Origin of the sequence: Candidatus Anaeroferrophillus wilburensis (assembly GCA_016934315.1) — a bacterium.
Taxonomy (GTDB): Bacteria; Desulfobacterota; Anaeroferrophillalia; order Anaeroferrophillales; family Anaeroferrophillaceae; genus Anaeroferrophillus; species Anaeroferrophillus wilburensis.
The window spans coordinates 1-57,671 of the sequence record JAFGSY010000035.1 but is presented as its reverse complement, the minus strand read 5'-3'; the positions used below and the strand labels follow the sequence as shown (position 1 = coordinate 57,671).

The 57,671-nt window shown below is 54.4% G+C and carries 50 protein-coding genes; 24 read left to right on the top strand and 26 right to left on the bottom strand.

The window, feature by feature from the left end:
- Positions 1-28: 28 nt before the first annotated feature.
- The 12 genes from JXO50_09175 to JXO50_09120 form a co-directional block, all read right to left on the bottom strand.
- Positions 29-784, bottom strand: a complete 756-nt coding sequence (locus tag JXO50_09175; GenBank protein ID MBN2333262.1) for an NRDE family protein — start codon at positions 782-784, stop codon at positions 29-31.
- Between the two features lie 39 nt (positions 785-823).
- The gene (thrB, locus tag JXO50_09170; protein MBN2333261.1) at positions 824-1,825 is read right to left on the bottom strand and encodes a homoserine kinase; all 1,002 of its coding nucleotides are present in this window, start codon (positions 1,823-1,825) and stop codon (positions 824-826) included.
- On the bottom strand, positions 1,818-2,942 hold the full coding sequence (gene dnaJ, locus JXO50_09165) for a molecular chaperone DnaJ (GenBank protein MBN2333260.1): 1,125 nt from the start codon (positions 2,940-2,942) through the stop codon (positions 1,818-1,820). The genes thrB and dnaJ overlap by 8 nt, the downstream gene beginning before the upstream one ends.
- 236 nt (positions 2,943-3,178) lie before the next feature.
- Positions 3,179-5,086, bottom strand: coding sequence for a molecular chaperone DnaK (dnaK, locus tag JXO50_09160; GenBank protein ID MBN2333259.1), 1,908 nt, complete (start codon positions 5,084-5,086; stop codon positions 3,179-3,181).
- 84 nt (positions 5,087-5,170) lie between these two features.
- The gene (gene grpE / locus JXO50_09155; protein ID MBN2333258.1) at positions 5,171-5,821 is read right to left on the bottom strand and encodes a nucleotide exchange factor GrpE; all 651 of its coding nucleotides are present in this window, start codon (positions 5,819-5,821) and stop codon (positions 5,171-5,173) included.
- Between the two features lie 31 nt (positions 5,822-5,852).
- On the bottom strand, positions 5,853-6,887 hold the full coding sequence (gene hrcA, locus JXO50_09150) for a heat-inducible transcription repressor HrcA (GenBank protein MBN2333257.1): 1,035 nt from the start codon (positions 6,885-6,887) through the stop codon (positions 5,853-5,855).
- Between the two features lie 178 nt (positions 6,888-7,065).
- The gene (locus JXO50_09145) at positions 7,066-7,275 is read right to left on the bottom strand and encodes a dodecin domain-containing protein (GenBank protein ID MBN2333256.1); all 210 of its coding nucleotides are present in this window, start codon (positions 7,273-7,275) and stop codon (positions 7,066-7,068) included.
- Between the two features lie 390 nt (positions 7,276-7,665).
- Positions 7,666-8,688, bottom strand: coding sequence for an HD domain-containing protein (locus JXO50_09140; GenBank protein MBN2333255.1), 1,023 nt, complete (start codon positions 8,686-8,688; stop codon positions 7,666-7,668).
- A gap of 120 nt (positions 8,689-8,808) precedes the next feature.
- On the bottom strand, positions 8,809-9,870 hold the full coding sequence (gene thiL, locus JXO50_09135) for a thiamine-phosphate kinase (GenBank protein ID MBN2333254.1): 1,062 nt from the start codon (positions 9,868-9,870) through the stop codon (positions 8,809-8,811).
- Between the two features lie 81 nt (positions 9,871-9,951).
- Positions 9,952-12,336 carry an endopeptidase La gene (gene lon, locus JXO50_09130; GenBank protein ID MBN2333253.1) on the bottom strand — a complete coding sequence of 795 codons (2,385 nt, stop codon included), beginning with the start codon at positions 12,334-12,336 and terminating at the stop codon, positions 9,952-9,954.
- 452 nt (positions 12,337-12,788) lie between these two features.
- Positions 12,789-13,106, bottom strand: coding sequence for an Hsp20/alpha crystallin family protein (locus JXO50_09125; protein MBN2333252.1), 318 nt, complete (start codon positions 13,104-13,106; stop codon positions 12,789-12,791).
- 81 nt (positions 13,107-13,187) lie between these two features.
- Positions 13,188-14,222 (bottom strand): methionine synthase, encoded by a 1,035-nt coding sequence (locus JXO50_09120; GenBank protein ID MBN2333251.1) that lies wholly within the window; start codon positions 14,220-14,222, stop codon positions 13,188-13,190.
- A gap of 506 nt (positions 14,223-14,728) precedes the next feature.
- On the opposite strand from JXO50_09120, the gene JXO50_09115 reads away from it, so the two are divergent.
- The 5 genes from JXO50_09115 to JXO50_09095 all read left to right on the top strand — a co-directional run bounded on the left by JXO50_09115 (position 14,729) and on the right by JXO50_09095 (position 19,738).
- The gene (locus JXO50_09115) at positions 14,729-15,715 is read left to right on the top strand and encodes a ribonuclease Z (GenBank protein ID MBN2333250.1); all 987 of its coding nucleotides are present in this window, start codon (positions 14,729-14,731) and stop codon (positions 15,713-15,715) included.
- 126 nt (positions 15,716-15,841) lie between these two features.
- Positions 15,842-16,420: a CoA pyrophosphatase gene (locus JXO50_09110; GenBank protein ID MBN2333249.1), complete on the top strand. Its 579-nt coding sequence runs from the start codon at positions 15,842-15,844 to the stop codon at positions 16,418-16,420.
- 154 nt (positions 16,421-16,574) lie between these two features.
- Complete coding sequence (locus JXO50_09105; GenBank protein MBN2333248.1) at positions 16,575-17,255, top strand: TIGR04211 family SH3 domain-containing protein; 681 nt, start codon at positions 16,575-16,577, stop codon at positions 17,253-17,255.
- Positions 17,252-19,096: a 4Fe-4S binding protein gene (locus JXO50_09100; GenBank protein MBN2333247.1), complete on the top strand. Its 1,845-nt coding sequence runs from the start codon at positions 17,252-17,254 to the stop codon at positions 19,094-19,096. The genes JXO50_09105 and JXO50_09100 overlap by 4 nt, the downstream gene beginning before the upstream one ends.
- A 96-nt stretch (positions 19,097-19,192) precedes the next feature.
- Positions 19,193-19,738, top strand: a complete 546-nt coding sequence (locus JXO50_09095; protein ID MBN2333246.1) for a 2-oxoacid:acceptor oxidoreductase family protein — start codon at positions 19,193-19,195, stop codon at positions 19,736-19,738.
- Here JXO50_09095 and JXO50_09090 read toward each other — a convergent pair.
- The 8 genes from JXO50_09090 to JXO50_09055 all read right to left on the bottom strand — a co-directional run bounded on the left by JXO50_09090 (position 19,735) and on the right by JXO50_09055 (position 28,915).
- Positions 19,735-20,394: a CBS domain-containing protein gene (locus tag JXO50_09090; protein ID MBN2333245.1), complete on the bottom strand. Its 660-nt coding sequence runs from the start codon at positions 20,392-20,394 to the stop codon at positions 19,735-19,737. The two genes, JXO50_09095 and JXO50_09090, sit on opposite strands and share 4 nt — an antisense overlap.
- A gap of 59 nt (positions 20,395-20,453) precedes the next feature.
- The gene (locus tag JXO50_09085) at positions 20,454-21,737 is read right to left on the bottom strand and encodes an AMP-binding protein (GenBank protein MBN2333244.1); all 1,284 of its coding nucleotides are present in this window, start codon (positions 21,735-21,737) and stop codon (positions 20,454-20,456) included.
- Positions 21,738-21,854: 117 nt separating this feature from the next.
- Positions 21,855-22,646, bottom strand: a complete 792-nt coding sequence (locus JXO50_09080) for an ABC transporter ATP-binding protein (protein ID MBN2333243.1) — start codon at positions 22,644-22,646, stop codon at positions 21,855-21,857.
- A 139-nt stretch (positions 22,647-22,785) separates the two neighbouring features.
- Positions 22,786-23,976, bottom strand: a complete 1,191-nt coding sequence (locus JXO50_09075; protein MBN2333242.1) for an ABC transporter substrate-binding protein — start codon at positions 23,974-23,976, stop codon at positions 22,786-22,788.
- A 99-nt stretch (positions 23,977-24,075) separates the two neighbouring features.
- Complete coding sequence (locus tag JXO50_09070) at positions 24,076-25,128, bottom strand: branched-chain amino acid ABC transporter permease (GenBank protein MBN2333241.1); 1,053 nt, start codon at positions 25,126-25,128, stop codon at positions 24,076-24,078.
- Positions 25,129-25,216: 88 nt separating this feature from the next.
- Entirely contained in the window at positions 25,217-26,101 is an 885-nt protein-coding gene (locus tag JXO50_09065) for a branched-chain amino acid ABC transporter permease (protein ID MBN2333240.1), read from the bottom strand.
- Positions 26,102-28,012, bottom strand: coding sequence for a long-chain fatty acid--CoA ligase (locus JXO50_09060; protein MBN2333239.1), 1,911 nt, complete (start codon positions 28,010-28,012; stop codon positions 26,102-26,104).
- A gap of 99 nt (positions 28,013-28,111) precedes the next feature.
- Positions 28,112-28,915, bottom strand: a complete 804-nt coding sequence (locus JXO50_09055; protein MBN2333238.1) for an ABC transporter ATP-binding protein — start codon at positions 28,913-28,915, stop codon at positions 28,112-28,114.
- Between the two features lie 380 nt (positions 28,916-29,295).
- Between JXO50_09055 and JXO50_09050 the strand changes: the two genes are divergently transcribed.
- The 9 genes from JXO50_09050 (at position 29,296) to JXO50_09010 (ending at position 38,712) form a co-directional block, all read left to right on the top strand.
- Entirely contained in the window at positions 29,296-29,706 is a 411-nt protein-coding gene (locus JXO50_09050; protein ID MBN2333237.1) for a MerR family transcriptional regulator, read from the top strand.
- 5 nt (positions 29,707-29,711) lie between these two features.
- On the top strand, positions 29,712-30,944 hold the full coding sequence (locus JXO50_09045; protein ID MBN2333236.1) for an aminopeptidase P family protein: 1,233 nt from the start codon (positions 29,712-29,714) through the stop codon (positions 30,942-30,944).
- An 85-nt stretch (positions 30,945-31,029) separates the two neighbouring features.
- Complete coding sequence (locus JXO50_09040) at positions 31,030-31,338, top strand: type II toxin-antitoxin system RelE/ParE family toxin (protein MBN2333235.1); 309 nt, start codon at positions 31,030-31,032, stop codon at positions 31,336-31,338.
- Complete coding sequence (locus tag JXO50_09035; protein ID MBN2333234.1) at positions 31,335-31,613, top strand: putative addiction module antidote protein; 279 nt, start codon at positions 31,335-31,337, stop codon at positions 31,611-31,613. The genes JXO50_09040 and JXO50_09035 overlap by 4 nt, the downstream gene beginning before the upstream one ends.
- Positions 31,614-32,126: 513 nt before the next feature.
- A complete protein-coding gene (locus JXO50_09030) occupies positions 32,127-33,527 on the top strand; it encodes a hypothetical protein (GenBank protein MBN2333233.1) in 1,401 nt (466 codons plus the stop codon).
- Between the two features lie 231 nt (positions 33,528-33,758).
- The gene (locus JXO50_09025) at positions 33,759-35,552 is read left to right on the top strand and encodes a VCBS repeat-containing protein (protein MBN2333232.1); all 1,794 of its coding nucleotides are present in this window, start codon (positions 33,759-33,761) and stop codon (positions 35,550-35,552) included.
- 160 nt (positions 35,553-35,712) lie between these two features.
- Positions 35,713-36,084, top strand: coding sequence for a phosphomannose isomerase type II C-terminal cupin domain (locus tag JXO50_09020; protein MBN2333231.1), 372 nt, complete (start codon positions 35,713-35,715; stop codon positions 36,082-36,084).
- A gap of 73 nt (positions 36,085-36,157) precedes the next feature.
- The gene (locus tag JXO50_09015) at positions 36,158-37,240 is read left to right on the top strand and encodes an NTP transferase domain-containing protein (GenBank protein MBN2333230.1); all 1,083 of its coding nucleotides are present in this window, start codon (positions 36,158-36,160) and stop codon (positions 37,238-37,240) included.
- A 5-nt stretch (positions 37,241-37,245) separates the two neighbouring features.
- The gene (locus JXO50_09010; protein ID MBN2333229.1) at positions 37,246-38,712 is read left to right on the top strand and encodes a phosphomannomutase/phosphoglucomutase; all 1,467 of its coding nucleotides are present in this window, start codon (positions 37,246-37,248) and stop codon (positions 38,710-38,712) included.
- On the opposite strand, the gene JXO50_09005 is transcribed toward JXO50_09010, so the two are convergent.
- Positions 38,666-39,364 (bottom strand): pyrimidine 5'-nucleotidase, encoded by a 699-nt coding sequence (locus JXO50_09005; GenBank protein MBN2333228.1) that lies wholly within the window; start codon positions 39,362-39,364, stop codon positions 38,666-38,668. The two genes, JXO50_09010 and JXO50_09005, sit on opposite strands and share 47 nt — an antisense overlap.
- Positions 39,365-39,539: 175 nt before the next feature.
- Here JXO50_09005 and JXO50_09000 point away from each other — a divergent pair, with 175 nt between their 5' ends.
- The 4 genes from JXO50_09000 (at position 39,540) to JXO50_08985 (ending at position 43,846) form a co-directional block, all read left to right on the top strand.
- Entirely contained in the window at positions 39,540-41,093 is a 1,554-nt protein-coding gene (locus JXO50_09000; protein MBN2333227.1) for a HAMP domain-containing histidine kinase, read from the top strand.
- Positions 41,094-41,135: 42 nt separating this feature from the next.
- Positions 41,136-41,720: a hypothetical protein gene (locus JXO50_08995; GenBank protein ID MBN2333226.1), complete on the top strand. Its 585-nt coding sequence runs from the start codon at positions 41,136-41,138 to the stop codon at positions 41,718-41,720.
- Positions 41,721-41,725: 5 nt separating this feature from the next.
- Positions 41,726-43,114, top strand: a complete 1,389-nt coding sequence (locus JXO50_08990) for a sigma-54-dependent Fis family transcriptional regulator (GenBank protein MBN2333225.1) — start codon at positions 41,726-41,728, stop codon at positions 43,112-43,114.
- Positions 43,115-43,417: 303 nt separating this feature from the next.
- The gene (locus JXO50_08985; protein ID MBN2333224.1) at positions 43,418-43,846 is read left to right on the top strand and encodes a hypothetical protein; all 429 of its coding nucleotides are present in this window, start codon (positions 43,418-43,420) and stop codon (positions 43,844-43,846) included.
- Positions 43,847-43,959: 113 nt separating this feature from the next.
- On the opposite strand, the gene JXO50_08980 is transcribed toward JXO50_08985, so the two are convergent.
- The 4 genes from JXO50_08980 to JXO50_08965 form a co-directional block, all read right to left on the bottom strand.
- The gene (locus JXO50_08980; protein ID MBN2333223.1) at positions 43,960-44,823 is read right to left on the bottom strand and encodes a pyruvate synthase subunit beta; all 864 of its coding nucleotides are present in this window, start codon (positions 44,821-44,823) and stop codon (positions 43,960-43,962) included.
- A 247-nt stretch (positions 44,824-45,070) separates the two neighbouring features.
- Entirely contained in the window at positions 45,071-46,243 is a 1,173-nt protein-coding gene (porA, locus tag JXO50_08975; protein ID MBN2333222.1) for a pyruvate ferredoxin oxidoreductase, read from the bottom strand.
- A gap of 1 nt (position 46,244) precedes the next feature.
- Complete coding sequence (locus JXO50_08970) at positions 46,245-47,855, bottom strand: FAD-dependent oxidoreductase (GenBank protein MBN2333221.1); 1,611 nt, start codon at positions 47,853-47,855, stop codon at positions 46,245-46,247.
- Positions 47,856-48,039: 184 nt separating this feature from the next.
- A complete protein-coding gene (locus JXO50_08965) occupies positions 48,040-48,597 on the bottom strand; it encodes a 2-oxoacid:acceptor oxidoreductase family protein (GenBank protein ID MBN2333220.1) in 558 nt (185 codons plus the stop codon).
- Positions 48,598-48,789: 192 nt separating this feature from the next.
- Here JXO50_08965 and JXO50_08960 point away from each other — a divergent pair, with 192 nt between their 5' ends.
- The 6 genes from JXO50_08960 to JXO50_08935 all read left to right on the top strand — a co-directional run bounded on the left by JXO50_08960 (position 48,790) and on the right by JXO50_08935 (position 55,569).
- A complete protein-coding gene (locus JXO50_08960) occupies positions 48,790-50,064 on the top strand; it encodes a hypothetical protein (protein ID MBN2333219.1) in 1,275 nt (424 codons plus the stop codon).
- A 189-nt stretch (positions 50,065-50,253) separates the two neighbouring features.
- A complete protein-coding gene (locus JXO50_08955) occupies positions 50,254-51,411 on the top strand; it encodes a hypothetical protein (protein MBN2333218.1) in 1,158 nt (385 codons plus the stop codon).
- A 52-nt stretch (positions 51,412-51,463) separates the two neighbouring features.
- Positions 51,464-53,122 carry a dihydroxy-acid dehydratase gene (ilvD, locus tag JXO50_08950; GenBank protein MBN2333217.1) on the top strand — a complete coding sequence of 553 codons (1,659 nt, stop codon included), beginning with the start codon at positions 51,464-51,466 and terminating at the stop codon, positions 53,120-53,122.
- A 202-nt stretch (positions 53,123-53,324) separates the two neighbouring features.
- Complete coding sequence (locus JXO50_08945) at positions 53,325-54,191, top strand: DUF89 family protein (GenBank protein MBN2333216.1); 867 nt, start codon at positions 53,325-53,327, stop codon at positions 54,189-54,191.
- Positions 54,192-54,235: 44 nt separating this feature from the next.
- Entirely contained in the window at positions 54,236-54,571 is a 336-nt protein-coding gene (locus JXO50_08940) for a histidine triad nucleotide-binding protein (GenBank protein ID MBN2333215.1), read from the top strand.
- 2 nt (positions 54,572-54,573) lie between these two features.
- Entirely contained in the window at positions 54,574-55,569 is a 996-nt protein-coding gene (locus tag JXO50_08935) for an SAM-dependent methyltransferase (protein MBN2333214.1), read from the top strand.
- 133 nt (positions 55,570-55,702) lie between these two features.
- On the opposite strand, the gene JXO50_08930 is transcribed toward JXO50_08935, so the two are convergent.
- On the bottom strand, positions 55,703-57,610 hold the full coding sequence (locus JXO50_08930) for a propionyl-CoA synthetase (protein ID MBN2333213.1): 1,908 nt from the start codon (positions 57,608-57,610) through the stop codon (positions 55,703-55,705).
- Positions 57,611-57,671 lie beyond the last annotated feature (61 nt).

Here is a 57,671-nt window from a genome sequence, read left to right as displayed (position 1 = left end):
GGAGGACTGCCAGCTCCGGACCTGTCTGTTAACGCATCACCAGGTTCAACCCGGAATAATCGTCGTAGGAGCGGCGCAAAGGGTTGTCGGGAGAAAAATAAAGCTGCAGGCGTGGCGGAGAGTCCCCGGAAACAGCAAGAATAGTCGACGACGTGGTCCCATACTCGTCGAGGGAGACATTAAATCCCTGGGGGGGGATATGTTCCTGGGGCAGAGCGGTGCGCAACGTTTGCCGAAACACCGCCATCATCGTCTCGGCATTGACAGGATCACGGCAAAGATGGGCAAAAGTTCCCCGGGCCATCCGGCTCTTGATCGCCTTGTCCTCTTCCAGGACACCGTTGCCAACAAAGTGAAATCCGGCAGCAAGGCCTATCTCATACGGTCGGGGGAAATTGGTGTAGAGAAAAGCACCCTGCGACCCCATGACCAGAAGATTAAAGGGATTATACGCCTGCAGATTGATCGTCGACAATAGTTTCCGGACCTCATCAAGAGAGGCAGCTTGAATAAGATCGCGCACCAGATGCCCCCGGGATATTTTTGTTTCATCAGCCGGTTTATCAATCCACCGATTGGTGAGACAAATGACCAGGCCGGCTTGGTTGCAGGCCCACCAGCTTCCTCCGGACTCAAGATCAAGCGGCGCAATCCATCGCTGCCGGCTGCCGTTGGAAAAAACTCGCGGCGGCAGGGCAGTACGGCTCAATGCTTCATCCCGGTTATTGCCGATAATGATGGGCCATTCTTCATCGACCCGATAGGCCAGCAAAATCGTGCACATATTCTCTTTATGTCACCTTGGTAGAAAACATTATAGTTGTCAGCGGCGGCTAGCTCTCAGCGACTGCTGCCACCGGCAGCTGTCTTTCCACGAAAGCTCTCCATGCCCAGGCGCCGCAACCAGGGCACCAGCACTATCCAGGAAAAGAAGCTGATACCGGGACGGCTGGGAAAAATCCTCTTCCATGGCCAGGCAAAGGCATTCCCCCAGCTCTTCCCCGCCGGCCCTCACCAGACAAAGAAAAGCCGGCCCTGAACCACTGAGAAATGTTGCCAGGGAACCATGGGCATAACTGAGTTCGATCATTGGCTGAAGATAGGGCAGTAACTGCTGGCGATAGGGTTGATGCAAAGCATCCCTGGCTGCCTCTGGAAGAACGCTCAGATCACCAAGCAGCAAGGCGGTAACCAGCAGGGCTGCCCGGGCAATATTATCCCTGGCATCACCGATGGGAACGGTGACCGGCAGCACCGCCCTGGCCCTACTGGTGGCCAGCTGCAGGCTGGGAATAATAACCAGTGCCTGCAGGGAAGGCATAACCGGATAGCTCCGATAGCACAAGCTATCACCGGCGAGGGTAATGGTGAACCCCCCCAACAGGGCAGGAGTTACATTATCACCATGGCCTTCCAGCTCGACAGCCAGTGAAAGGATATCATCCAAGGAAGGAAACTGCTCGGTTACCAGGGCAGCACTCAGCAGCGCGGCAATAACACAGGCACCGCTGCTGCCGAGGCCACGTTTGAGGGGAATGGCATTGTGAAGCGCAATATCGTAATAGGAGCGTCTAGGGCTGTCAGCAAACCTTGCCAAACCCCGGTGATAGGCGGCAAGAAAAAGATTGTCAGCGGGAATCGGCTGCGATGGGTGAAAGCCTTCACCGGCAAAAGAAACATGATCGCGGGAAGATAAGGAACGACGGAGTCTGACCGTCAAATAGAGTGGCAGTGAGAGACCGAAAGAATCAAAACCCGGGCCTAGATTGGATGTTGACCCTGGGATTTTGAGCAAAAACTCATCCATGACACCCCTCTCAGCCAAACATCTCCTTCACCTTGCCAAAAAAACTTTTATGCTCCGGCTGGGTTTCCTCACCACTTTCCCTGGCAAAAGCCTCCAGCAGCTCCCGTTGTTGGCTGGTAAGGTTGGTGGGGGTTTCCAGCACCACCTGAATAATCTGGTCCCCGCGGCCATAGGCCTGCAGGTGGGGGACACCCTGACCTTTCAAATGGTAGAGATGACCGGACTGAGTTCCCGGAGCAATGGTCAGCCTCTGCTTGCCATCCAGGGTGGGAACCTCAATGTCGGCCCCCAGAGCCGCCTGCGTGAAACTGATGGGTACCCGACAGATGATATCGTTCCCTTCACGAACGAAAATCGGGTGCTCTTTGACCTGGATAACCACATAAAGATCGCCCGGAGGTCCGCCCTTGATCCCGGCACTACCCTCACCCACCAGTTTGAGTCGGGATCCCGACTCAACGCCGGCGGGAATCTTCACTGAAAGGTTTTTCTCGCCGGCAACCCGGCCGCTGCCTTTGCAATTCTGACAGGGATTTTTTGTAATGGTTCCCTCCCCATGACAGGTGGGACATGTCTGGTTGATGCTGAAAAAACCCTGCTGAAAACGGACCTGACCCCGGCCATGGCAGGTTTCACAAACCTCCGGTGAACTGCCAGCCTCCATGCCAGAACCGCCGCACACCGAACAGGGAACCTGTCGTGGAACCCGGATTTTGGCCTCAGTGCCAAATACGGCTTCTTCAAATTCAATATCCAGGGTATAGCGAAGGTTTTCTCCCGACCGGCCGCCTCCGCGGGTCCGCCCCCCCTGCGATCCACCAAAGACCTCACCGAACAGATCGCTGAAAATATCGCCAAAATTACCAAAACCGGAAGCCCCGTCAAATCCACCAAAACCGGAACCATTGCCGCTTACCCCGGCATGGCCGAACTGGTCATAAGCGGCCCTTTTCTGGGAATCTGAAAGCACCTCATAGGCATGGGTCAACTCTTTGAACTGCTCTTCCGCCGCTTTGTCACCAGGATTTTTATCAGGGTGAAACTGGAAAGCCAGTTTACGGTATGCCTTTTTAATTTCAAGGTCAGAGGCATTGCGATGAACCTGCAGCACCTCATAAAAATCTCGTTTCAACATGGAGTCTCCAGCTGACAGCGATCATCAACGGTAGATGGTTGACCATATAGGGCAGATGCACACCCTCGGTGCACACCATGGCAGCTACCGATCAATCCTGGTGCTATAAATATGAAAGGATAACAGCAAAAAAACTGCCGCCTGTCATGGTGACAGGCGGTTCACCAAGCTCACCTGGTGACAGGCCATAATCGGACAGCATGTTTTCCAACCATGGCCTGTCACAAACAAGAATCTTATTTACTATCATCCACCTCTTCGAAATCAGCATCAACAACGTCATCGTCACCACCGGCATCCCCGGCTCCGGAAGCCGGCCCTTCCTGATGACCCTCAGCAGCAGATTGGGCATACATGGCTTCAGCCAGCTTATAGGACGCCTGGGTCAGAGCTTCCATGGCTGAGCTGATCGCCGCAGTATCAGAACCATCTTTGACCGATTTCAATTGATTCAGTGCTGACTCGATATTGCCCCGATCTTCGGCCGATACCTTGTCCCCCACCTCCTTGAGTGACTTCTCCGTCGTATAGGCCAGGGTATCCGCCTGATTGCGAAGGTCGATCAATTCCCGCTTTTTGCGGTCTTCATCGGCATGGGCCTCAGCATCTTTGACCATTTTATCAATCTCTTCATCGGTCAAGCCGCTGGACGCCTTGATCTCCACCGACTGTTCCTTGCCGGTGGCTTTATCTTTTGCAGAAACATGGACAATGCCGTTGGCATCAATATCAAAGGTCACCTCAATCTGAGGCACCCCACGCGGCGCCGGCGGGATGCCCACCAGGTCAAATTTTGCCAGCGTCTTATTATCCGCCGCCATTTCCCGCTCACCTTGGAGCACCAGGATGCTGACTGCCGTCTGGCTGTCAGCAGCAGTGGTAAAAACCTGGCTCTTCTTGGTGGGGATGGTGGTATTCTTTTCTATCAGTTTGGTACAAACTCCGCCAAGGGTTTCAATGCCCAGCGACAGAGGGGTCACGTCCAGCAACAGCACATCCTTGACATCACCCTTCAGGACCCCACCTTGAATCGCCGCACCGATGGAAACCACCTCATCAGGGTTAACCCCCTTGCTGGGTTCCTTACCAAATACCTCTTTGACCTTTTTCTGTACCAACGGCATCCTGGTCATACCGCCAACCAGAATGACCTCCCGGATGTCTGCGGCGGAAACACCGGCATCTTTCAGGGCCATCCGGCACGGTTCCACCACCCGGTTTACCAGGTCTTCGACCAGCCCTTCAAGTGTTGCCCGGCTCAGCTTGATATTCATATGTTTCGGGCCGCTGGCATCAGCGGTAATAAAAGGCAGATTGATATCGGTTTCCATGGAGCTGGAGAGTTCACACTTGGCTTTTTCAGCGGCTTCCTTCAGCCGCTGCAGGGCCATTTTATCGTTGCGCAGGTCAATTCCTTCCGTTTTACGGAACTGTTCAGCGATATAATCAAGTACCCGCTCGTCAAAATCTTCGCCGCCAAGGAAGGTATCGCCATTGGTCGCCTTCACCTCGAAGACCCCGTCGCCCAGTTCCAGCACCGAAATATCAAAGGTACCACCACCCAGATCGAAAACAGCAATTTTGCCCTCCGCCTTTTTATCTTCGCCATAAGCCAGTGATGCAGCTGTCGGCTCATTGATAATCCGCAGAACGTTCAGACCGGATATTTTTCCGGCATCCTTGGTTGCCTGCCGCTGGCTGTCATTAAAGTAGGCAGGCACAGTGATCACCGCATCGGTCACCGTCTCCCCCAGGTAATCTTCTGCTGTCTGCTTCATTTTCTGCAGGATCATGGCTGAAACTTCCGCCGGGCTGTAATCCTTCCCCTGGATCTTGACCCAGGCATCGCCGTTACTGGCCTTCACGATGGAAAACGGCACCTTCTTCACCATCTGCTGCACTTCGGGAGCATCATATTTACGCCCAATCAGCCGTTTAACGGCAAAGATTGTCTGCTCTGGATTCGTCACCGCCTGTCTTTTAGCCAACTGTCCCACCAGCCGCTCACCGGCCGCACTAAAGGCAACCATCGAGGGCGTCGTGCGACTTCCTTCGGCATTGGTAATGACTTTTGATTCTCCCCCCTCCATGACACTGACACAGGAGTTGGTGGTTCCCAGATCGATACCTATTACTTTTCCCATTGAATCCTCCTCGCTGTACTGGGACAGCACTTAAACACTCATTGACTACACTCTATTATTTTTTTATGCACAAAACAACCAGCCTCAGCCGTCATCCTGCTCATCCTCTTTCGGCACTGCTTTGGCAACGGTCACCAGCGACGGACGCAGCAGACGTCCCTGGTAGACATATCCCTTCTGGTGCTCCACCATAACCGTGTTGGGCTCCAGTTCCGCCGTTTCCTGATGCATCATAGCTTCATGAAAATTAGGATCAAACGGCTCACCGCAGCAAGACAAGCAGGTCACTCCCATTTTTTCAAAAATTGAGGAGAACTGGTCCAAGATCATAGTAACCCCATCAATGACCGCCTCGGGGTTTGCCACCTCACCACCATGATCGAGAGCACGTTCAAGGTTATCCTTGATGGGCAAAATTTCGCGGATGAACTCCTCTTTGGCATAACGGACAAACTCCTCTTTTTCCCGGGTCATCCGCTTGCGGAAATTCTCGCTCTCGGCCTGCAGACGCAGCATCCGATCACGTAACTGACTGTTCTCCTGGACCATCGCAGCCAGCTGTTCCTGCAATTCCTTATTTTCCCTGATCACCTCTTCAAGACGACCTCCCTCTTCTTCGGGGACAGCCTCCTCTTCATCTTGCTTTCCCTGAAGCCCCCCGGCGGGGGGAACAGGCGGCTGCTCTTTCTTCATTTCCTCACCTTCATCGTCAACCGCGGAACCGTTCCGCTTCACTGGAATGCTCACCATTGCAAACCTGGCCTTTCTAATCGGAAATAAGGGTATTAATAACCTCGGCAGTATAACGCACGAGGGGAATAATGCGCGAATAGTCCATTCTTGTAGGGCCGATGATGCCGACATTTCCCATTTGCTGGTCATCTTTGCCGTAGCCGGCCACAATGACCGAGCAAAGGCTCATCTCTTCACAGCGATTTTCCCCACCGATATAGACTTGCAGCGGCTTCCCTTTCTGGGCTTCATCCAAGAGCTTGATCATGGTGCTCTTCTCTTCAAAGGCCCTGAAAAGCCGTTTCATCTTATCGGCATCAGCGAACTCAGGATGCTCAAGGATATTGAGCTTGCCATCAATAATGATCTCGGAATCATCGCCAACCCCATGATCAAACATCCTTCTGCTCAGCGCCATCACCTGGGCCATCATGGAGTCATAGGCATCTTTTTCACCCTGCATCTGGGCAAAAATTTTACGTTTCACCCCTTCAAGGGTCAAGCCATCGATAATCCGGTTCAGGTAATTGGAAAAACGGTTCAAATCATCCTGGGAAAAGGACACATCCGACCCGAAGAGAATATTTTGCACCAAACCTGCATCAGAGATAATGACTGCCAGAATCTGTTGGTCATTAAGCCGGACAAATCGGATATGCTTGAGCGTCGTCTGGCTGAAGTGGGGCAGACTGATCATGCTGACATAGGGCGTCAGCCGGGAAAGGGCGTTGACACCTTCTTTCAACACCTCTTCCACATTGCTGCGGTGCCGGGGAAAGGCATTCCTGATCGTTTCTTTCACCAACTCCGGCAACTCGGGTTCCGGCAGCAGATGGTCAACATAATAACGAAACCCCCGGTCGGTGGGAATCCTGCCGGCCGAAGTGTGCGGCTGGCACAACAGACCATAGTCCTCCAAGTCGGCCATCGCGTTGCGAATGGTCGCTGGACTGAGATTAAACGCGGTATTCCTGGCAATCGTCCGTGAACCAATCGGTTCCGCCGTTCGAATATAGCCCAGTACAATGGCCGCTAAAATACGCTCATATCTTTCTGACAGCGCTTCCATATCTCCCTCGCCTTCGATGATTAGCACTCATCTGCGGAGAGCGCCAACACCGCTAAAATAGCAATGCCCTTTTTATTTGTCAAGGTAGATATGGCGAGAAAAATCACCCTGGGACGACCATGAAAAAGCGGGGGAAATTCCCCCGCTTTTTGGCTCCTAAAAAAATGCTCCAACCTGCTCACGCCTGATATTTGAATGACAGTTTCACCTTGGCGCGAAAGGCGGTCACCCCTCCCTCGTCAATCTTAACATCCAGTTGCGTAACTTCAGCGACTCGCAGGTCATGCAGGCTGCCCTTGGCCTTTTCCACCACATTTTTCACCGCATCTTCCCATGATTCCGTGCTCGTCCCCACCAGTTCGACAATTTTGTAAACACTTTCGCTCATCATAGCCTCCTCCCTAGAATGCCAACGTTAAAAAAACCCCTTGCCGAGCAAAAACGGGACGTTCGTCCTCGCCCCTTTCCTGACCATACACCAGAAATTCAAACAACAGCCAAACGCCAACCTCGCGTTACCAATGACATGGAAATAAAGCGGTAAACATTTCCTTAGAACACGTGCGGATAGCCCAGCAGAACAACACCACCGCGGTACGGCACGTTCGACCGGACAGAACCGGCAATAACATCCGGGGACCTTGCAACAGTGTCTTTTCACCCAATGACTACGTTAGGCTCACCGGAAAACAATCATTGCAGGTATTGGTAAATGAAAACATATAAAAAGGTGGTTGTCAAGGCAGGCGGCAGAATGCGCTGCAACCTGACGAGATGATCAGAAAAGAGTGGGCTTTTGATGATCAGGAGAAGGGGGCAAGGACGCCGACTGGTCATCAGGCTCGGGCATCATTTTTTTACTGTCAAGAAGAAAATATCGTTCAAACACGCGGTTAAAATCACTCCAGGCTGCACCTTTTCCCCCTTGTGCGGCATAAAATGAGTCAATGGCATTCATTTTTGCATCCATATCGTCGAGATAATGGAGCATGAAGGCTTCGGGGGTCTTAGGCCGCTTGGGCGACCCCCACTGGTAATCACCGTGATGACTGAGTAGCAGGTGTTCCAGCAGGATCAGCAGGGATTCGGGAAACCCATTAATTTTTGCCACCTTGGCCGCAACCATCTCCGCCCCAATAACAATGTGCCCCAGCAGCCTGCCCCTGGCGGTATAGGTAAAGGACTTTTCATATCCCAGTTCCACCACCTTGCCGATATCATGGAGCAGGGCACCGGCCACCAGCAGGTCCTGGTCCAGCTGCGGATACAGCGGCGCGATCTGGAGTGCCAGCTGGAGAACCCCCACGGTATGCTCCAGCAGACCACCAAGATAAGCGTGATGCATCGCCTTGGCCGCCGGTGCCAGTTGAAAGCAGGCAAGGAATTCACTGTCCTTGATAAAAAAATCAGCCAGTAGACGAGCCAACCAGGGATTTTTCACTTCCCTTACCGCTGCTTGCAGGGTCCGCAGCAGGTTGCCGATATTTTTTGTAGTCTGGGGCAGAAAGTCCCGCGGGTCAACCTCACCATTGAAAAGCTCAAGGTGGGTAACATTTATCTGCAAGGCCCCCTGGAAAGCTACAACCCGGCCTTTCAGCAGCACATAGTCCTCTTCTGCAAACCGGTCACGATAAACCGGCACGTTATCCCAAATATGGGCACTTATCTCCGCCGATTTATCCATGACTTTTAAGGCGATATACTCTTTATCCTTACGGGAGCGAGCAACGGTTTTTTTGGAAACCAGCACCACGGTTTCCACATTCTGATGTTCCTGCAACTCATTAAGGTATAGCTTCAACGCTGTTTCTCCCCTTGAATAATCAATCGTAAAGGTAGTGATTCCTGAGCCTGACGGTCTCAGTCTGCTTCGTGGCGCCCAATCTCACCTGCACGGGATGCACCTGGAACGGAACCTTTATCACCGCTGACCGGCAAAATGGTCAAAGCCGTGCAGGTGCGCCCCGTCCACGATTTCCCCCCCGGGCAGGTACAGACGAATTCCGGGCTCCCGAGAGATGCTCCCCACCCGCGCAAGGGGCACCCCGGTCTCTTTAGCCAGACGGGAAAACACCCTCTCCCGGCCAGCAGGGGCAGTAAACAAAAGTTCGTAATCTTCGCCGCCAGTAAGCGCCGGGCGGTAAGCTGCCAACGAGTCAGACAATTGGTGAGCGCGATACGCCCAGGATAAAGGCACCTGATCAACCATAATATCCGCTCCCAAAGATGATTCCTCCGCCGAGAGCAGATGGCCAAGATCCCCCAGCAGACCGTCACTGATATCCAGCATGGCCGAAATCAGCCGCCGCTCGGTCAGCAGGCGCCCCAGTTGGAGCCGCGGTTCAGGCCGCCGGTGGCGGGAAATCAGAAATTTTGCCGCCTCCCCACCCACCGGAACACCCTTCGCAGCCAGCGGGTGGCAACAGCTTTCACGCTGCTGCAGGAGGGCTAATCCCAACGCGCTGTCACCGAGACTGCCGGAAACATAAAGATCATCTCCGGGCTTCGCTCCCCGGCGATATGCCACGGCAGCCTCCTGAGCCTGGCCATGGAGGGTGATGCAGATGGTAAGCTGTTTGGCAGCGACCGTATCCCCACCGAGGAGTTGTACCCCCTCGTGACGAGCCAGGGAAAACATTCCGGTCAGAAAATCTTGAAACCAGCCAAAGAGACAGGTGGATGGCAGGCCGAGAACCAGGAAATAATGGCTGGGGATTCCCCCCATTGCCCCAATATCACTGAGGTTTACGGCAAGCGATTTATACCCGAGATCAGTCGCGGAGGTGGTGGCAAGGGAAAAGTGAGTGCCTTCCACCAACATATCGGTGGTTACCAGCAACACGCTGCCATCCACCTGCCGGATAACCGCCGCGTCGTCGCCAATCCCGGCGCAGACTTCGGCAGAAAGGGGCGGCGCCATCTTTTTAATCTGCGCAATCAGTGAAAATTCACCCAGATTGCACACTGTTTCCCGATCAGTCATAGACTCTCTGGGCAAGCCCCGATGGCAAAACCTTTTTTAAATGCCAGGACAAAAAACCTTCTCGGGCACCATGACGGTAGGTTACACCTCGGTTGCTTTGCGCCTTCGGCCCTTTTTCGGCTGGCTAACCAGGGTGCGCTTCAACACCTCATCAGCATGAGACACCGGCACCAGTTCCAACCGCTTCTGAATGTTTTTAGGAATATCCACAAGATCTTTTTTATTCCCCGCCGGGTAGAGAACGGTGGTGGCTCCGAAACGAACCGCCGCCAGTACTTTTTCCTTGAGGCCGCCGATGGGCATCACCCGGCCGGTGAGGGTCACTTCGCCGGTCATCGCCACTTTTCGGTACACGGGAACCTTGGTCAGGGCCGAAACCAGCGAGGTAAGCATGGTAACCCCGGCAGACGGTCCATCTTTAGGGATGGCGCCGGCCGGCACATGGATGTGGATATCACTTTCCTTAAATACTGCAGCCTTAATGCCCAGGGCATCCGCCCTGGTCCGGATAAAACTTAAGGCTGCCTGGGCCGACTCCTTCATCACCTCTCCCAAGTGGCCAGTGAGCACCAGGCTCCCTTTGCCGGCCATCACCATCGTCTCAATCTGCAGCACTTCACCACCATAGGGCGTCCAGGCCAGCCCCGTGGCAACTCCCACCTGGTTTTCATCCGCACCATTATCAGCCAGGTATTGCGGCGGCCCAAGATACTTATGCAGGTTCTGGGGAGTAATGCGTGTCGCTCCTGTGTCGGCATCCGCCGCAACCCGGCTGGCCACTTTACGGCACAGACTGCCGATCTCCCGTTCCAAATTCCGGACACCCGACTCCCGGGTATAACGGGAAGCCACCTGCAGCAGGGTCTGATCCGAAAGGGTGAGATACCTGGGACTGATACCGTTTGCCTCCAGTTGCCGGGGCAACAGGTACTGCCTGGCGATGTGGAGCTTTTCCTCATCCGTATAGCCGGATAGATGGATGACCTCCATCCGGTCCCGCAAGGCGGCGGGGATCGGCTCCAGCATGTTTGCCGTGGTAATAAACATCACATGGGAAAGATCATAAGGGACATTGAGATAATGATCGCTGAATTCAGAATTCTGTTCCGGATCAAGAACTTCAAGAAGAGCCGAAGAGGGATCACCACGAAAATCGGACCCGATCTTGTCGATTTCATCCATCATGAAAACCGGATTTTTTGTTCCCGCCTGCTTGATCCCCTGGATAATCCGACCCGGCAGGGCGCCGATATAGGTCCGCCGATGACCACGAATTTCAGCCTCATCCTTCATTCCCCCCAGAGAAAGGCGAAAGAACTTCCTCCCCAAAGCTCGGGCAATGGACTTCCCGAGCGATGTTTTCCCCACCCCCGGAGGGCCGACAAAGCAGAGAATTGGACCCCGCATCTTGTTTTTCAGCTTACAGACGGCCAGATACTCGACAATCCGCTCTTTAACCTTGTCCAGGCCATAATGATCCTCATCAAGAATCCGGCGAGCCTGCTTGAGATCCAGATTATCCTTGGTCTTCTTCTGCCATGGCAGATCGATCATCCAATCAAGGTAGGTTCTGATAATATTGGCTTCGGCAGCATCGGGATGCATCCGTTCCAACCGATCCAGCTGTTTAAGGCTCTCCTGGTTGGCCTCTTTGGGCATTTTACATTTTTTAACCTTTTCCCGCAGCTCCTCAATCTCCTGGGTTCGTTCATCCATATCGCCCAGTTCCGTCCGGATCGCCTTCAACTGCTCCTTGAGGAAATATTCCCGCTGGGTTTTGGTCATCTCCTCCTTGGCCTGGCTTTGGATCTTGGCCTGCATATCGAGCACCTGAATCTCTTTAGCCAGGATCTCATTAATCTGCTGCAGCCGCTCACGGGGATCAATGGTCTCCATAAACTCCTGGGAAACTTCCACTTTCAACCCCAGGTTGGAAACGATAAGATCCGCCAGCCTTCCAGGATCATTGATATTTTCCAGAACCACTGCCACTTCGGGAGAAATAGACTTGCCGAGGGAAATAACCCGTTCCAGCCGCTCCTTGACCGTCCGCATCATGGCTTCCATTTCCAGGTCCAGATCACCCATGAGCGGCTCATCAATTTTTTCCACTTCCACCTTAAACATGGGCTCCAGCTGGCGATAACCCTTGATCATCCCCTTGGCCAGCCCCTGAACGAGAATTTTGACCCGGCCATCCGGCAATTTGAGCATCCGCATGATCATAGAGATGGTTCCAACCTGGTAGATATCTTCAGGATTGGGGTTTTCCTCCGCCACATGCTTCTGGGTTGCCAGAAAAATAAGGCGGTTGCCATTCAACGCCTCGTTCACCGCTTTGATGGACGATTCCCGCCCAACGAAAAGAGGCATGATCATAAAAGGAAAGATAACCACATCACGGATCGGCAGCAGCGGCAGTTCATCGGGAATTTCCAGCTGTTCCTCCTCAGGATGGTCGACCAACGGTTTGTCCGCCGCCGGCTCCTGCTGTTCTCCAGCGGTTTCTTCCTCGGCCACTACTGCACCCTTCTTCTTTTCTTTTTCGCTCTCGCTCACAACCTTATCCTCCTTCGCAGAGACACCCCGCTTCCCAAAAACAACCGGGAAACCCTCTGCGGCAAAAACCTTCCATCCACTGCCGGAAGGCAATTAGGTTCTTTCCATTAAACTGCTCTTACGGTCACCTTATTCCCGACCCGGAAGCCGGCAGCATAGGTGTAGGACATGTAACGATCGGCACCCCCCCGGAAAGCCGGGTGGCACCGTAACAACTCCAGAATCGAGAATCGCTGGCACCCCTCTTTCAGGGTGCAAACCCCGAGAGTTGGGCTGTGCAGAGAAGGTCAACCCGCTAGCACTCAGGTTCCAGCGCAACGAAGACAATGGCGTTATTGCGAAGCCTTAGAGGTAACCCTTCAGGAAATCATGGGAATACGAATCATCAGCACCCCGTCAACCAGCTCTGCCGTTGCCTGTTCAGGCGACACTTTGTCCGGCAGTTCAAACTCACGGGCGCAATGACCGTACTCCCGCTCCAGCAGACAACACATTCCACCCGATCGATGACTAGCCGGCTTTTCGCTGGTTATCCGCAGACAGGAATCCTCAAACTCCACCCTGACCTGATCTTTCGGCACCCCCGGCAGATCAACGCAAACTACCAGTTCTCCGGCGGCTTCATAGATGTCAACCAGCGGGGAAACAACATGGAGATGTTTTGTTCCGTTAGGCATGATCAACCCTTTGGGCTTCCAGGAAAGCTAATCATTGTCATCACCAGAGTCAATGTCTTCCCTGCGCTTATCACCCAGCTGTCACTGCAGACCATAGGTGCGGCGAACATGTCGGGAAAGTTCACCGGTCATCCGAAAAATAGTTTCCGCCCAGGGAAGCGGCAGGGAGCCACACCCGCAGCTGGGGGTGATAAAACTCTGCTCGAGAATTTTCCGGCGGGAAAAACCCGCTTTTTCCAGCTCTTCCAGCTGGGTGGCAAAACGCTGCAGCAATGATGCCGCCGATTCTTTCAGAATCGCTTCGCTGGTTGGCACGATGCCCCAAGCCAGACACCCCCCCCGATCGAGAAAGCGATGCAGGTCCTCACGGTACAAAAAAAGATGGTCAGCAAACTCGTAGGCATCAAAATTCAGGACATCAACCGAGGTCTGCAGCAGGAGCGACCAATCCGTATTGCCGCAGCAGTGGACACCACTCAAACCATCCACCGCAGCAAAAACCGTCTCCAGCATCTCCACCACCGTCTCCCGTCCCAGGGAACAAAAGGCGGTGCCAAAGGAAACCATATACGGCTCATCAAAAAACATCATGACCGGCAACCCGGGAAACAACTGCTGGAGAAACTGTTCCTGCCAGCGGGTCTTCATGACCAGGTGTTTCACCAGCACATCAGCCAGGGTATCATCGTAAATAATCGGCTTTTTGTCTGTGGTCGCAACCGTCAGGCCGAAACTGATGGGACCGGTCACCTGGCCCTTGATCATGGCAAGCTGCAGAGTCTCCTGCTCTGCCTGCAGCCGGAAGGGAACCTCCCAAAGCCCGGCGGCATACTCCTTGCTGATGGCAAAAGAGGAAACCCGGTCATGGAGTATCAGATCATAAAAAACTTCCAGCTGAGAGCTGAAATCATCCCGGCCGGCATCGACAAAAATTCTTTTTCCCTGGGCATCGACCACCATGCCGGGAAACTGTTCGGCATACTGGGCGTACATATTCTCACGATAATTCAGGTTCGGCAGTTGAGGCCAGAATGGAGCCTCAGGCAATGTGGCAACGATCAGGTCCGACGCCGCCGACACCTGCTGATGGGGAAGGCTGCCGATTCCCGTTGCCATACATAAAGGTTGCAGCCGAGGCTTGTTCTCCATCCTGATGCCATCCCCCTACCGGTCTGACCGGCAAAAATGCCGCTATCTATTGAACAATTGACGCAGGCTCTGCCTGGGCCATAAAGAGATATCCACCATCGACTTACCATAGACAGTAGATGAATTCAATTCTTTAGTTTCGCTGGCTCTGCAACAACTCAACCATCTTCGTTTAGCGACAACCTACATTACTGCGACGTACGTTTATGGTCGCCGCATTCATTGCCTTCCTCAAAGCTGGAACTGTTATTATGCCATCCGGTTTTCACATTTTTTGCAGTTGTTGCAAGTTCATCAATTTTTGGCTGTCGTTTTCTCCCGACTGGATCGCCTCGACTTGACTTTTACCAGGATTTAGGGGCACTATCACACCAATGGGAAGGTTCTCCGCCTGCGTTTTCCGCCGGTTGCTGTCACGTAAATAGTGTTATAACACATTCAACCTCCCTCCATTGAAGGACTGCTCAGCCACCATGACCCCACTATTCCTGCCCATGCTGGTCAATGATCCTTTCGGCGATCCCGCTGTTTTCATGCAGGTGAGGCATGAAAAGATGGCCGTCCTTTTTGATCTCGGCGACCTTAGCCAGCTGCCGATCAAAAAGCTGCTCAAGGTAACCCACATCTTTGTTTCCCATTGCCACATCGACCATTTTATTGGCTTTGATCACCTGTTGCGCTGCGTTCTTGGCCGGCAGAAAAAACTCCACCTTTTCGGCCCGCCGGGAATCATCGGCCATGTTCACGGCAAGCTGGCCGGCTATACCTGGAATCTGGTCAGCGACTATCCCCTCTCCTTGACCGTCACGGAAATTCATCTGGATCAACGTCTGCAAACCACAACATTTTTCTGCCGCAATGGCTTTGCTTTGCAGCCACTCCATGAAACCCGCCTCCTGGATGATACTATTCTTACGCTGCCACAGTTTTCCCTCAAAGCCGTCATCCTCGACCATAAGATCCCCTGCGCTGCCTATCGCCTGCAGGAACCGTTTCACATCAACTTTCGCAGTGATGTCCTTGACCGGGAGCAGTGGCCGCGGGGTTCATGGCTTACCGAGGTCAGGAAAGCAATTCGTGATGGTCTGCCTGAGGGCACCTGCTTTACGGTTTGCGGCCGCTCTTTCATGCTTGGCGAACTAACCCGCCGGTTGGCCATTATTACCCCGGGACAGGCGGTTGGCTACATAACGGACATCGCCGCCAGTCAGGCCAATCTGGAGAGGGCGGCAGCATTGATTGACGGCTGTGACCGGCTCTTTTGCGAGGCCGCTTTCCTGGCTGACGACGAAAAGAAGGCGGATCTCACCTGTCACCTTACCGCAGCGCAGGCAGGCCGCCTGGCCTGCCTGGCAAAGGTAAAGAAACTGATACTTTTCCACTTTTCCCCCAAAAATCATGCCCGCCAGGGAGACTATTACCGCGAAGCCGGCACTGAATTTGCGGGACCCATTGCCTGACTACTGCCGAAAACACCTCTTTTGCACTCGCCATGGCCGGCACAACTGCCACCGTCATGAGGGTAAAACAATTTGACGACATATCCTGCATCTGCTAGAAAACATGATGACAGCAGAGGCATCATCATGACTGAACAGCAACTGACATCCATTTTCAGCGATTACCCCCACCGGTCCCTGACCTTTCCTGACGGCATCCGGGCAGCGGTGCTGTGCCCGGTTTTCATCCAGGATAACCAGCCCCACCTGCTCTTCATCAAAAGGAGCCAGCAGGTTAAGCATCACAAGGGAGAGATTTCTTTTCCCGGCGGCATCAAAGAACCGGATGACCGCTCACTGCTTGAGACCTGCCTGCGGGAAACCATGGAGGAGGTGGGAATTCAGCAGCAGGACATTACGATTATCGGTAGACTGGATGATGTTGATACCACGACCGGTTTTCTGGTTTCACCATTTCTAGGAATCATCTCCTACCCCTACCCATTTATTCTTAACGAACAGGAAGTCGATCACTTGGTAACCGTTCCCATCAAAGATTTCATTGATGCCAGTTCTCAATTTGATTTTTACTATTTTGACGGCCGGCACCTCATGCCGCTGGTTGCCTATTACCTTGGCGGCCAGGTTATTTGGGGTGCCACAGCGCGCATCGTAGAGCGACTGGTTACCCTCTTGCGTCAGCACAACCTCTTACCGGCCGCCTGAGAAACGCCAGGTGAGCCCATACAACAACATGCAGGGGAGGAGAGACACCATTTTCCCCGGTGCAGCTAACAATGCAGTCCCGGCAACCAGTTTCCGGCTGCTACCAATCAGGAGGACTATGATGCCCAGGTCGCATCACCACAGAGTTTGCTTTATGTTTACACTTATCCTGTGTTTTACTTTTCTGCTTGCCCCGCCGCTGCTTCGGGCAGCTGATCCGGTGAAACAATATATCGCCGACGATCTGCGGATAATTCCCGTGCGGGCCGGCAAAGGGATGGAATTCAAAATCGTCACCTTCCTGACCCCGGGGGCGGCGGTTACCACCATGGATACAGAAGATCCTGAATGGTCGCTCATCAGTTACGGCACGGACCGTGAAGGGTGGATTCTTTCCCGCTACCTTACCAACCGCAGACCGGCAGCCCACCTGCTGGCTGCGGCGCAGCAGCAGGTGGCAGAACTGCAGAAAAAAGTTGACGTGTTGACCAGCACAAACCAGGAGTATCGCCGGGGAAATACCGGCCTTCTGACCGAAACAAAAGAATTGCGTAGCAGGGTAAAAACCCTCGACCATGATTATCAACAGCTGCTTGCTGATTCTGCCCAATACCTGGAACTCAAGGAAAAACATGATGCCCTGATGATGAAATATCAGGAAATCGCCGCAACCTTTGATACGTTGAGCAATGAAAAAGATCTTCTTCAGCGGGCATACACCATCAAATGGTTTTTATCTGGAGCCTCGGTAGTGTTGCTTGGCATCCTGATCGGCATGTTCATCCAAGCCATGCGCGGCCGCCGCAAACGGTCCGACAGCCTGCGACTGCGATGAACTCATTCCAAGAAACAATTTACCTTGGCAATGATGCCATTGCCCGAGGTATGCTGGAAAGCGGTTGTGGCTTTCTCTACTCCTATCCTGGGACTCCGGCTTCGGAAATTCTGCCTGGTTTTGTCAGCCAGGCCGACAAGGAAGGGGTACGGGTTTACGGCCAATGGGTCGTCAACGAAAAAATCGCCCTGGAATCTGCATTGACGATCGCGGCCACCGGCATGCGCAGCGCCGCGGTCATGAAACAGGTGGGACTCAACGTTGCCGCCGACCCCTTAATGAGTGGTGCCTACCTTGGTGTTGATGGCGGCCTGGTGGTGGTTTCAGCTGATGATCCGGGCCCCTACAGTTCGCAGACGGAACAGGACAGCAGGTTTTTTGCCATGCTGGCAAAAATTCCGGTTTTTGATCCCGCCAGCCCGGATGATGCCCGCCTGATGACCGCCCGAGCCTTTGCTCTTTCCGAGCAGCATAGCCTCCCGGTAATGCTCCGCCCCACCGCCACTTTGTGCCATGCCCGCCAGAATATGGTCCCGGCGCCTTTACTGCATACTGACCAGACTCCCTGCTTCAGCAAAAATCCACACCGCTGGGCGGCTACCCCCCGGCACCGTTTTGTTCTCCACCAGCAGCTTAATCAGAAGCTGGCGGCAATCGGCCATGATCCACAGTTTTCCTTCTCCTGCGCCCCACGCGGGAATCAGCGCCTGGCCATCATTGCTTCAGGTTTTGCCTGGAGCCTGGCGGCCGATATCATTGATGCCCATCCTGACCTGCAGGCGCAGATCACCCTGGTGAAGGTTGATCTGCCATTCCCCCTGCACCAGCCATCCATTGATGCCATGCTCGCAGATTACCGTCGGATTCTGGTCCTTGAGGAAACCTACCCGGTGATCGAGCTTCAGCTTGGCCGCCGGGAACAGGTCGGCGGGCGCCTTGACCATGCCGTACCTGATGCCGGCGAACTGACTCCTGATCTCGTAAAATCAATTATTTACAGTCAACTGGAGCAGAAGCCGCCGGCACCGCCCCGCACCCGGCAGAAAACCATCCCCCGGCGGCCAAGGCTGTGCCCCGGCTGTCCCCACCGTTCCAGTTTCTATGCGCTGAAAACTGCCTTGAAAAATGGCATCTATGCCGGCGATGTTGGCTGCTATACCCTTGGCCTGAACCTCAAGGCCCTCGATACCTGTCTGTGCATGGGCGCCTCCATCACCCAGGCCTCAACGCTGTACCAGGCATACGCCACCCGTAGCGATGCACCCGTGCCCCCCATTGCGGCAATTATCGGCGATTCAACCTTTTTCCACTCCGGCATTCCCGCCCTGGTAAATGCCCGGATGGAAGACAGTCGCTTTGTCCTCCTGCTTCTCGACAATGAAACAACGGCCATGACCGGCAATCAGCCAACCCCGGCATCCGGATTACGTGCCAACGGCAGCCAGGGCCCCAAACTGCCGCTCGAAGAAATTATCCGCGGCTGCGGCATCAGCCGTATCCAGGTTGTCGATGCCTATGAACAGCAGCTGCTCCAGAAGGAACTGGTCGCTGCCTGGAACTATGCGATACATCCGGAAGGCGCGATTGCCGTGATTATTGCCCGCCATCCCTGCATGATGGACCCTGAAGCCCGCCGCTCGGCCCGTCGTGCAACGGTAGTCGTGAGCGATGATTGCACCGCCTGCGGCACCTGTATTGAAGAGTACGAATGTCCGGCATTGATTGCCGATCAGACTGGTACGGTTCGTGTCGATCCTGTTACCTGCGTCGGCTGCGGCCTCTGCATCGACATCTGCCCCTTCGGTGCCATCATTGCCACGGGAAACGGCCAGGACCGATAATGCTATTATCCTTATAAATTCTTTCCATCAAAGAACGTAGGAGAAGGAGCAGACCCCGTTAAAAGGTATTCTGTTCCCGAAGTTATAGGTGATGCCATGATCAGGAGTTCATTAGTAATTGCCGGAGTGGGTGGCCAGGGGGTGGTCTTTCTTTCCCGGCTGTTCACCGAGGTTGCCAGATTAGCGGCTGACCAGGTGCTTTCTTTTGAAAGTCATGGCATGGCCATGCGCGGCGGTTCGGTGAGCAGCCACCTGAAAATTGGCGCGTTCCACTCACCGGTTATCGGCTGGGGAGAAGCGGACATCCTGATGCTGCTGGCGGATGAAGAGCTTGCGAATGTTGGCCACTTTCTCAAACAATCAGGGAACCTTTTTGTCAACGGCGCCATCGAGTCCGCCCACATGGTCGACTGCTCCATCAGGAGCATAGGAGCTACTGAACTGGCGGTCAAACATCAGCTGCCCCAGGCGGCCAATCTTATTCTTGCCGGTTTTGCTGCCGGTCATTCCGATTTTCCTTACACCATCGAGCAATTCCAACAAGCCTTACAGCAAATGCCGCTTAAGGAAAAAATAAGGGCCGCGAATCTCGCGGCCCTGGATATTGGCTTTACTGCCTACACTCACTCGGTGATCGCTTAAACCTTTTCAACCGGGGTGGCATCGGCAATGGGGAAACCAGCCGTCGCCAGCTTGGCTTTCAACGCGCTGATATCCTCCTCACAAACCCGAAAGATCAGCTGTCGACGACCTTCAACCGGCACATCATCAACCACCGCCAGACTGCACAGGGTCAACTTCAGTTCGTCCAGAATGCTGATAACCTTAATGATTGCGTCCTGATCCTGGGGAAAGTTATCAATGCTAATACGGGTTGAAGGAACCTTAAACGCTCCCAACATGGTCAGGAATGCCCGATAGATATCCGACTCGGTAATAATACCCACCAGTTTACCGTTCTCAACCACCGGCAGGGCGCCGATCCCATGGCGGGTACCCATGCGGGCCGCTTTCTCCAAGGTGATATCCGGGCTGCAGGTAATGATCTTTTTCGTCATGATATCTGCAACCGTCATCTTGGCCAGCAGGTAATGAAGCTCATGGATACTGAGGGATGTGGCCGCTGAAGGCTGCGCCTCCCGCAGGGTATTCAAAGTAACGATGCCCACCAGCTTGCCCCGGTCAACAACCGGCAGCCGCCTGAACTTATTTTCCTTCATGATTTTTTTTGCATCAATCACCAGCGTATCGGAGGTGACGGTCACCGGATCCTTTTTCATCCAATTGCGAACAAACATTTTCGACTCCCCTACCGTATTGGGTTAAGATTTTCAGCGCTTTTCACTAAAAACCGCAGCTAGTCCCACTTTCTTTCATCCCTGATCTTCTTGCCGGTGTCGGCTATGGAACCGGCAGGCATCAGATTCACCACCGGCCTCAGTTTCACACCCTCCTGAACCGCGGCTGAAAAATCCTTGATAAAGGCATCAGAGTCCTCAGGATGCTCCTTCATCTCAAGATTGAACGTCATAATATCACTGTCATGCTCTCTGGTCACCACGATTTCATATTTGGCCACCTGGGGAAACTTCGCCACAACCTGGTCGGCCTGGGAGGGATGGACGAACATGCCCTTAACCTTGGTGATCTGGTCGACCCGGCCCATGATTCTGGTCAACCGGGGGGCCGTCCGGCCGCAGGCGCACGGCTCATTGATAAACGCCGACAGGTCTCCGGTACCGAAACGAATCAGGGGATAGACGGGATTGAACATGGTCACCACCACTTCTCCCGGCTCGCCCGGTCCCAACGCCTTGCCGGTCTGGGGATCGACAATTTCCACATACGCTTTGCTGGTAAAGTGCATGCCGCTGCGCTCACGGCATTCGTAGGCCAGACAACCGCAATCTGCCGTACCATAGCCCTGGCGGAGGGTCATGTCATACATCTGTTCCACTTCGGCGCGCAAGGCATCGGTGAGAATTTCAGCCGCCACATAGCCGATTTCGAGTTTCAGATCCTTTATGGGATCAAGGCCCATCTCCCGGGCTTTCTCGCCGATCTTGCGGAGAAAACTGGCCATCCCCACAAAACCGGTAACCCCAAGATTTTTCATCAACTCAACCTGGGTTTCCGTATTGCCAACCCCGGTGGGCAGTACGCTGCAGCCGATATCAAGCAGCGATTCTTCAAACATCAGGCCGGCCGGCGTCATCTGGTAGCCAAAGGTGTTGATGACCACATCTTTAGCCCGGAACCCGGCGGCATAAAAGCCCTCAGACCAGCCCCAGAAATCGGGGGTCTTTCCCTGGGGATCATAGATCGGCCCGGGAGACATGAAAATCCGCTTCAATTCATTGACCGGCACCGTCAAAAAACCACCAAAGGGGGGATTCTCAGCCTGCATCTGCGCCAGCTGACTTTTAGAGGTCACCGGCAACTTCTCCAGGTCGGTCGCCGCGGTGATATCGGCGGGACTCACCCCGGCATCGGCAAAAATCTTCTTGATTGCCGGAGCCTTCTGGCAGGCGTGGAGACAGAGTTCCTTCACCTGCTGATCATGGTATTCCCGCCACCCTTCAGGGGTTGCGGTTTCCAGCTCTTTATCGTAAAAACCGGTGGTCCGGTTGGTTGTCGTCATGGTCACATTCTCCTTGATGGACATCTTTCAGCAACAGGGTCCGGATGCCAGGGGGGCAAAACCGCTTGTTCCTGGTCCACAAACCCTGCACACCCTCTCCCACCTTGCAAAACGTTATTATAGCCAGCGTTTGCGACGCTTGTAGTGCTTCACATCCTTATAGCTCTTCTTCTTCCCAACCTCGGACAGGCCCAGATAAAACTCCTTGACGTCGGGGTTGTTGCGCAGACTTTCGGTATCATCATCCATTACCACCTTGCCCCCTTCCATAATATAGCCGTAGTCGGCTATCCTCAGGGCCAGATTGGCATTCTGCTCCACCAGCAGAATCGTCGTACCTTCTTCTTTGTTGATCCGCTGAATGATGGTAAAGATTTCCTTCACCAGCAACGGCGCCAACCCCAATGACGGTTCATCCATCATCATCAGCTTGGGTGATGACATAAGCGCCCGGCCGATGGCCAGCATCTGCTGCTCACCGCCGCTCATGTAGCCGGCAACCTGCTTATAACGCTCTTTAAGCCGCGGAAAATAATTGAACACCATTTCCATATCACGCTTGAAATTTTTCCGATCTTTACGGATATGACCGCCAACAATCAGATTTTCGGTCACCGTCAGATCCTTGAAAATCCGCCGGCCCTCCATAACCTGGAAGATGCCTTCTTTAACAATATCTTCCGCATCTTTCTTATTGATAACCTCACCCATGAATTCAATGTTGCCGTCGGTGACCTCACCTTCTTCCGCCTTGAGAAGACCGGAGATTGCCTTCAGGGTTGTGGTCTTGCCGGCGCCATTGGCTCCCAACAGGGTGACAATCTTGCCTTCCGGCACTTCCAGGGACATCCCTTTAAGCACCAGAATAACCTCATTATAAATAACTTCGATATTGTTAACGTTGAGCATCATACCCATGGGTCATAACTCCGGATCATAAAATGCTTAAGAATAATATTGGTGAGGGAACCGGGGGCCGGCTCCTCATGCGGTTCCGGCCCCCGGTTATCATGCTTATCTTGTATCCACTACCAGATTACAGCTGTGGTTAGCGTTTGACCGTAATAATGTCGGTTACCCGCTGCAATTCACCACTCTTGACCTGGTAAATCCGCAGACCCAGAGAGCCTTTGTGGCTGTCCTTGGTGAAGGTGATGGGCACGGTCAGACCGCCGGTATCAAAATCTTTCATGTTCTCAAGGGCATCCTTAATCTTTTCTCCGGTGACTTCGCCTTCGATCCGGCTGATCGCTTCGCTCATGACCAGCATGGCGGTATAGCCCTGGAAGTAGTTGACGATCTGCTTGACGCCGGGATGATATTTTTCGCTGATCTCACGGGCTTTGGCAACGCCGGGAGCATCATCGGTCCACACCGCGAACGGGTTGGTCCAGTAGCAGCCTTCTGCAGCTTCACCGGCCAGCTTGAGGATATTTTCGCTCATCGCCCAGTTGAGGGCAAAGAATTTAGTCGTCAGACCCAGCTTTTTGGCATCTTTGAGAATCGTCGCCATCACGGAGGTTTCCTGGACGATGGCAAAATCCGGGTTGTTCTTGCTCATGCTGAGCAGCTGCGGCGTGGCATCAAGCGCCCGCAGACCGATCACCGGGGTGTCAACGATCTCAACGCCAACTTCCTTGGCATAGGATTCAGCAGCCGGAAAATGATGGCCCTGGTAGTCAACGTCAAAGAAGGGGGAACGGCCAAAACCGGTGTCATTGTAGATCAGCGCAACCCGGGGTTTGCGGCTTTTGTCGGTCCAGGTGTCGGCAATGTACTTCAACGCTACCCGCCCCTGGTCGGCATAGGTGGTCCCCACCATGAAGTTGTAGGGCGTCACGGCAGGATTGGTCAGATGCTCCGAATAGGAAGCGGACATGTAAGGGATGTGATCTTTCGTAACAATGGGAGCCATGGCTTCGGTGTCACCGGTGCCCCAACCCATGATTGCCACTACGCCGGCATTCTTGAATTTCTTATAGGCAGCCAGCGCCTGAGGAATCTTGTAGGAATAGTCTACGTCCAGCAGATCAATCTGCATCCCATTGATACCGCCGTTTTCGTTGACGTAGCGGACGTAGTCGCGAACCCCTTCGGCATAGGGGGTACCAACGCTGCCGGTACCACCGGTAATATCAAACAGCCCACCAATTTTGATGGTCTTCGCCGCCATTGCCGACGTTCCAAGGCAACAGAGCGCAAAGGACAATGCAATTACCAACAATAACCGTTTTTTCATCTTTCCCTCCTCAGTTTAGTTTTCTACAATCACTTCTCGTATATTATCCTGACAATGCACCACTATTGCATGCATGTCTAATTGCCCCTGCACCGGTAATCAGTAGGAGAACGGCCACAGCTTCCAGTATGCCTTGATCATCTGCCACCGGTGTGCCAGGCCATCCGGCTCATAAACCAGAAAGCCGATGATGATCGCACCGAAGATCCCCTCTTTGATGGCCGCAAACATATTGACAATCATCGGAAACTGGCCGCTCATGGATTCACTCATCAAGCGCAGGACTTCAGGCAGCAGGACCATGAAAATAGCCCCGTAGATAGCGCCGATCAGATGCCCCAGACCACCGATGATAATCATCGCCAGATACTCAATGGAAACACCGATGGTGAAATGTTCCGGCGTAATAATGGTGACATAATGGGCCCACAGGGAGCCGGCAATCCCGGCCAGAAAAGAACTGATGCCAAAGGCCATCAGTTTGTACTTGAAAAGATTGACCCCCATCACCTCCGCCGAGATATAACGGTCGCGAATGGCGATAAAGGCGCGGCCCGGCCGCGTCCTGATCAAATTTTTGGCATAGAGGGTGGCCAGAATGGCAATACTCACCGTCAGGTAGAAGTATTTCAGATCGGTATCAAAGGAAAAACCGAAGACTGACGGGTAGTCAACCAGCAGCCCCAAAACACCGTTGGTAATCGGCTCCAGATGGACCATCAGATATTCAATGATGAACTGGGCCGCCAAGGTGGCAATGGCCAGGTACAGTCCCTTGAGACGCAGGGAAGGAATGCCGAAAACCATGCCGAATAATGCCGTCACTACCCCGGCTGCCGGCAGAGCAACAATAAAGGGAACCCCAAGCTTCATGGTCAGGTAGCCGGAGGTGTAGGCGCCGATGCCGATGAAGGCCCCGTGTCCCAGGGATATCTGGCCGGTAAAGCCGGTGAGGATGTTGATTCCCAACGCACCAATCACCGCGATGCAGATCATGTTGGCTACATAGAGAACATAGTTCCCGAGAAACAGGGGCACCACGTAGAGAGCTAGCACAAAGGCAATGATCCAAAATTTTGAGAAGGTGGTCTGGAAAAGGACCATATCCTCTTTATAACTGGTTTTATAATCTCCACAAATATTGGCGCTCATAGCATATACCTTAATCAGAGTTTAACAATAAAAACAAGTTCTAAAATTCCTGGTTGCTGTTCCCGCAAGGCTCTAAACCGGCTCCAGCTTATACCTTTTCAATCACTTCTGTACCGAAGAACCCATAAGGTTTGATCATCAGAATGACAACCAGAACCACAAAGGGGGCTACTTCGGCGGTACCGCCGCCGAGGATGGGATCGAGGTAGCCGCCGGTCAACGCTTCCAGCACACCGATAATCAGGCCGCCGAGAATCGCTCCGGGAATACTGTCCAAACCACCAAGGATAACCGCAGGAAACACTTTGAGGCCAAAAAATCCCAGGGAAATATTAACCCCGTTGATGTTGCCGAGGAAGATGCCGCCCACTGCGGCCACCAGAAAGGCAATACACCAGGCCATGGCAAACACCTTTTTGACGCTGATCCCCATGGAAAGGGCCGCCTGCTGATCATCGGCCACCGCCCGCATGGCAATTCCCGAGGGTGAATAGCGGAAAAAAAGGGTAAAAAGCCCGAGGAAAAGGAGGGCAAAACCAACGCTCCACAGATAGACCTGGGAGACGACCACCGGTCCTATATGGATGGGTACCTGGGAAAAAATCTGCGGGTAGACCCGGTTGTTCGGACCCCAGACCAGCTGCACACAGCATTTGAGGACGCTTGACAGGCCGATGGTCAGCATGATGATCGCAATAATCGGTTCACCGATCATCGGACGCAATGCCACCCGCTCAATGACCAGGCCGAGAACAACGGTCACCGCCATGGTCATGAAGAAAGCAATCCAGAAGGGGATATGCAGCGTGGTCACCATCCCGAGGCAGATGTAGGCACCGACCATGAGGAATTCACCCTGAGCAAAATTGATAACTCCGGTAGCTTTATAAATGAGGACAAAACCGAGGGCAACCAGGGCGTATATGCTGCCGACGACAATGCCGCTGATTAACAGTTGAAGAAAAAAATCCATCTATTTACCGCCTCCCCCGGAAAAAGCTTTTACTTTAATATTGACCTTTAGGGTTTTCACCGAACCGTCCTGATACTTGATCTTCGTTTCAATGGGAATATTCTCTTTTCCGAGATACATCCCTTCAATAATCTCATTATATTTCTGATCGACAAAACCGCGCCGCACCTTCCGGGTCCGGGTCAGTTCATCATCATCGGCATCCAGCTCCTTATAGAGAAGAATGAATTTTTCAATCCGGGCGGATTCAGGCAGGGCTTCGTTGACCCGCACCACTTCCCGTTCAATCATCTCATAGACCGGGTCTTGGTACGCCAGATCGGTATAGGTGGTATAGGCCAGGCGGTTGTTTTCCGCCCATTTGCCAACGATAGGGTAATCGATGCAAATCATGGCAACAATATAATCGCGCATGTGGCCGATGGCCACCGCTTCCTTGATATAGGGGCTGAACTTGAGCTTGTTCTCAATAAACTGGGGTGAGAATTTGGTCCCATCCCGCAGGGTCATGACATCCTTGACCCGGTCGATAACCACCAGATGACCCTTATCATTGAAATAACCGGCATCACCTGAGTGGAGCCAGCCGTCAATAATCGTTTCATCGGTGGCTTTCTGGTTCTCATAATAACCCAAAAACAGCGAGGGGCTGCGGGAGATGATCTCCCCTTCTTCGGTGATCTTGATCTCCGTTTCCGGAATAGGTATACCCACCGAATCAAAATCCACATCCCCATCCCGATGGATGCAGGAGATCCCCGCTATTTCGGTCTGACCATAAATCTGCTTCAGATTGACACCCAGCGCATGGAAGAACCGGAAGGTATCCGGCCCCAGGGCGGCGCCGCCGGTGGAGGCGCTGCGAATATTGGTGAAACCGAGGCGGTCTTTGAGAGCCCGAAAGACCAGCCAGTAGGCGATCTTGTACTTGAGCTTATCCATGAATCCGGGCTGCTTCTTCTGAAACTTGAAATCGGCCCACTGATAGCCGATGGGCAGGCATTTATTATAGAAAAAACGCTTCATGGGTGAGGCGTCCATGATCTTCACCTGCACCATGGCGGCCATATTCTCCCAGACCCGGGGCGGCGAAAACATGACGTGGGGACCGATTTCACGGATATCATCCTGAGCCGTTTCCGGTTTTTCCGGAAAGTTGACCGTAAAACCGAAGAGCAGGGCGCTGGAGATCGCCATCATCTGCTCACCAATCCAGGGCAGGGGAAGAAAGGAGACAAAATCATCCGATTCTTTCTTCGGGTCCACCTCGCCGAGATTTTTCGCCATCCGCAGGAGATTCCTATGGCTGAGAAGAGAAAGTTTCGGGTTGCCGGTGGTTCCCGAGGTGGTACAGATGGCGGCCACATCATCCTCATGGGCAGCATTGACCTGCTCCTCGAAAAAGTCCGGGTGCTGCAGCTCAAACTCCCGACCCATGGCTTCCACATCCGGGAAGAAGAGCAGCATGGAATCATCGTAGCTGTACATCCCTTTGGGGTCGTGGTAGATGATCTTCTCAACACTGGGCATATCTTCCTGCATGTCGAGAATCTTGTCCACCTGCTCCTGGTCCTCACCAACCACCAGCTTGGCTTTCGCCAGATCGATGATATAGGATACTTCCTTGAGGATCGAGTCCTGGTAGATGCCGATCGGCACTGCCCCGAGACACTGGGCCGCCAGCTCCGTATAGATCCACTCCGGCCGGTTGTCGCCGATGATGGCTATCTTATCATCCTTCTTAACCCCCAGCGCCGCCATCCCCAGAGCAAAATACTTCACGTGCTCAAAATAGTCCTGCCAGGTAAAACTCTGCCAGATGCCAAAATCCTTTTCCCGCATTGCATGGCGGGAATGACCGTATTTTTTGGCATTACGAATAAGAAGTTTCGGGAGGGTATCTTCTGTCATGATCTCTTATCTACACCTCGTTTGTTGGTAACCTTAAAAAAGGGTATACGGTCGGCCTACGTTACCTGGACCCGTACCATACACCTTACTACCGTTCTTTTATCGCCGATAGAGTTCGGCATCCTCTTCTTCACCCAGATAAGCCCGTACCACAGCCGGATCCTGCTGCACCACCTCGGGAGTCCCGACTGCCAGCAGCTCACCAAAGTCAAGCACTGCCACCCGGTCGGAAATATCCATGACCACACCCATATCATGCTCAATAAGGAACACGGTTATGTGCCGCTCCTGGTTGATGTCGAGGATGAAACGGGCCATATCCTCGGTTTCCTCCAGGTTCATCCCTGCCATCGGCTCATCGATGATCAGCAGATCCGGTTCCAGCGCCAGGGCCCGGCCCAACTCCAGCCGCTTCTGCAGACCATAGGGAAGCATGGCAACCTGCTTCTTGCGAATATGCTCGATCTCCAGAAAGTCAATGATATCCTCAACCACCTTCCGATGCTCCAGCTCCTCCCGTTGCGCCTTGCCAAAAAACAGGCCGCCGCTGAACAGGCCGGTTTTCATCAGGATATGGCGTCCCAGCATCAGGTTGTCCAGCACGGTCATCCCCTTGAACAACTCGATGTTCTGGAACGTCCGGGCAATCCCCAAGGCGGTGATCTTATGGGGCGGCATGGTAGTAATATCCTGCCCCTTGAAAATAATCTTGCCGCGCTGCGGGTGATACAGACCGCTGATCGAGTTGAACATACTGGATTTCCCGGCACCGTTAGGGCCGATAATGGAGAAGATCTCCCCCTTTTGTACCTCCAGGCTGACATTCAGCAGCGCATTGACCCCACCGAAACTGAGAGATACATCTTCGATTTGCAGTAATGGTTGATTGTGCTCGGTAGCCATTCGTATCCTCTGAGTAATTTAAAACATCTTTATAACGATAGGGGGCTTCAATATAACATCTCCCAATCCTTGTCAATAAAAAAAACAGCTAACGTGAGCTGGCAAGGGGAAGCGAGAAAAAAAACTTTTTCCACCCCCGGAAATCATCAAACAAGTCATCCGGAAACCCTAGGCATCCTTTAAGTATGGGAATTTTTAGGGGTAAAATTCACCGCTGACTTTTCACCGCACTTTTATAAAGGAAGGGCTATGGCGCCGGGGAAGCGACTAAAAATTGTTGACATTATCCCGGAGTAACGCTACAAAGATAGGGCTTTTTTCCGAATGTAACACAGTTTTTTCACCTTTTCCATAGAGTGACTAGGTACAAGGTACAACCCATGACCACAGGCGACATGAAATCCAGGGAAGCAGTTAAAAGCTACCGCATAGGCGAATTGGGCAAAATGCTGGACATGAGTCCGCGGACGATTCGCTACTATGAGGAGATCGGTCTCCTCAACACCGTCAAGCGGATGGAAGGCGGCCGCCGGATCTACACCGACAACGACCTGCGCCGGCTGCGGTTCATCAAAAAGCTCAAACTGCTGGGCCTTTCCCTCAACGATATGGCCGAGCTTGAACGCATCTACTCCATCCACCGATCCAACAAAAAAGTCCTGCCGCGAGTGGTGGAGCTGCTTCGCCACCACGATACGGAAATTGACATCCGCATTCGCGAGCTGGCCAAGCTGAAAAGCGAAATGGAATCCTACATCGCCAGGATTGAAGAAAAGCTGCAGGCCTCCTGAGGACAATGTTTTCCTGTGATTCCTCCCCGACCGGAACAGGATACACCACCCCGTACCATCAGGTTCCGGCCGCCGAAATCGTTGACCGCATTGCCCGCTTTCAGACCTGCCTGGCCGAACAGGGAACCGGCGGCGCCCTGCTGTTGCAGAACACCGACATTTTCTACTGCACCGGCACCCTGCAAAACGGCATCCTTTTCATTCCAGCAACCGGCACCCCGACCTTCTGGGTCCGCCGCAGTTTCGACCGGGGCCGGCAGGAATCCCCCCTGACCGATATCCGTCCCCAACTCTCCCTTGCCGACCTGGTCACCGACATTAAAGGCCGCCTGGACGGCAAGAACGCCCTCGGCCTGGAACTGGATGTCCTGCCAACCAGAATCTACCGGCGCTATGCCGACCTGCTTGCCGGCACCCCGATTATCGATATCAGTCCGCTCATACGTCAGGTCCGGGCCTTGAAAAGCACCTATGAAACAGGGTGCATTAGGAAGGCCTGCCGGATCATGAGCGAGGTTTTTAAGCATGCCGCCACCATCATCAAACCGGGAATCACCGAGTTGGAGCTGCAGGCCGAGCTCGAATACCAGGCCCGCATCCGGGGTCACCTGGGCATCGCCCGCATGCGCGGCTGGAACAACGAGCTGTTTTTCGGCCACGTGATCTCCGGCCCCGCCGCCGCCGCCCGCGGCTACCTGGACGCCCCCACCAACGGCCTCGGGCTGAGCCCCGCCTTCCCCCAGGGGGCAACCACCAGGACGCTGCAGCCAGGCATCCCGGTCAGCATCGATTTCATGGTCAACGCCGACGGCTACCTGGGCGATGAAACCCGGATGTTCTGCCTGGGTCAACCGGCAAAGCAACTTCTCAAGACCCACCGGGACCTGCTGACCCTCAACCGGGAACTGGTTCAGGCCGCCCGGCCGGGAGTGGTTGCCGGCTCCATCCATGACCTGGCCGTTGAACTGGCCGAACACATGGGCTATGGCAACCACTTCCTCGGCACCGGCGGCGACCGGGTTTCCTTCGTCGGCCACGGGGTCGGCCTGGAAGTGGATGAGTTTCCCTTCATGGCCCGGGGCAGCAAACAAATCCTTGAAGCTGGCATGGTGATCGCCCTGGAGCCCAAGTTCATCTTCCCCGACCAGGGGGTGATCACCATCGAAAACACCTACCTGCTGACCGGCAACGGCAATGAGCGGCTGACAACGGATGGTGAAGCAATGGTAATTGTGTGAGCTACCCCCTTATTAGTAGAGGTATACGGTAAATAGTTTCATGTTCTCCAGTTGACAATTTGTCTTTTATATGCGACATTCTTATATGGGATACGAAATCGAAACCACCAATATATTTGATAAATGGTTTGCCTCGATCAAAGACAATAAGTTCCGGGCAAGAATTTTGAGTCGTTTGGACAAATTGCAACTCGGAAACTTCGGCGATCATAAAAGCGTTTCTCAAAATCTGTTTGCGCTTAGATTTTTCTTCGGCCCCGGGTACCGAGCCTACTACACGATTCAAAACGACAAGATAATTTTTCTGCTCTGTGGCGGTGATAAATCGAGCCAAAGTCGCGATATTGAAAAAGCCCGTGCGATAATGCAAGCTTTAGAAGGAGACCATCAATGAAAATAACCACGAAAAAATGGGATGCCAGCGAGTATCTTGACAGCCCGGAAATGATCCGTGAGTATTTGCAAGCTGCATGCGAAGATGGCGACAGTCAACTTTTGATAACGGCGATCGGCAATGTAGCGAAAGCTCAGGGAATGACAGAAATCGCCCGAAAAACAAATTTAAGTCGCCAAAACCTCTACAAGGCGTTATCCCCAAACGCAACCCCCAAATTTGATACCGTCAAAAAGGTTATAGAAGCCCTAGGCTGCAAACTGGCAATTGTTTAAGCCTCCACCCTGAGAGTTACCAAACGTGACCTTTATCGTACTATGGTTTACGGAAAGTAAAGGTGAGCACACCGCAAGGAACCGGGCTGCACATAGTAACAAAAGCTCGGGCCACTGGACAGTTGTTTGTTTCCCGTAAACCATCCGCCTTGCACCTCTCTGGCCTTATACCTTACACCTTATACCTTACACCGTCCCTTTATCCTGTTTGAAACCCGGCCTTAATAAAATATTAAAATTCTCTTAAAAAACTGTTGACAAAACAATTACAGGCTGATATCAGGCAAAATACTGTTTTATTGCCCCCCACAATACGGGGAAAGAACAACTTTTCAGTAAAGGTTTTAATGCGCAGTCCGAAAAGGGCTGTAAACGAAAACCAAAGAAAGGAGGGATGCGGAGAGTCAGGAAAGAGCGTTTTTGCCAGCCTTTTTAAAGGAGGGGGTGGCACATTGAACAACAGTAACTGTTTGGTGCAACACTATTATCAATAGTAACTAAAGGAGTTCGATTATGAAAAAAAGTATGATTGCCCTGCTGGTGTGCGTTTTTATCGCCGCCTCTGCAGCAGCGTCCTTCGCCGCCATGGGCGAAGTCAGCGCCAGCAAGAATGTTGACATGCAGCTGTTCGGGAGCAACCGTTTGATCCCCAGCTACTTCAAAAATTTGGTTGATTACAACAGCGATACCAGCGATGCAGTAACCCTCACCGAGGGCGGCTGGGGTGCCGGTTTCTTCGTCCGCAACGAGCTGCGCCTGGGCTTCAAGGGCACCGGAGAAAACTGGGGCTTCAAGGTCATTCTCGAAGATGACATCCACATGACCAAAGACAACGTCGACCGCAACGACTACGGCAATGCCGATGATCCTTTCGGTTCCGAATTCAGCGTCGAGCGCTCCAATTTCTGGTATAATTTCGGCAGCGTCAAATTTTCTGCCGGTTGGGACGTGAAATTCCTCGACCTCAAAACCGGTGGTCTGGTCTATGGCGATGACCATCCCTTCATCGAACTGTCCGGCGGCGACAAGACCCTGAACTGGGCCCTGACCATGCTGCTCATCGAAGACTCCGATGATCTTGGCGACGATGACTATGACAGCGACTGGTATGCCTACAACGCCAAACTGAACTATGTCTTCGCCACCGGCGATGACGGCAAATTCACCCTCAGCCCCTTCGTGTCTCTTAGCCATCAGGGCAAAGTGGCTATGGGTGGTGGCGGCAGCTCAAACGCCTATTACTATGGCCTTGAAGGCTATGGCAATATCGGCATCATCCAGCCGCAGTTTGAAATCGTCGGCGTAACCGGCGACATTGACAATGCCGCTGACTACGACATCAGCTCCTACGCCCTGCATGCCGGCGTCGGCTTCGCCGTCAGCCCGGAATTCAACCCCTACTTGGGCTTCTACTATGTCCAGGGTGACGACGATCCTCTCGATGACGACCTGGAAGGCTTTGTGGGCATCACCAACATCGCCCGCTATACCCCCATGTTCGGCATGGACGGCGCAATCCTCTATGAACATCTTGGATTTGGTGCCCCCCTCTATGGCAATGTTCCTGAGCGGTCAGGCCTCGGTGCTGGCGACACTTATGGCGGCATCGGCGGCGCCGGCAAGGGCAGCAACCCCGGCCTGGTCTACTACGGCATTGGCTCCAAGGGTAAGATCAACAGCTTCTCCTACAAAGTGCAGCTGGCCTATCTGGAATATGCCGAGGAAGATGCACTGGGCCTTGATGACGATGAAATCGGCTACACCTTCGATTTCCAGGTCAAGTATCCTTTCTCCCCCAACTTCTACGTCACCTACGTGTTCAGCTGCCTGGATCCGGGTGACGGCCTCGAAGAGTATATTGGTGGCGATGATACCGCGATTGCTTCCACCCTGGAAATCGGCTGGACGTGGTAAGTTGACCTAGCTTCATTAAGTTCTTGTATGAAAAAAACCCGGCCCCTTTGGGGCCGGGTTTTTTTCTTGCATTTTAGCACCTCTTTCCTTAGTATGCGAAACCTGAATTAGGAGTTATCCATCATTTTCACCACCGGCGTGGTTTGAAGAAATCCGGAGAACAGCATCAATACCCTTCTCTGTAACCTCCGCCTACTCGGGGTGAATATCCTGTCTATCTGGAGAGGCACCATGACATCATCTTTTCGGTCAGCAACCTGGCGGCATTGCAAAATGCTCTTTTTCTCCCTTGTTATCCTGCTTAGCCTGTCTCCCAATCTGGCGGCCGCCGGCAGCTGGCAGCAGCTGGTCAATGCCGCCGGCGCGAACCTTGCAGGCGGCAACCTGCAGGCCGGTCGGGTGATGCTGCTCCAGGATGATGCGGTGATCATGGAGATTGCCGACCGGCGGCTGAGCGTCGGCTCCCTGGTGGCAGTCAAGGACACCTCCCTGCCGGGGGTGCCGCTGCCACTGCAGAACAATGCCGCCCTCATCCGCCTGACCCAGCTCCATGGCAGCCAGGCCCGGGGCATCATCATTGACGGTACCACCGGCGCCATCCCCCCGGGTGCGCCGCTGTTTCCCTTTTCCTATAACCGGCTCTATCTCTATACCAACCTGGCGGCCCCTGAGCGGCAGTTTCCCTACCGGGATCTGACCATGGAACTCCAGCAGGCCCATATTCCCTACGCGGTAAAATCGTTCCAGGAACTGAGTTATGGCCCTGAGATGGGCATCAGACCCCTGATTCTGCGCCTCGAAGGCCGGGATCAGCAGATAATCGGCCAGCTCACCGACCTGGAGGGAACGGTCCTCATGACCATTGCCTATGCCCTGCCGATGCCGATGCCGGTTACCGTCCCCTTCGGCCTGCGTTTCCAGCAGGGAAGCGGCCACTCCGCAACCCAGGGGGCGGCACATTCTTTCACCCGGCCGGGCAAGGCCGCCGCCAATACGCAGCTGGCCAGCAAAATCGAGCTGAAAAGCGGCTACAATCGGCTACTATTTGCCGATCTCGACGGCAACGGCCGGGATGAGCTGGTGCTGCTCAACAATGCCTGGGTTGAAGCCTTCCAGATTGAAGGCGATCAGCTCAAACCCTTTGCCCGTTACCGGCTGCCACACAAGGACACGCTGCCGCTTAATCTCCATTGCGGAGACTTCAACCATAATGGCAAGGATGAGCTCTATGTTACCTTGGGGCTGCCCGTGACGGTCAGCGATAAGCCCGATACCCGGCTTTCCTCGCTGGTCCTGGAAATGGAAAACCAGAACCTGAGATCTTTGGGCTCTGACTTCCCCTACTATTTCCGGGTTATGGAAACCAGGGAGGGGAAACAGGTCCTTTTGGCCCAGGAGATCGATGATTTCAAACAGTACAAGCTGCCAATTCGCTGGGCCGGTTTTTTCGCCGGTAAACTGGAGATTAAGGGAGAGTACCAACCGGCCCACAATGTTTTCGCCGTCGATAATTTTATCCTGAACCCCTTCAATGAAGATCAGCTCCTGGTTTTGGATATGGAAGGCGGCCTGGGGGGCTACAATGCCAAAAACGAGGACCTGCTGACCACCGCCGATGAATCATTCGGCCTCTATGACGAAGTAATTTATCTGCAGAAACTGGCGGAAACCGAGTATGAAGGGGGTTTCAGCATTAAGAAAACAGCGGTTAACCGCTTTGCCCCGCGCCGTTTCGTTCTGAAGAGCTCCTTTGGCCGCCAGGCCTTTCTGATCAAGAAAGAGCGGCGGATCAACCCTGAACTGCTGGAAAAAGGGGTCAGCCTGCTGAAAGATAAAGCTTCCGAGCATGACCAGGTGGTGGGCGTCCAGTGGAAAGACAGCGGCGGCATTGTGGAAACCTGGAAATCGCCGGCACTGGCCCGCGACATCATCGATTTCACTTTTACCAGGGTGAAAAGCAAGGATACGATGGTGCTTCTGACCAGAAACGAAAGCGGCAAATATGCCCTGGAGATGGTCGAATAGCGTTCACCACTCCTGCATTTCATCATTCCCCAAAAAGGATGGCATCGTGCCATCCTTTTTTTCGCTTCCTCCTAAAGAGTTCCCGGAAGCTGCCGATAAAAGGAAAATGGTAAGCATAACTGCTTTTCATCCCCAGCTTTGATAACCGGAAAGAAAATCCATGAGCCAATACATGCAAGCCCTTGAACCGGTGAGCCGCCCTTGGGGCACCTATCAGGTTCTCCACCGGGAAGAGGGCTGCCAGGTCAAAAAGATCGTCGTCAATCCCGGCCAGCGCCTCAGCCTCCAGCTCCATCACCAGCGGAGCGAGCACTGGGTGGTAATCGAGGGTCCGGCCGTGATCACGGTCGACGACCAGGAGCGGGAGGTGGCCGTTGGCGGCCATGTCTTCATTCCCCGGGAGGCAAAGCACCGGCTTGAGAATCGGACCGACGAGCTGGTGGTAATCATCGAAGTCCAACAGGGCAGCTACCTCGGCGAGGATGATATCGTCCGTTTTGCCGATGATTATAAAAGAGCGGTGCAAGGATAAAAGCTAAAGGTACAAGGATAAAAAAGATGCCGTGACAACAGTTCCTGCGGCAATAAACTTCGATATGGACACTATGAAGAGTAATGATATTCACGCGGTTATTCTGGCTGGCGGCTCCGGCACCCGCTTCTGGCCCCTGAGCCGCCACCAGCGGCCCAAGCAGCTGATCCCGCTGCTCGGCGGCCAGACGACTCTGGCAGCGACGGTGGAACGACTGGCGTCCCTGGTTCCTGGACCGCAGATCATGGTGATCACCAACCGGGATCACCAATCGCAGGTCAGGGAACTGCTGGTCCCACCCCTGGACTCGAGCCGCATCATTGCTGAACCGGTGGGCCGCAACACGGCCCCCGCCATTGCCCTTGGCGCCCAGTTGCTGGCCACGGAGCAGGGGCCGGCAACCACCATGATCGTCCTGCCGGCTGACCATTACATCGGCGAGGTGCCGGCCTTTCTCCGGACCCTGGAACTGGCCTGCCGGGTGGCCGACGAGGGATACCTGGTTACCCTGGGAATGACGCCCTCCAGGCCGGAAACCGGTTACGGCTATATTCAGGGGGGTAAAGCAATGGCCGGCAGCTGGCCAGCCGGTCAAACGGTATGCAAGGTTGATCGTTTCGTCGAAAAGCCCGATGTACACAAGGCGCTCCAGTACCTGCAGGCCGGCAACTATTATTGGAACAGCGGCATTTTCATCTGGCGCGTCGAGGCGATCCTGGCTGAACTGGCCGCCCACCTCCCCGGCGTTTCCCGCTGCCTGGAAGATTTTTGCCGGGACCGGGAAAACCTGGGGCTGGATCAGGCGCTGCTGAACTATTTTGCCACCGTCGAGTCAATTTCCATTGATTACGGGGTGCTGGAAAAATCGTCCAAGGTGGCGGTTATCCCCGGCAGCTTTGCCTGGAGCGACCTGGGCAGCTGGGATGCCCTTGATGAACTGCATCTCCGGCCCCGGGAAGCCGCTGCCAAAACCATCACCATTGACAGTCGCAACAATTCGGTGTTTGCCGCCAAACCAACGGCCCTCATTGATGTCGAAAACCTGCTGGTCGTCGATACCGATGATGCCCTGCTGATCTGTAAAAAAGGCAGCTCGCAGAAAGTCAGGAACGTGGTGGAACAGCTGCGGCAAGCCGGAAACAAAGAACTGCTTTAGGGCTGATGAAAATAAATCCTCACATATTCCGAAAAAACGATATCCGCGGCCACGCGGATGACGATCTCCATGACGGAGCCGTTGAAGTAATCGGTGAAAGCCTGGGTGACCTGATTCAGGACGAGTATGGCACCCCCGATGAGCAGCCCATCACCCTGGCCATCGGCCGGGACATGCGCCTGCACTCACCGAGGATTGCCGCCGCCCTGATCCGGGGACTGCGCAATCAGGGCATCAGCATCAGGGACCTGGGACTATGCACCACGCCGGTCTGCTATTTTTCCCAGGCGACCATGGACGATGTCCTGGGCAGTATCATGGTTACCGGCAGCCACAACCCCTCCGAGTTCAACGGCCTCAAGATCACCCTCAACGGCCGCAGTGTCATCGAAGAACTGATCGAGTCCCTGCGGGAAAAGGTCCATGAAGCGCCATCGTTCCCCTGCGACCGGCAAACCGGCTCCTACAACCGGATCGACATCATCCCCGACTACCTCGCTTACCTTGAGCAGCAGTTTGCCGGTCTGAAAACCTTCAACCAGACCTTTGATGCCCCGATTACCGTTGTCGCCGATGCAGGCAACGGCACCGCCGGTCTGGTACTGCCAGCCATCCTTGAGCGGCTGGGATTTACGTTTCATTGCCTCTACCCTGAACCGGACGGCTCCTTCCCCAACCATCATCCGGATCCCACGGTTGAAGAGAATCTGGTGGATCTGAAACGGGCCGTCAAGGACCATCAGGCCCATGTGGGGGTTGCTTTTGACGGTGATGCCGACCGCCTTGGAGTGGTGGATAATGCCGGCAAGGTTGTCTGGGGGGATCAGCTCTTGATCATCTATGCCGCCGACATTCTCCAACGCCACCCGGGCGCGGCCATTGTTGCTGATGTCAAATGCTCCCAGACCCTGTTTGACGCTATTGAGGGCATGGGCGGCCGGCCGGTCATGTGGAAAACCGGCCACTCACTGATCAAAAGGAAGATGAAGCAGGAAGATGCACTGCTGGCCGGCGAAATGAGCGGGCATATCTTTTTTGCCCACCGCTATTTCGGCTATGATGATGCGGTCTATGCCACGTTGCGGCTGCTGGAAATCATGGCGGTCAAGGGCAGGGTGGTGCAGAACTTCCACTTCACCGAGGTGGCGGACTTTCTGCCGTCAACCTGCAACACTCCGGAACTGCGGGTCGACTGCCCGGACGACATCAAATTCACGGTGGTGGATCGACTGCGGGAACGGCTCTACAACTGCCGCGACAGCAACACCAGCTGTCCCACCATCAACAAGATCATCACCATCGATGGGGTGCGGGTCGTTTTTGCCAGCGGCTGGGCCTTGGTCCGGGCGAGCAATACCCAGCCGATCCTGGTTCTGCGATTTGAGGCGGAAAACAAGAAAACCCTGCAGATTTTCCAAAAGTTTATCAACTACCAGCTGAAACAGGTAATGCAGGAGCTGCAGACCGTTTGAGAACCGCCGGCAGCTGGTGGACGGAGCGGACCACCAGATCAACCTCAGCAGCCGGCCGCTTCAGCAACCCGCTTTCCTCCTGCTCATCACCTGTGACCAGCACCGTCCCCATGCCCAGCTCCCGGGCCGGCACGAGATTGGCTTCCAGATCGTCAACCATGATGCCCTGATGCGGCGGCAGCCCAATTTCTTCGACGATAGACTCATAGACCTGCCGTTCAGGCTTCGGTCGATACTCCATCCTGACAATATCATAAATATCGCGAAAATAACCGGCAATCCCCAGGTGATCCAGTACTCGATCGCAGTGGCTGCGGGAGGCATTGGAGAAGATATATTTTTCCCCGGGCAGCCGCTCCAGCAGGCCGGCGAGCTGATCATCGCGGGGAATCAACTGGTCAACCGGCACATTATGGACATAGCTCAGATACTCTTCCGGATCCACCTGATGATGGACCATAAGGCCTGAAAGAGTCGTCCCATAGGCCGCAAAATACTGCTGACGCAGCTGATTGACCTGCTCCCTCGGGATCTTCACCACCTCATCCATATACTGATTGATCAGCCGATCAACCCTGGAAAATAATCCTGTTTCCCGTGGATAAAGCGTATTATCCAGATCAAAAAGAATAAAATCAGCAGATATCATCATTATTAAAAACCAGAAAAACCATAGATATAATCGTTATTTTCACTGTCGGGCACTTCAGAACCAGCAAAACCACAGGGCTAGGATTACCACTTTCCCGGTCTCTTTTTAACCTGCTTGACAGCCGTTCTGATTCGATGCATGATACAGGATAGAGAACTCAAAAAGCAAGGACCACATGTTCAGTAAAATTTCCATTTCCCAGAAAATCCTGCTTGCCTTCAGCTTTTTTCTCATCTGCCTGCTGGCGATCAACACCTATTCCCTGCTTGAAATCAGAAAAATTTCCACTATTGTCAACCAGCTGACCGCCGTTCAGTTTAATCTTTGGGATGATTGCCAGAATCTGGAACAGGCCACCGACAACGCCTATAAAGGCATGCGCAAATACCTGCTGCTGAAAAAATCCACCTATGCTGAACTGGTCCAGGACAATATTACCGAAGCCCGCACCACCATCGACATCATCCTCGCCTATCCCCTGCCGGCAGATCAGGGAAAGCAGCGGCTCGTGCTGGCGAAGAATATCATGGCTCTGCATGCACAATTCACTGACATGTTTCAGCTGCACGAAGCCGACGATACCACCGCTGCAGCCGTTGAAAGTCTGAAACAGCACTACGAGCAATGCAAGGAGACCCTGGCGCAATTTCAGCTGGCCGGCTACCGGGAAATCAATCAAAGCTTCATCCAGACCAGCGCGATTGCCACCCGCTATGAACATGATCTGGTCATCTTTTCAGTCCTGACCTGCCTGGCGTTGCTGATGATGTTTTTCTGGATCCATTTTTCCATCCGCCACTCACTGGGCAAGGTTATCAAAGGGATGGAAAAAATTACCCAGGGGGATTTCACTGCCCGGATCGAGGGCCTGCATGATCAGGAGTTGGGCAAACTGGCGATTTATTACAATACCATGGCCGGCCGATTGTCAGAAGTCGACGACATCAAGGCATCCTTTATTGCCAACCTGTCCCATGAAATCAAGACACCGTTGACCTCCATGAGGGAATCACTGTCATTGATCGCCGAAAAAATTGTCGGACCATTGAATGACAAGCAGGTCCACTTGATTGCCCTCAATCTCAGGGAAACCGATCGCATCATTAAGATTGTCTCCGACCTGCTCGATATCTCCCGCATCAGGGCCGGTGTTATCTCCTATACGTTTGAACCGGGAAACCTGATGGAGCTGCTGCGTTCCCGGATCGCCGCCGCCGAACCTCTGGCAGTGAAAAAAAACATCCATATCAGCCTGGCAGCGATAGATCCACTGCCGCCGCAAAAATATGACATATTGCGCCTCGGGCAGGTGATCGACAACCTCCTTTCCAACGCCATAAAATTTACCCCTGAAGGCGGCGCGATTACCATTAAGACCGGCACTACGGCCACGTTTACTGCTGAGCAGCCGCTGGTCACGGCATCAGTCGGCCAGCACTTCATCTATTTTTCGGTCGCTGATACCGGCAGCGGCATTCCGACACCACTGCTCAACCAGATTTTCGACCGCTTTCAACAGGGCTATCAGTGGCTGCCTGATTATCACAAAGGGTCGGGGGTCGGCCTTTCCATCGCCAAATTTTTTGTCGAAGGACATCACGGACTCATCTGGGCTGAAAATCTGCCGGCCGGCGGCTGTGTTTTCCATGTTGTTCTGCCGCCGCAACCAGCAGCTGAACTGCCTGAAATTGAAAACACCAGCCAGGTTGCCACAGTCAATACCGCCTGACCAGCGTCAACGCCGGACGTTCACCTACCGGGAGGCTACGCCATGATACCTTGCCATCAACGATTTATCTTGCTGCTGCTCCTGTGTCCTCTTGCTTTCTCTGCCTGTGCGCCACTCACCTCCTATCGGCCAATGCTCCAGAAAACCATCATGGAGCATGGCAGCAAGGGGGAGATTCAGACGACCCTGGAAAAAACCAAGCAGCTGATTAGGGAAGGTATGCTGCAGGAAGCAAAGCTGGCAGTCAGCTCCCTGCACCAATCAGAGCTCACTGGTCCGCAAAAAAATGAATACCATTTTCTCACCGGTTTGATTTTTGCATTAAAAGAATACGAGAATCGCAATTACCAGCGGTCGCTGCGCCATTTGAAGCAGGTAGAGAATCTGCCCGAAGACCGGCAGCTTTACCCCATATACAGCAGCCTGCTTGCCGATCTGCTCACCGATATCATCCAGGAATATTACCAGATCAAGGAACTTGAGCAGACCATTGATCAGCTGGAAAAGGAACTTCTTTCCCAGCAGAATGTTAACCGGGTACTCGAAGATGAAAACCTGCTGCTCCGGCAGAAAACCCGGCAACTGCAAGATAAAATCAAAGAAATCATGAAGATAGATACGGAATAACGATTATGACTGGCGCACCTGGGGACGGCAGAATTCTGCTGGTTGATGACGACCCCACCATCCTTGAAGTTCTCAAAATCCGCCTTGAATCGATTGGCTACCGGGTTGCTGATTGCGGCACACCCCACGAAGCCTTGAAACTTTTTAGGGGGGAACCATTCGACCTGGTTATCACTGATTTGAAGATGGAAGGCATGGACGGGCTGGCGTTGATGAAGGAGGTTCTGGCCATCAATAGTGATATGCCGGTCCTTATTCTCACCGCCCACGGCACCATTGACAACGCCGTAACCGCCATGCGTGAAGGGGCCTACGGTTACATCACCAAGCCGTTTCAAACGGAAGAACTCGCTATTCAGGTCAAGAATGCCATTGAGAAGTCGCATCTGCGGGCCGAGATCACCAGGCTGCAGCAGATGCTCGAGCGGGAACGGAAAAAGCAGTCGCCCATTATTTCCACCAGCCCGGCCATGCAAAAGGTCATTAAAACCATCCAGGCAATCAGCAATACCAATTCCACGGTCACCATTCTCGGGGAAAGCGGCACCGGCAAGGAGCTGGTGGCCAGAGAGATCCATTACCTCAGTCCACGAGCTGAGCAACCTTTCGTACCGCTCAACTGCGGGGCAATCCCCGAAACCCTGCTGGAAAGTGAGCTCTTTGGCTACACCAAAGGGGCCTTCACCGGGGCGGCAAAAAATCACGCCGGCATTTTTGAACGGGCAAACGGCGGCACCATTTTTCTGGATGAAATAACCGAAACATCACCGTCATTCCAGGTCAAACTCCTCAGGGTGCTGCAGGAACGATCCGTCTTCCCGCTGGGCTCCAAGGAGGAGGTGCCGGTTGATATCCGGATTATTGCGGCAACCAACCAGGATCTTGAGCAGCTCGTGGCTGCCGGAAAATTCCGTGAAGATCTCTATTATCGCATCTATGTCATCCCCTTGTCCCTGCCGCCGTTGCGGGAACGCCAGGAGGACATTCCACTCCTGGCCCAGCATTTCCTTGACCAGTACCGGCAGGAGTTGAAAAAAGAGGTGGTGGGCTTCCACCAGAAAACCCTGCAGCAAATGATGGTCTATCAATGGCCGGGCAATGTCAGGGAACTGGAAAACAAGGTTCAGTATGCCCTGGCGGTTGCCAGCGGCGATGTTATTACCCCTGAAGAGATGTTTCCGGCCTCGCAAAGCAGGCCAAACCTGCCAGCCACCACCATGAATGACGCCAAAAAACAGTTTGAACGGGACTATATCATCAACGTGCTGAATATCACCAAAGGCAATGTCAGCCAGGCCGCCCAACTGGCTGGCCGCCATCGGGTTGACTTCTATAATCTGATCAAAAAGCACCAGATTGACGTCGCTCTCTTCCGGGAAAAATCGGGGCCATAAAAAACTGCTGACTCCGATCAGAATCCGCTATGATAAAACATGGCGGCAATGTAATGATATAGCTACATTATTCTTGTTTTAGCTACACTACCACCGCCACCCATGGCAGCAATCAGAAAATCACAAATCCGTAACCAATTTTTCATTTCTACCCCCTCCATCCCGGACCCTCCACTGCAGAAGAATCATGTATAATTCCACAACCTATTGGTATTAAAGTGATTTTTCCAACTGTTTCCCGTGGTATCATTGTTGCAAAAAAATCTGGTAGAGGCAGGCTTTTAATCAGCCATGGAGGAGTCAATGTACCAGACAGCTATCACCATCAAATCCTACGAAGAAATTCGCCGGGATGTCCGTGGCAGCTCCTTCCTGAGCATCAGTCAGAAAAGCACCCTCACCATTGTCCTGTTGGTTGGCATGGTCTGCGGCCTGCTGCTGGTTGACTGCTGGGGCACCATCCCCGTCGCCGAGGAAAAGCTCGTCACAACAAGCACAGCTGCCGGCAAACAGTATGACCGGCCGGCCCATAATTTTATCGGGCAGAAAAGCGCGGCCGCACAGCCTGTCGGCGGGACGGTGGAAAAAAACGAAGAGAAGAGGGCAGCTAAAAGGTCCATGCTGCCAGACGAGCGACAGCCGCTGGCAAACGGCATGAATGAAAAACAGAAGCAAAAAGCAGCTCGGATAATTTTTCTTCTTTCCCTGTCAAATCCTTTGAAAAAACAGTGACAACGCTGTTTTCTAACCCCCCCCCTCCTTTCTCCAGCGGCGGGGCAATGTCCGAATGGTTCGGAGGTTGTCCCGCCGCACCCTTTTACCCCCCCAGAGACAAGACAACACCCTCAACCATAGGCGGCTATCTTGCGCTCAGTCTCCTGTTGCAAAAAATCAATGTCCTCCTCGGCAAGCCCTTTGAAGCGCCCTTGGGCCTGAAAATAGGCGGCCACCGGCAGCCAGGACTGCGGCACATACGTTAGCCGCAGATTTTTTTCCTCATCCTGCTCAAGCAGAGGGAAGATGCCGGTCTCCACTGCCAGCCGGGAAATATGCAAGGCCTCCGAGGAATCGATTTTCCATCCCGGGGGGCAGGCTGACAGCAGATGGAGAAAACGGAAGCCGCTCAAATCCCGAGCCCGCTCAAATTTGGCCATAAAGTCATCTGGATAGGCGATGTTTGCCGTGGCCAGATAGGCCGGTGCATGGGCTTTGACAATGGCAATCACATCTTTTTTTTCATATTGAAGTTCTTTCCCGGCTGGCGTCGTTGTCGTCCAGGCACCCTGGGGGGTTGCCGAAGAACGTTGGATGCCGGTATTCATATAGGCTTCATTGTCATAGCAGACATAGATGAAATCTTCATGACGCTCAGCGGCTCCCGACAACGCCTGCAGGCCGATATCAAACGTCCCGCCATCGCCGGCCCAAACCATGACGCTCACTCCTTTTTTCCCCTGCGCCAGCAGGGAACGCCGGACGCCGGATGCACAGGCGGCAGCGGTGGCAAAGGGTACGTGAAGCAACGGTACCGAAAAAGCGCTGCTGGGGAAGGCGCCGGCAATAATCGACATGCAGCAGGCCGGCAGGACAACGATGGTCTGGCCTCCCAGGACTTTCAGGGCATGGCGCAGACTCAAGGAAGCACCACAGCCCGGGCAGGCCATGTGACCGCTGGTGAGATATTCAGTTGTCGTGACATTCCATAACATGGGAAAACCTCTCTGTAAGCAAAAACTCGCGATCTACAGCCACCGGGTGGGGGTTGTTAGCAACTACCTGAAGTTGACAGGGTCTGGCCCAAGCTCATTCTCGCCGGCCATTTCTGGCCGGCTCCGAGGCGTCCGCCGCGAATCACCATCCGGGTGATTCGTTCGGCGGCCAAAACCGCTTGCAACCAGACTCTGACGGCTTCAGGAAGTTCCCTCGCCCAATGCAGCAAAATGTTCATGACAAGCGTCAACCAATCCAGATACTTTCGGTCGGCGACAGTTCAGCGGCCCGCAGGGCAATTTCCCGGATGGTCGCGGGAAAGACCTCCTTACCCCCGAGACTGATAATCACATCATGGATCTGCGGCCGGCAGTCCTCCCGGTAGAAAGCAGCCCGCAACTCCTGGGCGATGGTTCCGGCAGCACCGAAAGAAACCGACCGGTTGAGCACCACCAGCCGCTTGGTGCCGGCCAGCAGCCGGATCAAGGCAGCCCCGGGGAAGGGACGGAACAGGCGGAGCTTGACAAGACCGATACGGTGCCCCTCCTGGCGCAGTTGATCAACAGCCACTCGGACGGTACCGGATAGAGCCCCGGCGCAGCAGAAAACCACCTCGGCATCATCGCAGCAGTAGGGTTCCACATGGCCATAGGATCGGCCGAACCGGCCGGCAAAAAGGGCATACCCTTCAGCCAGCAGTGTTTCAGCAGTCTCCATGGTGGCGGCAATCGCTTTTTTCAACTGATAGAAGTTATCGGCAGCAGCCGCCGCGCAAAAGGTTTTGGGATTCTCCGGATCGAGAAAGATCGCCGGCCGGTAGGGCGGCAAAAAGGCATCCACTTCTCTTTGGGAGGGGAGCAGCAGTTGCTCCATGGTATGGGAGAGGATAAAACCATCAATCATCACCATGACCGGCAACATGATCTGCTCGCTCAGCCAATAGGCAAGGATAATGCTGTCAAGAGCCTCCTGGGCCGTTTCACAATAGAGCTGCAGCCAGCCCACATCCCGCTGCGACATGCTGTCACTCTGGTCGCACCAGATGTTCCAGGGAGCCCCCAGCGCCCGGTTGGCATTGACCATCACCAGCGGCATCCGGGCGCCGGAAAACCAGTGAAGAATTTCATGCATCATCGCCAGCCCATGGGAACTGGTGGCTGTAAACGAGCGACTGCCGGCGGAAACCGCCCCCAGGCAGGCAGCAATGGCGGACATCTCCGACTCAACCTTGATAAACTGGCTCTGCAGTTCCCCTGTGTCGACCATCTCAGACAGGGTTTCAATAATATGGGTTTGCGGCGTAATGGGGTAGGCCGAGATGACCGCCGGCCGGCACAGTCTGACCCCATGGGCAATGGCATCACTGCCGAGCATCATCTCCCGCGATTCCCGGGCACCATGTTTCAGTTCAGCCTGCATCTCAATTATCCTCCTCCATGTCGATCACCGCCCGAGGACAGGATGCGGCGCACAATCCACATCCTTTGCAGTAGTTTTCATCAATGAGAACCGGCTGGCCAGCAACCGTATCGGTCAGGGAAATGGCCATATCGGGACAGAAAAACCAGCATACCCCGCAGCTGGTGCAGGTCCCGCAATGAAAACAACGTCGGATCTCGGCATCGATTTCGCCCACCCCCGGTGGCGGGCAGACCTCCTGAAAGGAAAGCCGCCGCTGTTCGGACGGCACTTCCACCGGCTGGAGAGCCGTCTGCTTCTCCTGGTACTCCAGGTGGAGATCGGTAAAGGAAACCACTGGTGGCGAACCAGCCTCCCCACCATCCTGATCCTCCAGCACAATCCCGCAGCGGCCAAGGATAGTGATGGCGGCGGCTTTGCCGGAGGCCAGTGCTTCCACCACCGTCGCCGGGCCGCTGACCAGATCGCCACCTGTGAGGAGCCTATCATGCTCCGGCAAGGGATCGACTGCCTGCTGACCAACGGCAATCACCAGCCGATCAACCACCAGCTCACCGACAACCACGCCAGCGACAACCGACTTTTCCTCCCCGGCGACGGCAGCATGCACCGTTAGCCGCAGGCGACCGTTTTCAGCCGTAATACCGCCAACCAGCTGCCGCTCATGGACAGGAATTCCCTCCTCCTCCAATTGACGCAGTTCATGGTCGTACGCCGGCATCTCGGCAACCGACCGGCGATAGATTATTTCCACCTGTTTCCCCAGCCGCAGCAGGGAGCGGGCTGCATCCACCGCCACATTGCCGCCGCCCACCACTGCAAACCGTTCCCCTTCGGGAACGCCGCCGGAAGCCAGCAGGTGGAGCAATTCCAGGCCGGCAACCACGCCCGGCTGCCCGGCGACCCCGGCCGGCATTACCGAAGCACCCAGCCCAGGGGCATAAAAAAGATAGTCGTACTCGTCCAGCAGGACCGAGATGGCAGCCGGGGATATTTCCTGGTTGCAGCAGATCTCAATGGGCAGGGAGCTGGTCAGGTTGGCAATTTCCCGCTGGAGGATCTCTCGGGGCAGACGATAGGCAGGAATCCCGTAACGCAGCAAGCCGCCGGCCTGCGGCTCTTTTTCAAAGACTGTCACCTGAAAACCCTGCCGGGCAAGAAAATAGGCTGCCGCCAAACCGGCCGGGCCGCTGCCCACCACCGCCACCCGCTGCGGTCTGACGACCGCCGGCGCTTCATAGGGGATATCAAGGCCGTAGTCTCCCAGATAACGTTCAACCGACCCGGCCGCCACCGACCCGTCATACTCGCCACGGTTGCACTGCCGCTCACAGAAATGGGGACATACCCGGCCGCAGACCGCCGGCAGCGGGTTGAAAGAACGCAGCAGGGAAAGCGCTGCCGATTTATCCTCCCGGCTCAGGTGAAGCAAGTAGGCGGCAATATCAATATGCAGGGGACAGGCGGCCTGACAAGGCGCTGTTTTGGGCTGCAGGAGTGGGCGGAAAAACTTCCAGCTGCCGGTCAGGTTGGCCGCCGTTGTCGTTGTAGAAACGGGAAAGGTTCGGCTTTCCCCCGAACCACCGCCCCCCTTCAAAATAAGGGTTTCCATAACAATCCTTTCTTGGTGGCTTCGCAACAGATCTCTTTTTTTCGTTACGCTGCAACTGCGTCACTGAGTTATACTAACGGTGTCCCATTCCTCAGGTTTTGCTTGCCTCGAATCTGGAGCAGTTACTGTGCCATCCGGTTTCCGAGGTATGGTGCCCGTTGTTACAATGCCATCTTTCCTGCCGCTAGGCGACCGAGGGGGCCGCCACGAAAGCGGCCCGCATCGCCTGCTCATTTTCCTCATGTTTAACCGGAATGAAATGGGGCAGAGCCGCCACCAGGCTCTCCAGCGCTACCAAGCCGGTAAGCCGGGCAAAAGCCCCCAGCATCGGGGCATTGATCAGAGGCATGGTGGGACTGCCAAGCCGATGCTGCAGAGCAATTTCATTGATATTCATGGTTGCCACCCGGCAGTCCTCTTTAAAAAAGGAATAGTACGCAGCCGGCCGGTCACTATTGATAAACACCAGACCGCCGGCCTTGATACCACCGGTCACCGGCACCGACTCAGCCAGACGGGCGGCCATCACCATGACGTAATCTGGGTTGACTACCTGGCTGCGCAGGTCAATAAAGGCATCGGCCAACCGCACATAGGCAGCCACCGGCGCACCCCGACGTTCAGCCCCGAAGGTGGGAAACGACTGGGCAAATTTACCCTCGATAAAAAACGCGTAGGAAAGAATCTGGGAGGCAATCACCGCCCCCTGGCCGCCGCGGCCGTGAATTCGGATTTCCAGCACCTGCAACTCCTTACTAGCCAACCTGTCAGCATGAATGTACAACGTCCTATCTCTTGCAAAACTAGATGAGCAGGAGGGAAAAATCAAGAGAAAAAGCCTTGAAAAAAACACCATTCTATGAGATAGCCAACGATTAGCATAGAAATAGAAAGTACGATATGTGATGCGTTAACCTGACAAAGGGGGAAAGTGATGATGCGGAAATGGTTTCTGGCTCTGATGCTGGTTAGTTTACTGGTTGTTTCTGGATGCGGCTGGCGGATACCGTTCTTTGGCGATAAAAAGGTGGAGCAGGATGAACCGGTAGTCCAGGAAACCAGCGGGAACGCGGTGGAGCAGCCTCAATACAGCGGCGTCAACAACTATGGCAGTACGGGTGCCGCCCAACCATGGGATCAAGCCGCCGCCCAGCAGTACGGCGCTCAGACTGCACCGTATAACGCATACAACTACGGCATGCCAGCCACCACCACACCCCCGGCTTATCAGCAGCCTACCTATGGGGCATCGGGCTATCCCGGACAACCAGCACAAGCATATCAGCAGCCGGCGGCCATGCCGGCATACGGTGCCAATAGCTATGGCGCCTACGGCAGTCCAGCCTATGCGCCGCCGGCCGGCCAGTACCAGGCTCCCGCCTATGGTTCAACCTACGATGCCAGCCAGTACCAGGCGGGGGCATATGGTGGTGCTGCCATGGCGGCCGCCCCCCAGAGCCCTGCGTTTGTCCCGACTCAGGCAATGGCAACCCCCTTTGACTTTCAGGGAATCAAACGCAAGGCAGTCTTTCTTGTCCAATATCCCCACCGAGGCTTGAGCGCTGTCCCCATGGATACTTTCAGTCAGCAGATCTACAATAAAATCGCTGCCGCCGCCGGCGTTCAGCTGCTGCCCAAAGAAGCGGTCAGCTCCTATGCCGGCAGCAACCAGCTGTTTGCCGACCCCATGGACATCAAAACCAAACTGGCCAAACTCGGGCGGGAGATGGGCGCCCATGTGGTTGCTTTTGAACAGGTCCAGTATATGGCACCCCCCCAAGCCGGCGGCGAGGGAAATTACCAGCTGGATCTCGAAATTATTGACGTATCTTCCGGCTACGCCCTCAAGACCTACGCCATTCAGGGCAACAGCTTCACTTCGACGCCCGATATCGATCAGGTGGTCAGCGATTTGGCCCGCAACATCAGCCTGATCGACTGGTATTCCCGTGTCGTCAAGGTGGACCAAGGCAGAATATTTCTCAATGCCGGCCGGCTCAGCGGCTTGCAGATGGGGCAGAAGTTGCGGGTGTACGCCGAAGGCAGCGATGTAATGGATCCGGCCACCAAAATGTCGCTGGGCAAAGCCCAGGGGGCAATGAAGGGCATCGTCAAGGTTGCAGACTTCTTCGGCATGGACGGGGCCATCTGCGAAACCGTCTCCGGCAAAGGTTTTGCGGTAGCTGATATGGTCAAAGCTGTGGAATAAACATCCAACAAATTCTTTCATGGGAAGCAGTGATGAACTCATAACAAACCGGCACTGTGCCGCAAAAACGGGATGGCACCGTAGTTGGGTTGTTACAAAGCCATCAACATTGTTTCCCCATGAATAAACAGACAGGCCGCAAAAGCAGGGTATTCCAACGCTGATACTCTGCTTTTGTTTATGGAGCTTATGAATTCTTCTCCCTACCATCGCTATCTGCCCGGTTTGGCGCTCATCATGTTGCTGCTGGTTGGCAGCATGCTCCTCTTTTCAGCCTGCACCCGCATCCCCTTCATGCCCCACCGGGAGATTGACAGCTTTCAGCCGGCGGCTGGAGAGGAACCGCTGGAAACCATGGAAGTAAAAGGCATCGTTTATGTCAAAGTGGTGACCTCCGGCAATGACAGCCCGGAGAGCAGTCCTTCTTCCGGCACCTGGATCCCCTTGGATGTTTTTCGTCGGGGAAACTTCCAGCCCTACCGCAGTGCCCTGCTGCAACCCCTTGAAACAGCCCCGGTTGAACCAGCTGTCGGCACTGATATGACCGCAGTGCCGCCGGCAAACCAGGCGATCCCTGACTATCCCCGGGAGATGCAGCAGGTCGGTGGCGCCTTGAGCGAAGAGCCGCTGGTTGAAAAAGAGGAACGCATGCCGCCGGTTTTACGCCGCCGGGGAATATTCTTCCCCAGCCGGGCAGCCATCCTCCGGCCGCATATCGTCAGCCAACTGACCCTTGAACTGGAACGGGAACTGCCGTTGAACCTGTTGCCGGCCGATCTGATTCCACCCAGACCTGACAGTTGGCAGACCAACACCGTGGATGATCTTGTTGGCCAGACGAAAGATTGGCTGCAACTGGCTGACAACCTGCCGCTCGCCCAGTTGATTTTTCTGCTCACGGAAACCGCCGGATCTCCATATGCACACTATCTGGTGACCATTCTTGACGCCCAGTCGGCTTCCCCGATCGCTTCTTTCCCGTTTCATGATCCCGCGGACCCTCGACGCCCCCGGACCTTTGTCCCCCGGCAGCCGATACCGCTCATCCAGCTGGTTATGACGTCGCCATGGTGGTGTACGATCAACCCCGGTGATGATCAGGGAACCATCCTGTTGGCCGCCGGTCTTAAAAGCGGCATGGTCAGCGGACTGCCCCTGGTGCTGCGCCAGGCGGCAGCAAAGGTTGTTGATCCGGTAGATGGCTCGCTGCTCGGCTTTGCCCTCGGCCCACCAGTTGGTGAAGCGGTGGTTACCGACTTTTTCGGCCAGGACGGGGCATTTGCCCATCTTCGGGATTCCATCACCCCGATGCCGGCCGGCTGTGTGGCTGTCCCTCTGGCTGAGTAGCACTACACCCCTTCTGGAAGCAGTTCGCTCCTTGGCAGCATAGGAGAAAAATATGCGTTCCGACATGATGAAAAAAGGTTTTGAACGGGCCCCCCATCGTTCCCTCTTCAAGGCGATGGGTTATACCGATGAAGAGCTGCAGCGGCCGTTGATCGGCGTTGCCAATGCCGCCAACGAAGTCATTCCCGGCCACATTCATCTTGACCGCATCAGCGAAGCGGTCAAAGCTGGCATTCGGATGGCCGGCGGCACGCCGATGGAGTTTCCCACCATCGGCGTCTGCGACGGCATCGCCATGGGGCACCAGGGGATGAAATATTCCCTCGGGTCGCGGGAGCTGATTGCCGATTCCGTCGAACTGATGGCCACCGCCTACCCTTTTGACGGCTTGGTCCTCATCCCCAACTGCGATAAAATCGTCCCAGGAATGATCATGGCAGCCGCCCGCCTTGATATTCCGGCCATTGTCATCAGCGGCGGCGCCATGCTGGCCGGTTCCTGCCATCAGCAGACCGTTGATCTGATCACCGTCTTCGAAGGAATGGGAAAATTCAAGGTCGGGGAGATCTCTGCCGAACAGCTGGCCGAATTGGAAAATACCGCCTGCCCCGGAGCCGGCTCCTGCAGCGGGATGTTTACCGCCAACTCAATGAACTGCCTCACCGAAGCCTTGGGCATTGCCCTGCCAGGCAATGGCACCATTCCGGCGGTGGAAGCGGCCCGCATCCGGCTGGCCAAGGAAACCGGCTGGCAGATTCTCGCTCTGGTGGAACAGGGCATAACCTTCCGCCGACTGCTGACGGCCAAAGCCTTTGCCAATGCGATCGCCGTTGACATGGCTTTCGGCGGCTCCACCAACACCTCGCTCCACCTGCCGGCGATCGCCCATGAGGCGGGCCTGCCCCTGCCCCTGAACCACTTTAACGATATCGGCGAACGGGTTCCCCACCTGTGCAACATGTCACCGGGAGGCCCGCACCACATTGAGGATCTGCACGCGGCCGGCGGTATCCCGGGAATTATGAAGGAACTGGCCGCCGCCGGCCTGCTGCATACTGATTGCCTGACCGCCACCGGAAAAACCGTCGAGGAGAATCTGCAAAAGGCGGCAGTACGCGATCAGCATGTCATCCGCCCCTTGGCACACCCCTACCATCCCACTGGTGGTCTGGCTGTCCTGCATGGCAACCTGGCCCCGGACGGAGCAGTAGTCAAGCAATCGGCAGTAGCTTCGGAAATGCTGGTCCATGAGGGACCGGCCCGGGTTTTCAACTCGGAAGAGGATGCTTTTGCCGCCATTATGGATCGCGATATCAACCCCGGCGATGTGGTGGTTATCCGCTATGAAGGGCCGAAGGGAGGACCGGGAATGCGGGAAATGCTATCGCCCACCGCAGCGATTGCCGGCGTCGGTCTGGACCGGGACGTGGCCCTGCTGACCGACGGCAGATTTTCCGGCGGCACCCGCGGGGCGGCCATTGGCCACATCTCCCCCGAGGCCGCCGAAGGCGGCACCATCGGCCTGGTGGAGGAGGGTGATCTGATCGCCATCGATATCCCCCGAAAAACCTTGACCCTGAAGGTGGCGGATGATGTGCTGGCCGAGCGGCGATCAAACTGGCAACCGCTGCCATCCAAGATTACCACCGGCTACATGGCCCGCTATGCCCGGCTGGTAACTTCAGCCAACACCGGTGCCGTGTTTAAATAACGGTGTAAGGTATACGGTAAAAGGTAAAAGGCGATAGGCGATAGGCACAAAAAGTGTAAGGTGTATGGAAATTTGTTATCGCCCTCTGCTGCTTGCCACCCTGCGACACAAACCGTTCACCGTCTACCGTCCACCCTTGAGCCTTGTACCTTGAACCTTTAACCTTGCATCGTCAACCGTATACCGTACACCGTTCATTCATATGCGTACCTATCTTGACTGCTATCCTTGTTTTTTACGCCAGACCCTGGCAACGCTACGCCTGACAACCGGTGATGAAGCCGAGCAGAAGCGCATTATGGGTCTGGTAATGGCCGCCTTGCCGTCGCTGCCGCTGGAACTGACGCCACCGGAGATCTCCCAAACCGTCTACGGCATCATTGCCCGGGAAACCGGGGTCGCCGATCCCTATCGGGAACTGAAATACCAGTCAAACCGCGAAGCCCTGCTGGCGCTGCCTGCGCTCATGCAGCAGATTAACCATGCTCCCGACCGGCTGCGCAGCGCCGCCGCCCTGGCCATCAACGGCAATCTCATCGATTTCGGCGTTCGCCATGATGGTTTCCAAGCCGCCAAAGAACTTTCCTGCCAGCAGAGCAACACCTTTGCCCGCGATGATTTCTCCCTGTTCCAAAAACAGCTGGCAGCAACCTCGACACTGCTCTACATTGGTGACAATGCAGGGGAAATTGTTGCCGACAAGATTTTCATCACCATCATGAAGGAACTGCACCCCCATCTTAAGATTGTTTTTGCCGTCCGGGAATCCCCGATCATCAATGATGTCACCCTGGATGATGCCCGTCAGGTGGGGATGTCCGAGGTGGCCCGGGTGATCTCCAGCGGCAGTCATGCGCCGGCCCTGCTGCTGGAAGAGATGAATTCAGAGATGGCGGACTGGTTTGCTGCTGCTTCACTGGTGATCGCCAAAGGACAGGGAAACTATGAATCCCTGAACCACTGTGATCGGTCCCTCTTTTTTCTGCTGCAGTGCAAATGCCAGGTGGTGGCCGAAGATCTGGGGGTGCCGGCCGGCAGCACTATTTTCGCCTATCACAACCCGAAATAAGCTAATCGGTCATGCTGGATAAGATTGTCTCGAAGGAGGAAAACATGAGTGACTGCCTGTTCTGCAACATTATCGCCCGTACCATTCCCGCTGATATCGTTTATGAAAACGAGCATCTGCTGGCTTTCAAGGACATCAATCCAAAAGCCCCGATCCATCTGCTGATTGTACCTAAAAAACATTATCCCACCTTGAATGATATTCCTGATGAGGAGATGGAGATTGTCGGTGAGGTGCATAAAGCAGTCAAAATGCTAGCCCGGCAGTTCGACGTTGCCGAAAGCGGCTACCGAACCCTGGTCAATACCAATAAGGAGGGGGGACAGGTGGTCTTCCATGTCCATTACCACCTGATCGGCGGCCGCCAGCTGCGTGGCTGATTATGGCACAAATCAACCGGACTGAAGCATTCTACTGCTCCGAAAATCCCAGCCTCCTGTGGGAGTTAACCATCTGCCAAAGTCTGGCCACGGCGGATTCAGCCTATGCCAGGGCTCTGGAAAAGCCGGCGGCCTATGGTTCTCGCGTCGCATCCTTTATCAGCAAGCATACCGATCTTGCTGAGCAGGCCGATGAGATTATTGAAGTGGGCGGCGGCTACGGCTCCCTGATGGCCGGCCTGCTGCAGGTTGTCAGTCCGCGGCGGCTGACCATGGTTGATATTTCACACTTTCTTTTGCAACAGCAGCAAAAGACTTTACGCCATCAGGTGGCAGACTTCATCTGCCAGGATATCTTTGCCTTTCTGCCAACGGTCAGGCGGCCGGTCGATCTGCTGATTGCCAACGAGATCATCGGCGATTTTCCCACCGCAACCAATATTGACCGGCAGGAGCTGGCACCCCATCTGACCCATGGCAGCACTTGTGCAGCCGCACCCCCGGAGACCCTGGCAACCCTGGAGGGCGAGGCCCTGCTTGCCGAAGTCGGCCGCCTGATCACCACTTACAACCTGGCAATTGATGACCTGCCGGCACGCTTCAACCTGAATCTCGGTGCCCTCGCTTTCGTCGAGCAGCTGGGAAAGACTGGCATTCAACGCGCATTCATTACCGAACATGGGGCGGATACAGAACTTCCCTATCCCTTTTCCGTCCAGTTGCAAACCTATGACCGGCAGGATAAAAACCCCCGGCAGATCCGACTTAAGGATCATGATGAATACACGATCCGTTTTGATCACCTGGACGCCGTTGCCAGGATCGCCGGATTTCAGATCCAGCGTTTCCACCTGATGGAGATGCTTGAGGTTCGCTTTGATGACGAAATAAATTATCTCCTGACCACCGGCCGACCCACCTCCGAAGCCCAGGAAATTCTCCTGGAATTTTACGACCACGTGGCCGAATACCAGGGCCTCCTGCTGACCAGGAAATAAAATAGCCAAAAAAAACGCCGGGGAAAACCCCGGCGTTTTTAACAATGGATCAGGTTATGACCTTACCCTGTCGCGGCGTGAGCAACCGTCGCCGCAACAAAACCATAACTCAACAACGTCCCTTTTCATTTTCTCATTTTTTCGCCTTACCATAGCCAAGCGGCTGGACTGCTACGGCAATTTCATCGAGGACGGTTGGATCATCGATGGTTGACGGCATCCGGAAATCCTCGTTGTCTGCAATCTTGCGCATGGTTCCCCGAAGAATTTTGCCGGAACGGGTTTTCGGCAGCCGCGGTACCACCGTCGCCTGGCGGAAGCAGGCCACCGCGCCAATCTGATCACGAACCATCTGCACCAGCTCCTTGGCTATCATATCCGGATCTTTGGTCACCCCGGCTTTGAGAACAAAGAAGCCAAGGGGCACCTGGCCCTTCAGGTCATCCTGTACTCCAAGTACCGCGCACTCAGCGACATCCGGATGGGTGGCAACAATCTCCTCCATGCCGCCGGTTGACAAACGGTGCCCGGCAACATTGATGACATCATCGACCCGGCCCATGATATAGACGTAGCCATCTTCATCGATGTAGCCGCCATCACCGGTGAAGTAGTAACCGGGATACATGCTGACATAGGATTCCTTGAAGCGCTCATCCTGCTGCCAGAGGGTTGGCAGGCAGCCGGGCGGCAGCGGCAGCTTGATGGTAACAATTCCCTCGGTATTGGGCCCCAGTTCCTTACCGTCAGCATCAACAATCTGGACGTTAAAACCTGGCACCCGTTTCGTCGGCGAGCCGGGCTTGATGGGAAACTGCTCAATGCCCAGACAGTTGCCGGCAATCGCCCAGCCGGTCTCCGTCTGCCACCAGTGGTCGATCACCGGAATTCCCAGCAGGTCGGATGCCCAGTGATAGGTGTCGGGATCCAAACGCTCGCCAGCGAGGAAGAGATACTTGAAGCAGGAAAGATCATATTTTTTCAGCAGTTCGCCGTTGGGATCTTCCTTTTTGATCGCCCGAAAGGCGGTGGGGGCGGTAAAGAGTACTTTGACCTGATGCTCGGAAATCACCCGCCAGAACGCGCCGGCATCGGGAGTACCGATCGGTTTTCCTTCATAAAGAATCGTCGTACAACCCAGGAACAGGGGGGCATAGACAATATAAGAGTGTCCAACAACCCAGCCGACGTCAGACGCCGCCCAGTAGACATCGCCGGGTTCGACGTTGTAGACTTGGCGCATACTCTGCTTCAGGGCCACCACATGGCCGCCGTTGTCGCGCACCACCCCTTTGGGAATCCCGGTGGTCCCGGAGGTATAAAGGATGTAGAGAGGATCGGTCGCCGCCACGGTGGTACAGCCAACCGGCTTGGCAGCAGCAACCACTTCGTTCCAGTCCAGATCGCGCCCGGAGATCAGCTCAGACTGCACCTGGGGCCGCTGGAATATAATGCATTTTTCCGGTTTCGCTTCGGCCAGCTCAATGGCCTTGTCCAGCAGCGGCTTGTAAGGAATGACTTTGGTGGCCCCTTCCAGACCGCAGGAAGCGGAGAGTATCAGTTTCGGCTTGGCATCATTAATCCGGATCGCCAGCTCATTGGGAGCAAAACCACCGAAGACGACGGAATGCACCGCCCCGATCCGGGCGCAGGCCAGCATGGCAATCACTGTTTCGGGAATCATCGGCATGTAGATGATAGCCGTATCGCCCTTACCCAGTCCCTGGGCGGTGAGAGCTCCGGCAAAACGGGCCACCAGATCCTGCAGCTCTTTATAGGTAAATTTTTTGACGGTATTGGTTTGCGGACTATCATAGATAATCGCCACCTGCTCGCCCCGGCCGGTTTCCACATGGTAGTCAATGGCATTATAGCAGGTATTCAGCTCACCGCCGGTAAACCAACGATAAAAATAAGGTTTACCATAATCATCAAGCACCTTGTCCCACTTTTTCACCCACTTCACATCCTCCGCGGCGGCAGCCCAGTACTCATCCGGAGATTCAATCGATTGCCGAAACAGCTCGTCATACTTACCCATACTATCCCCCTTCTCTTTTGGTTAGATGGCAAAGCTTTTATAAAACGCCTATATAGAATAA

Coding starts and splice junctions, on each gene's coding strand:
- JXO50_09175 (MBN2333262.1), bottom strand. CDS start 784: ATGTGCACGATTTTGCTGGCCTATCGGGTCGATGAAGAATGGCCCATC.
- dnaJ (MBN2333260.1), bottom strand. CDS start 2,942: ATGTTGAAACGAGATTTTTATGAGGTGCTGCAGGTTCATCGCAATGCC.
- dnaK (MBN2333259.1), bottom strand. CDS start 5,086: ATGGGAAAAGTAATAGGTATCGATCTGGGAACCACCAACTCCTGTGTC.
- hrcA (MBN2333257.1), bottom strand. CDS start 6,887: ATGGAAGCGCTGTCAGAAAGATATGAGCGTATTTTAGCGGCCATTGTA.
- JXO50_09145 (MBN2333256.1), bottom strand. CDS start 7,275: ATGAGCGAAAGTGTTTACAAAATTGTCGAACTGGTGGGGACGAGCACG.
- thiL (MBN2333254.1), bottom strand. CDS start 9,870: ATGACTGATCGGGAAACAGTGTGCAATCTGGGTGAATTTTCACTGATT.
- JXO50_09125 (MBN2333252.1), bottom strand. CDS start 13,106: ATGCCTAACGGAACAAAACATCTCCATGTTGTTTCCCCGCTGGTTGAC.
- JXO50_09120 (MBN2333251.1), bottom strand. CDS start 14,222: ATGGCAACGGGAATCGGCAGCCTTCCCCATCAGCAGGTGTCGGCGGCG.
- JXO50_09115 (MBN2333250.1), top strand. CDS start 14,729: ATGACCCCACTATTCCTGCCCATGCTGGTCAATGATCCTTTCGGCGAT.
- JXO50_09110 (MBN2333249.1), top strand. CDS start 15,842: ATGACTGAACAGCAACTGACATCCATTTTCAGCGATTACCCCCACCGG.
- JXO50_09105 (MBN2333248.1), top strand. CDS start 16,575: ATGTTTACACTTATCCTGTGTTTTACTTTTCTGCTTGCCCCGCCGCTG.
- JXO50_09100 (MBN2333247.1), top strand. CDS start 17,252: ATGAACTCATTCCAAGAAACAATTTACCTTGGCAATGATGCCATTGCC.
- JXO50_09095 (MBN2333246.1), top strand. CDS start 19,193: ATGATCAGGAGTTCATTAGTAATTGCCGGAGTGGGTGGCCAGGGGGTG.
- JXO50_09090 (MBN2333245.1), bottom strand. CDS start 20,394: ATGTTTGTTCGCAATTGGATGAAAAAGGATCCGGTGACCGTCACCTCC.
- JXO50_09085 (MBN2333244.1), bottom strand. CDS start 21,737: ATGACGACAACCAACCGGACCACCGGTTTTTACGATAAAGAGCTGGAA.
- JXO50_09080 (MBN2333243.1), bottom strand. CDS start 22,646: ATGCTCAACGTTAACAATATCGAAGTTATTTATAATGAGGTTATTCTG.
- JXO50_09075 (MBN2333242.1), bottom strand. CDS start 23,976: ATGAAAAAACGGTTATTGTTGGTAATTGCATTGTCCTTTGCGCTCTGT.
- JXO50_09070 (MBN2333241.1), bottom strand. CDS start 25,128: ATGAGCGCCAATATTTGTGGAGATTATAAAACCAGTTATAAAGAGGAT.
- JXO50_09065 (MBN2333240.1), bottom strand. CDS start 26,101: ATGGATTTTTTTCTTCAACTGTTAATCAGCGGCATTGTCGTCGGCAGC.
- JXO50_09060 (MBN2333239.1), bottom strand. CDS start 28,012: ATGACAGAAGATACCCTCCCGAAACTTCTTATTCGTAATGCCAAAAAA.
- JXO50_09055 (MBN2333238.1), bottom strand. CDS start 28,915: ATGGCTACCGAGCACAATCAACCATTACTGCAAATCGAAGATGTATCT.
- JXO50_09050 (MBN2333237.1), top strand. CDS start 29,296: ATGACCACAGGCGACATGAAATCCAGGGAAGCAGTTAAAAGCTACCGC.
- JXO50_09045 (MBN2333236.1), top strand. CDS start 29,712: ATGTTTTCCTGTGATTCCTCCCCGACCGGAACAGGATACACCACCCCG.
- JXO50_09040 (MBN2333235.1), top strand. CDS start 31,030: ATGGGATACGAAATCGAAACCACCAATATATTTGATAAATGGTTTGCC.
- JXO50_09035 (MBN2333234.1), top strand. CDS start 31,335: ATGAAAATAACCACGAAAAAATGGGATGCCAGCGAGTATCTTGACAGC.
- JXO50_09030 (MBN2333233.1), top strand. CDS start 32,127: ATGAAAAAAAGTATGATTGCCCTGCTGGTGTGCGTTTTTATCGCCGCC.
- JXO50_09025 (MBN2333232.1), top strand. CDS start 33,759: ATGACATCATCTTTTCGGTCAGCAACCTGGCGGCATTGCAAAATGCTC.
- JXO50_09020 (MBN2333231.1), top strand. CDS start 35,713: ATGAGCCAATACATGCAAGCCCTTGAACCGGTGAGCCGCCCTTGGGGC.
- JXO50_09015 (MBN2333230.1), top strand. CDS start 36,158: ATGAAGAGTAATGATATTCACGCGGTTATTCTGGCTGGCGGCTCCGGC.
- JXO50_09010 (MBN2333229.1), top strand. CDS start 37,246: ATGAAAATAAATCCTCACATATTCCGAAAAAACGATATCCGCGGCCAC.
- JXO50_09005 (MBN2333228.1), bottom strand. CDS start 39,364: ATGATGATATCTGCTGATTTTATTCTTTTTGATCTGGATAATACGCTT.
- JXO50_09000 (MBN2333227.1), top strand. CDS start 39,540: ATGTTCAGTAAAATTTCCATTTCCCAGAAAATCCTGCTTGCCTTCAGC.
- JXO50_08995 (MBN2333226.1), top strand. CDS start 41,136: ATGATACCTTGCCATCAACGATTTATCTTGCTGCTGCTCCTGTGTCCT.
- JXO50_08990 (MBN2333225.1), top strand. CDS start 41,726: ATGACTGGCGCACCTGGGGACGGCAGAATTCTGCTGGTTGATGACGAC.
- JXO50_08985 (MBN2333224.1), top strand. CDS start 43,418: ATGTACCAGACAGCTATCACCATCAAATCCTACGAAGAAATTCGCCGG.
- JXO50_08980 (MBN2333223.1), bottom strand. CDS start 44,823: ATGTTATGGAATGTCACGACAACTGAATATCTCACCAGCGGTCACATG.
- porA (MBN2333222.1), bottom strand. CDS start 46,243: ATGCAGGCTGAACTGAAACATGGTGCCCGGGAATCGCGGGAGATGATG.
- JXO50_08970 (MBN2333221.1), bottom strand. CDS start 47,855: ATGGAAACCCTTATTTTGAAGGGGGGCGGTGGTTCGGGGGAAAGCCGA.
- JXO50_08960 (MBN2333219.1), top strand. CDS start 48,790: ATGATGCGGAAATGGTTTCTGGCTCTGATGCTGGTTAGTTTACTGGTT.
- JXO50_08955 (MBN2333218.1), top strand. CDS start 50,254: ATGAATTCTTCTCCCTACCATCGCTATCTGCCCGGTTTGGCGCTCATC.
- ilvD (MBN2333217.1), top strand. CDS start 51,464: ATGCGTTCCGACATGATGAAAAAAGGTTTTGAACGGGCCCCCCATCGT.
- JXO50_08945 (MBN2333216.1), top strand. CDS start 53,325: ATGCGTACCTATCTTGACTGCTATCCTTGTTTTTTACGCCAGACCCTG.
- JXO50_08940 (MBN2333215.1), top strand. CDS start 54,236: ATGAGTGACTGCCTGTTCTGCAACATTATCGCCCGTACCATTCCCGCT.
- JXO50_08935 (MBN2333214.1), top strand. CDS start 54,574: ATGGCACAAATCAACCGGACTGAAGCATTCTACTGCTCCGAAAATCCC.
- JXO50_08930 (MBN2333213.1), bottom strand. CDS start 57,610: ATGGGTAAGTATGACGAGCTGTTTCGGCAATCGATTGAATCTCCGGAT.